This window comes from Castellaniella ginsengisoli, from assembly GCF_040955415.1.
Taxonomy (GTDB): domain Bacteria; phylum Pseudomonadota; class Gammaproteobacteria; order Burkholderiales; family Burkholderiaceae_B; genus Castellaniella; species Castellaniella ginsengisoli.
The window spans coordinates 1,514,172-1,568,961 of record NZ_CP158257.1 but is presented as its reverse complement, the minus strand read 5'-3'; the positions used below and the strand labels follow the sequence as shown (position 1 = coordinate 1,568,961).

Annotated in this window: 56 protein-coding genes, 2 tRNA genes, 2 rRNA genes and 1 other RNA gene (2 of these 61 only partly in view); 28 read left to right on the top strand and 33 right to left on the bottom strand. The window is 65.4% G+C overall.

Annotated elements, in window-relative coordinates; genetic code table 11:
• The 8 genes from ABRZ00_RS07485 to ABRZ00_RS07450 all read right to left on the bottom strand — a co-directional run.
• Window positions 1-1,497, bottom strand: a 23S ribosomal RNA gene (locus ABRZ00_RS07485) (it extends 1,390 nt beyond the left edge of the window).
• A gap of 331 nt (window positions 1,498-1,828) precedes the next feature.
• A tRNA-Ala gene (locus tag ABRZ00_RS07480) sits at window positions 1,829-1,904 on the bottom strand.
• Window positions 1,905-1,941: 37 nt separating this feature from the next.
• Window positions 1,942-2,018 (bottom strand) — tRNA-Ile (locus tag ABRZ00_RS07475).
• 97 nt (window positions 2,019-2,115) lie between these two features.
• Window positions 2,116-3,656: ribosomal RNA gene (locus ABRZ00_RS07470) — 16S ribosomal RNA — on the bottom strand.
• The 16S and 23S rRNA genes sit together here with 2 tRNA genes alongside, the layout of an rRNA operon.
• A 638-nt stretch (window positions 3,657-4,294) precedes the next feature.
• Window positions 4,295-5,479: an MFS transporter gene (locus ABRZ00_RS07465; protein ID WP_368642449.1), complete on the bottom strand. Its 1,185-nt coding sequence runs from the start codon at window positions 5,477-5,479 to the stop codon at window positions 4,295-4,297.
• Window positions 5,480-5,552: 73 nt separating this feature from the next.
• Window positions 5,553-5,855, bottom strand: coding sequence for an ArsR family transcriptional regulator (locus ABRZ00_RS07460; protein WP_343835971.1), 303 nt, complete (start codon window positions 5,853-5,855; stop codon window positions 5,553-5,555).
• 86 nt (window positions 5,856-5,941) lie between these two features.
• Window positions 5,942-7,378 carry a catalase gene (locus tag ABRZ00_RS07455; RefSeq protein WP_368642450.1) on the bottom strand — a complete coding sequence of 479 codons (1,437 nt, stop codon included), beginning with the start codon at window positions 7,376-7,378 and terminating at the stop codon, window positions 5,942-5,944.
• Between the two features lie 180 nt (window positions 7,379-7,558).
• Window positions 7,559-8,035, bottom strand: coding sequence for an Lrp/AsnC family transcriptional regulator (locus ABRZ00_RS07450; protein ID WP_343836311.1), 477 nt, complete (start codon window positions 8,033-8,035; stop codon window positions 7,559-7,561).
• A gap of 127 nt (window positions 8,036-8,162) precedes the next feature.
• Between ABRZ00_RS07450 and hppD the strand changes: the two genes are divergently transcribed.
• A complete protein-coding gene (gene hppD / locus ABRZ00_RS07445; protein ID WP_368642451.1) occupies window positions 8,163-9,266 on the top strand; it encodes a 4-hydroxyphenylpyruvate dioxygenase in 1,104 nt (367 codons plus the stop codon).
• A 101-nt stretch (window positions 9,267-9,367) separates the two neighbouring features.
• Window positions 9,368-10,351 carry a nucleoside recognition domain-containing protein gene (locus ABRZ00_RS07440; RefSeq protein ID WP_368642452.1) on the top strand — a complete coding sequence of 328 codons (984 nt, stop codon included), beginning with the start codon at window positions 9,368-9,370 and terminating at the stop codon, window positions 10,349-10,351.
• Between the two features lie 24 nt (window positions 10,352-10,375).
• Here the strand turns inward: ABRZ00_RS07440 and msrA are convergent, their stop codons facing one another.
• Both msrA and ABRZ00_RS07430 read right to left on the bottom strand, forming a co-directional pair.
• Complete coding sequence (gene msrA, locus ABRZ00_RS07435) at window positions 10,376-10,921, bottom strand: peptide-methionine (S)-S-oxide reductase MsrA (RefSeq protein ID WP_368642453.1); 546 nt, start codon at window positions 10,919-10,921, stop codon at window positions 10,376-10,378.
• Between the two features lie 35 nt (window positions 10,922-10,956).
• Window positions 10,957-11,265 (bottom strand): c-type cytochrome, encoded by a 309-nt coding sequence (locus ABRZ00_RS07430; protein WP_343836313.1) that lies wholly within the window; start codon window positions 11,263-11,265, stop codon window positions 10,957-10,959.
• Between the two features lie 171 nt (window positions 11,266-11,436).
• Here ABRZ00_RS07430 and lgt point away from each other — a divergent pair, with 171 nt between their 5' ends.
• On the top strand, window positions 11,437-12,237 hold the full coding sequence (gene lgt / locus ABRZ00_RS07425; RefSeq protein WP_343835978.1) for a prolipoprotein diacylglyceryl transferase: 801 nt from the start codon (window positions 11,437-11,439) through the stop codon (window positions 12,235-12,237).
• On the opposite strand, the gene ABRZ00_RS07420 is transcribed toward lgt, so the two are convergent.
• The 5 genes from ABRZ00_RS07420 to ABRZ00_RS07400 form a co-directional block, all read right to left on the bottom strand.
• Entirely contained in the window at window positions 12,194-12,913 is a 720-nt protein-coding gene (locus tag ABRZ00_RS07420; protein WP_368642454.1) for an SIMPL domain-containing protein, read from the bottom strand. The two genes, lgt and ABRZ00_RS07420, sit on opposite strands and share 44 nt — an antisense overlap.
• A 53-nt stretch (window positions 12,914-12,966) precedes the next feature.
• A non-coding RNA gene (ssrS, locus tag ABRZ00_RS07415) (6S RNA) lies at window positions 12,967-13,146 on the bottom strand.
• Window positions 13,147-13,187: 41 nt separating this feature from the next.
• On the bottom strand, window positions 13,188-13,490 hold the full coding sequence (locus ABRZ00_RS07410; protein ID WP_343835980.1) for a cell division protein ZapA: 303 nt from the start codon (window positions 13,488-13,490) through the stop codon (window positions 13,188-13,190).
• A gap of 32 nt (window positions 13,491-13,522) precedes the next feature.
• Window positions 13,523-13,924, bottom strand: coding sequence for a hypothetical protein (locus tag ABRZ00_RS07405; protein WP_343835981.1), 402 nt, complete (start codon window positions 13,922-13,924; stop codon window positions 13,523-13,525).
• A gap of 51 nt (window positions 13,925-13,975) precedes the next feature.
• A complete protein-coding gene (locus tag ABRZ00_RS07400; protein ID WP_368642455.1) occupies window positions 13,976-14,569 on the bottom strand; it encodes an RNA pyrophosphohydrolase in 594 nt (197 codons plus the stop codon).
• Between the two features lie 67 nt (window positions 14,570-14,636).
• Here ABRZ00_RS07400 and ABRZ00_RS07395 point away from each other — a divergent pair, with 67 nt between their 5' ends.
• From ABRZ00_RS07395 to ABRZ00_RS07355, 9 genes are all read left to right on the top strand, one after another.
• On the top strand, window positions 14,637-16,370 hold the full coding sequence (locus tag ABRZ00_RS07395) for a proline--tRNA ligase (RefSeq protein ID WP_343835983.1): 1,734 nt from the start codon (window positions 14,637-14,639) through the stop codon (window positions 16,368-16,370).
• Window positions 16,371-16,405: 35 nt separating this feature from the next.
• Complete coding sequence (gene ybgC, locus ABRZ00_RS07390; RefSeq protein ID WP_343835984.1) at window positions 16,406-16,831, top strand: tol-pal system-associated acyl-CoA thioesterase; 426 nt, start codon at window positions 16,406-16,408, stop codon at window positions 16,829-16,831.
• Window positions 16,832-16,833: 2 nt separating this feature from the next.
• Window positions 16,834-17,508, top strand: a complete 675-nt coding sequence (gene tolQ / locus ABRZ00_RS07385) for a protein TolQ (protein ID WP_343835986.1) — start codon at window positions 16,834-16,836, stop codon at window positions 17,506-17,508.
• 134 nt (window positions 17,509-17,642) lie between these two features.
• Window positions 17,643-18,074 carry an ExbD/TolR family protein gene (locus tag ABRZ00_RS07380; protein WP_343835988.1) on the top strand — a complete coding sequence of 144 codons (432 nt, stop codon included), beginning with the start codon at window positions 17,643-17,645 and terminating at the stop codon, window positions 18,072-18,074.
• A gap of 10 nt (window positions 18,075-18,084) precedes the next feature.
• Window positions 18,085-19,221: a cell envelope integrity protein TolA gene (gene tolA, locus ABRZ00_RS07375; protein ID WP_368642456.1), complete on the top strand. Its 1,137-nt coding sequence runs from the start codon at window positions 18,085-18,087 to the stop codon at window positions 19,219-19,221.
• 13 nt (window positions 19,222-19,234) lie between these two features.
• Window positions 19,235-20,542 (top strand): Tol-Pal system beta propeller repeat protein TolB, encoded by a 1,308-nt coding sequence (tolB, locus tag ABRZ00_RS07370; RefSeq protein ID WP_368642457.1) that lies wholly within the window; start codon window positions 19,235-19,237, stop codon window positions 20,540-20,542.
• A gap of 40 nt (window positions 20,543-20,582) precedes the next feature.
• Window positions 20,583-21,077: a peptidoglycan-associated lipoprotein Pal gene (gene pal / locus ABRZ00_RS07365; RefSeq protein WP_343835991.1), complete on the top strand. Its 495-nt coding sequence runs from the start codon at window positions 20,583-20,585 to the stop codon at window positions 21,075-21,077.
• Window positions 21,078-21,214: 137 nt separating this feature from the next.
• A complete protein-coding gene (gene ybgF / locus ABRZ00_RS07360) occupies window positions 21,215-21,886 on the top strand; it encodes a tol-pal system protein YbgF (RefSeq protein WP_368642458.1) in 672 nt (223 codons plus the stop codon).
• Window positions 21,886-22,707 carry an alpha/beta fold hydrolase gene (locus ABRZ00_RS07355; protein WP_368642459.1) on the top strand — a complete coding sequence of 274 codons (822 nt, stop codon included), beginning with the start codon at window positions 21,886-21,888 and terminating at the stop codon, window positions 22,705-22,707. The genes ybgF and ABRZ00_RS07355 overlap by 1 nt, the downstream gene beginning before the upstream one ends.
• Before the next feature lie 71 nt (window positions 22,708-22,778).
• Here the strand turns inward: ABRZ00_RS07355 and ABRZ00_RS07350 are convergent, their stop codons facing one another.
• Entirely contained in the window at window positions 22,779-23,312 is a 534-nt protein-coding gene (locus ABRZ00_RS07350) for a copper chaperone PCu(A)C (RefSeq protein ID WP_368642460.1), read from the bottom strand.
• A 143-nt stretch (window positions 23,313-23,455) separates the two neighbouring features.
• Between ABRZ00_RS07350 and ABRZ00_RS07345 the strand changes: the two genes are divergently transcribed.
• Window positions 23,456-23,911, top strand: coding sequence for a PaaI family thioesterase (locus ABRZ00_RS07345; protein WP_368639658.1), 456 nt, complete (start codon window positions 23,456-23,458; stop codon window positions 23,909-23,911).
• A gap of 124 nt (window positions 23,912-24,035) precedes the next feature.
• On the opposite strand, the gene ABRZ00_RS07340 is transcribed toward ABRZ00_RS07345, so the two are convergent.
• The 8 genes from ABRZ00_RS07340 to ABRZ00_RS07305 all read right to left on the bottom strand — a co-directional run bounded on the left by ABRZ00_RS07340 (window position 24,036) and on the right by ABRZ00_RS07305 (window position 32,873).
• Complete coding sequence (locus ABRZ00_RS07340) at window positions 24,036-25,124, bottom strand: BMP family ABC transporter substrate-binding protein (protein WP_368642461.1); 1,089 nt, start codon at window positions 25,122-25,124, stop codon at window positions 24,036-24,038.
• A 23-nt stretch (window positions 25,125-25,147) separates the two neighbouring features.
• The gene (locus ABRZ00_RS07335) at window positions 25,148-26,065 is read right to left on the bottom strand and encodes an ABC transporter permease (protein ID WP_343835999.1); all 918 of its coding nucleotides are present in this window, start codon (window positions 26,063-26,065) and stop codon (window positions 25,148-25,150) included.
• Window positions 26,066-26,069: 4 nt separating this feature from the next.
• Window positions 26,070-27,131: an ABC transporter permease gene (locus tag ABRZ00_RS07330; protein WP_368642462.1), complete on the bottom strand. Its 1,062-nt coding sequence runs from the start codon at window positions 27,129-27,131 to the stop codon at window positions 26,070-26,072.
• Entirely contained in the window at window positions 27,124-28,677 is a 1,554-nt protein-coding gene (locus ABRZ00_RS07325; RefSeq protein WP_368642463.1) for an ABC transporter ATP-binding protein, read from the bottom strand. Before ABRZ00_RS07325 ends, ABRZ00_RS07330 begins: the two co-directional genes overlap by 8 nt.
• A 233-nt stretch (window positions 28,678-28,910) precedes the next feature.
• A complete protein-coding gene (gene leuE / locus ABRZ00_RS07320) occupies window positions 28,911-29,546 on the bottom strand; it encodes a leucine efflux protein LeuE (protein WP_368642775.1) in 636 nt (211 codons plus the stop codon).
• Between the two features lie 101 nt (window positions 29,547-29,647).
• Window positions 29,648-31,222 (bottom strand): alkyl hydroperoxide reductase subunit F, encoded by a 1,575-nt coding sequence (ahpF, locus tag ABRZ00_RS07315; RefSeq protein WP_368642464.1) that lies wholly within the window; start codon window positions 31,220-31,222, stop codon window positions 29,648-29,650.
• Between the two features lie 143 nt (window positions 31,223-31,365).
• Window positions 31,366-31,929 (bottom strand): alkyl hydroperoxide reductase subunit C, encoded by a 564-nt coding sequence (gene ahpC, locus ABRZ00_RS07310; RefSeq protein ID WP_343836004.1) that lies wholly within the window; start codon window positions 31,927-31,929, stop codon window positions 31,366-31,368.
• A gap of 443 nt (window positions 31,930-32,372) precedes the next feature.
• Window positions 32,373-32,873, bottom strand: coding sequence for an SRPBCC family protein (locus tag ABRZ00_RS07305; RefSeq protein ID WP_368642465.1), 501 nt, complete (start codon window positions 32,871-32,873; stop codon window positions 32,373-32,375).
• Between the two features lie 198 nt (window positions 32,874-33,071).
• Here ABRZ00_RS07305 and ABRZ00_RS07300 point away from each other — a divergent pair, with 198 nt between their 5' ends.
• The 6 genes from ABRZ00_RS07300 to ABRZ00_RS07275 all read left to right on the top strand — a co-directional run bounded on the left by ABRZ00_RS07300 (window position 33,072) and on the right by ABRZ00_RS07275 (window position 38,173).
• A complete protein-coding gene (locus ABRZ00_RS07300; RefSeq protein WP_368642466.1) occupies window positions 33,072-33,785 on the top strand; it encodes an N-acetylmuramoyl-L-alanine amidase in 714 nt (237 codons plus the stop codon).
• 217 nt (window positions 33,786-34,002) lie between these two features.
• Window positions 34,003-34,290 (top strand): co-chaperone GroES, encoded by a 288-nt coding sequence (locus ABRZ00_RS07295; RefSeq protein ID WP_368642467.1) that lies wholly within the window; start codon window positions 34,003-34,005, stop codon window positions 34,288-34,290.
• A gap of 34 nt (window positions 34,291-34,324) precedes the next feature.
• Complete coding sequence (groL, locus tag ABRZ00_RS07290) at window positions 34,325-35,971, top strand: chaperonin GroEL (protein WP_368642468.1); 1,647 nt, start codon at window positions 34,325-34,327, stop codon at window positions 35,969-35,971.
• 158 nt (window positions 35,972-36,129) lie between these two features.
• Window positions 36,130-36,519, top strand: a complete 390-nt coding sequence (locus tag ABRZ00_RS07285; RefSeq protein ID WP_343836009.1) for a diacylglycerol kinase — start codon at window positions 36,130-36,132, stop codon at window positions 36,517-36,519.
• An 86-nt stretch (window positions 36,520-36,605) separates the two neighbouring features.
• On the top strand, window positions 36,606-37,427 hold the full coding sequence (gene pyrF, locus ABRZ00_RS07280) for an orotidine-5'-phosphate decarboxylase (RefSeq protein WP_343836010.1): 822 nt from the start codon (window positions 36,606-36,608) through the stop codon (window positions 37,425-37,427).
• Between the two features lie 56 nt (window positions 37,428-37,483).
• A complete protein-coding gene (locus tag ABRZ00_RS07275; RefSeq protein WP_368644172.1) occupies window positions 37,484-38,173 on the top strand; it encodes a DNA-3-methyladenine glycosylase I in 690 nt (229 codons plus the stop codon).
• Window positions 38,174-38,219: 46 nt separating this feature from the next.
• Here ABRZ00_RS07275 and ABRZ00_RS07270 read toward each other — a convergent pair whose 3' ends face one another.
• The 7 genes from ABRZ00_RS07270 to ftsY are packed head-to-tail and all read right to left on the bottom strand — an operon-like array spanning window position 38,220 to window position 43,742.
• Entirely contained in the window at window positions 38,220-38,726 is a 507-nt protein-coding gene (locus ABRZ00_RS07270) for a CinA family protein (RefSeq protein ID WP_368642470.1), read from the bottom strand.
• Window positions 38,723-39,235: a phosphatidylglycerophosphatase A gene (locus ABRZ00_RS07265; RefSeq protein ID WP_343836014.1), complete on the bottom strand. Its 513-nt coding sequence runs from the start codon at window positions 39,233-39,235 to the stop codon at window positions 38,723-38,725. The genes ABRZ00_RS07270 and ABRZ00_RS07265 overlap by 4 nt, the downstream gene beginning before the upstream one ends.
• Complete coding sequence (gene thiL, locus ABRZ00_RS07260; protein WP_368642471.1) at window positions 39,232-40,218, bottom strand: thiamine-phosphate kinase; 987 nt, start codon at window positions 40,216-40,218, stop codon at window positions 39,232-39,234. The genes ABRZ00_RS07265 and thiL overlap by 4 nt, the downstream gene beginning before the upstream one ends.
• Before the next feature lie 19 nt (window positions 40,219-40,237).
• Window positions 40,238-40,723, bottom strand: coding sequence for a transcription antitermination factor NusB (gene nusB, locus ABRZ00_RS07255; protein WP_343836017.1), 486 nt, complete (start codon window positions 40,721-40,723; stop codon window positions 40,238-40,240).
• Complete coding sequence (ribH, locus tag ABRZ00_RS07250) at window positions 40,716-41,243, bottom strand: 6,7-dimethyl-8-ribityllumazine synthase (RefSeq protein ID WP_343836018.1); 528 nt, start codon at window positions 41,241-41,243, stop codon at window positions 40,716-40,718. The genes nusB and ribH overlap by 8 nt, the downstream gene beginning before the upstream one ends.
• Before the next feature lie 15 nt (window positions 41,244-41,258).
• Window positions 41,259-42,440 carry a bifunctional 3,4-dihydroxy-2-butanone-4-phosphate synthase/GTP cyclohydrolase II gene (ribBA, locus tag ABRZ00_RS07245; RefSeq protein WP_368647639.1) on the bottom strand — a complete coding sequence of 394 codons (1,182 nt, stop codon included), beginning with the start codon at window positions 42,438-42,440 and terminating at the stop codon, window positions 41,259-41,261.
• Window positions 42,441-42,476: 36 nt separating this feature from the next.
• On the bottom strand, window positions 42,477-43,742 hold the full coding sequence (gene ftsY, locus ABRZ00_RS07240) for a signal recognition particle-docking protein FtsY (RefSeq protein ID WP_368642472.1): 1,266 nt from the start codon (window positions 43,740-43,742) through the stop codon (window positions 42,477-42,479).
• Between the two features lie 56 nt (window positions 43,743-43,798).
• On the opposite strand from ftsY, the gene ABRZ00_RS07235 reads away from it, so the two are divergent.
• Window positions 43,799-44,398, top strand: a complete 600-nt coding sequence (locus ABRZ00_RS07235; protein ID WP_343836021.1) for an RsmD family RNA methyltransferase — start codon at window positions 43,799-43,801, stop codon at window positions 44,396-44,398.
• 97 nt (window positions 44,399-44,495) lie between these two features.
• Complete coding sequence (gene coaD, locus ABRZ00_RS07230; protein ID WP_343836022.1) at window positions 44,496-45,014, top strand: pantetheine-phosphate adenylyltransferase; 519 nt, start codon at window positions 44,496-44,498, stop codon at window positions 45,012-45,014.
• Here coaD and ABRZ00_RS07225 read toward each other — a convergent pair.
• The gene (locus tag ABRZ00_RS07225) at window positions 45,011-45,397 is read right to left on the bottom strand and encodes an MOSC N-terminal beta barrel domain-containing protein (protein WP_368647638.1); all 387 of its coding nucleotides are present in this window, start codon (window positions 45,395-45,397) and stop codon (window positions 45,011-45,013) included. The two genes, coaD and ABRZ00_RS07225, sit on opposite strands and share 4 nt — an antisense overlap.
• Window positions 45,398-45,419: 22 nt before the next feature.
• A complete protein-coding gene (locus ABRZ00_RS07220) occupies window positions 45,420-48,017 on the bottom strand; it encodes an AsmA family protein (RefSeq protein ID WP_368642474.1) in 2,598 nt (865 codons plus the stop codon).
• Between the two features lie 285 nt (window positions 48,018-48,302).
• Here ABRZ00_RS07220 and ABRZ00_RS07215 point away from each other — a divergent pair, with 285 nt between their 5' ends.
• From ABRZ00_RS07215 to ABRZ00_RS07185, 7 genes are all read left to right on the top strand, one after another.
• Window positions 48,303-49,583 carry a bifunctional O-acetylhomoserine aminocarboxypropyltransferase/cysteine synthase gene (locus ABRZ00_RS07215; RefSeq protein ID WP_343836026.1) on the top strand — a complete coding sequence of 427 codons (1,281 nt, stop codon included), beginning with the start codon at window positions 48,303-48,305 and terminating at the stop codon, window positions 49,581-49,583.
• An 84-nt stretch (window positions 49,584-49,667) separates the two neighbouring features.
• The gene (locus ABRZ00_RS07210) at window positions 49,668-50,786 is read left to right on the top strand and encodes a Re/Si-specific NAD(P)(+) transhydrogenase subunit alpha (protein WP_368642475.1); all 1,119 of its coding nucleotides are present in this window, start codon (window positions 49,668-49,670) and stop codon (window positions 50,784-50,786) included.
• Entirely contained in the window at window positions 50,786-51,094 is a 309-nt protein-coding gene (locus tag ABRZ00_RS07205) for an NAD(P) transhydrogenase subunit alpha (RefSeq protein ID WP_368639673.1), read from the top strand. Before ABRZ00_RS07210 ends, ABRZ00_RS07205 begins: the two co-directional genes overlap by 1 nt.
• Entirely contained in the window at window positions 51,091-52,527 is a 1,437-nt protein-coding gene (locus ABRZ00_RS07200; RefSeq protein WP_368642476.1) for an NAD(P)(+) transhydrogenase (Re/Si-specific) subunit beta, read from the top strand. Before ABRZ00_RS07205 ends, ABRZ00_RS07200 begins: the two co-directional genes overlap by 4 nt.
• Window positions 52,528-52,646: 119 nt before the next feature.
• Entirely contained in the window at window positions 52,647-53,384 is a 738-nt protein-coding gene (locus tag ABRZ00_RS07195; RefSeq protein WP_368642477.1) for a flagellar brake protein, read from the top strand.
• A 127-nt stretch (window positions 53,385-53,511) separates the two neighbouring features.
• The gene (locus ABRZ00_RS07190; RefSeq protein WP_368642478.1) at window positions 53,512-54,762 is read left to right on the top strand and encodes an NAD(P)/FAD-dependent oxidoreductase; all 1,251 of its coding nucleotides are present in this window, start codon (window positions 53,512-53,514) and stop codon (window positions 54,760-54,762) included.
• A gap of 9 nt (window positions 54,763-54,771) precedes the next feature.
• Window positions 54,772-54,790 carry the 5' end (the start) of a 4-hydroxyproline epimerase gene (locus ABRZ00_RS07185; RefSeq protein ID WP_368647637.1) on the top strand. It continues 923 nt past the right edge of the window, so only the first 19 of its 942 coding nucleotides appear in the window; its start codon is at window positions 54,772-54,774; its stop codon lies off the right edge, out of view.

The window sequence follows — 54,790 nt, the reverse complement described above, 5'->3', positions numbered from 1 at the left end:
CCGGATTTGCCTAAGCGCCTTCTATGGTGCAGCAACGGGGATATCCAACACCCCGATGACCTTCCGTCATCCGTCCCCCCATCGCATCTCACGACGGTGCTGGAATATTAACCAGCTTCCCATCAGCTACGCATCTCTGCCTCGCCTTAGGGGCCGACTCACCCTGCGCCGATGAACGTTGCGCAGGAAACCTTGGACTTACGGCGAGGGGGCTTTTCACCCCCTTTATCGCTACTCATGTCAGCATTCGCACTTCTGATACCTCCAGCAGCCTTTACAAGCCACCTTCGCAGGCTTACAGAACGCTCTCCTACCGCGTGCAATAAATTGCACACCCGCAGCTTCGGTAACTGGCTTAGCCCCGTTACATCTTCCGCGCAGGACGACTCGATCAGTGAGCTATTACGCTTTCTTTAAAGGATGGCTGCTTCTAAGCCAACCTCCTGACTGTCTATGCCTTCCCACTTCGTTTCCCACTTAGCCCGTTTTAGGGACCTTAGCTGGCGGTCTGGGTTGTTTCCCTCTTGAGTCCGGACGTTAGCACCCGGTGCTCTGTCTCCCACACTGTACTTGCCGGTATTCGGAGTTTGCCATAGGTTGGTAAGTCGCCATGACCCCCTAGCTATAACAGTGCTCTACCCCCGGCAGTAATCATGTGAGGCACTACCTAAATAGTTTTCGGAGAGAACCAGCTATCTCCAGGCTTGTTTAGCCTTTCACCCCTATCCACAGTTCATCCCCTAATTTTTCAACATTAGTGGGTTCGGTCCTCCAGCACGTGTTACCGTGCCTTCAACCTGACCATGGATAGATCGCCTGGTTTCGGGTCTACACCCAGCGACTGAATCGCCCTATTCGGACTCGCTTTCGCTACGCCTTCCCTATCCGGTTAAGCTTGCCACTGAATGTAAGTCGCTGACCCATTATACAAAAGGTACGCAGTCACCCCACAAGGAGGCTCCTACTGTTTGTATGCATACGGTTTCAGGATCTATTTCACTCCCCTTCCGGGGTTCTTTTCGCCTTTCCCTCACGGTACTGGTTCACTATCGGTCGATCACGAGTATTTAGCCTTGGAGGATGGTCCCCCCATCTTCAGACAGGATTTCACGTGTCCCGCCCTACTTCTCTGACGCTTAGTTCCACGCACTCGATTTCGTCTACAGGGCTATCACCATGCTGCGGCCGGCCTTTCCAGACCGTTCGACTATCGATTGCGCTAAATCGTCAAGGCTGCTCCGGTTTCGCTCGCCGCTACTGCCGGAATCTCGGTTGATTTCTTTTCCTCGAGCTACTGAGATGTTTCAGTTCACCCGGTTCGCCTCGTTACCCTATGTATTCAGATAACGATACGGCATCGCTGCCGTGGGTTTCCCCATTCGGACATCTGCGGATCAAAGCTTGTTTGCCAGCTCCCCGCAGCTTTTCGCAGGCTACAACGTCCTTCATCGCCTGTGATCGCCAAGGCATCCACCATATGCACTTATTCGCTTGATCCTATAACTTTGCAGATTACAGGAACTGAGTTTCGCGTGTTTGTGCCGTTCAATTCCAACAAGGTTCGTTCAATCCACCCTGGGTAGAGCAGATCGAAGTCTTTCTTGAGAACTTTTGAACAATTGATTTTGCAATCACAACCCGTAAATTACCCTGCTCGACAATCAAGTCGATCATGATATTTACATTGTTGTGCTTCTTCCAGATTGTTAAAGAACATGGTACTTCCACCGAGGGCTCATCTCGCGATGCCCCGCTCAGTCAGCAACACCCTAGTCGCCCAGGATGCTCTTGACTGAAGGCCTGATGCCCCGCTTTCCCCATGAATCGCTGGTGGAGGATGACGGGATCGAACCGACGACCCCCTGCTTGCAAAGCAGGTGCTCTCCCAGCTGAGCTAATCCCCCAGAACCCATCGCCAGCCTACCGCCCGACAATGAATCGTGGTGGGTCAAGATGGATTCGAACCATCGACCCCCGCCTTATCAAGACGGTGCTCTAACCGACTGAGCTACTGACCCCTTGAGTCTGCTTTTCATGCAGGCCTGGACTTCAGACCATGTACCAAACAGCCGATAAGCGTGGACGCTTCAATAACGAGCTTTGCTGTGAGCTCTTAAAGGAGGTGATCCAGCCGCACCTTCCGATACGGCTACCTTGTTACGACTTCACCCCAGTCATGAATCTCACCGTGGTAAGCGCCCCCCTTGCGGTTAGGCTACCTACTTCTGGTGAAACCCACTCCCATGGTGTGACGGGCGGTGTGTACAAGACCCGGGAACGTATTCACCGCGACATGCTGATCCGCGATTACTAGCGATTCCGACTTCACGCAGTCGAGTTGCAGACTGCGATCCGGACTACGATCGGGTTTCTGAGATTGGCTCCACCTCGCGGTTTGGCAACCCTCTGTCCCGACCATTGTATGACGTGTGAAGCCCTACCCATAAGGGCCATGAGGACTTGACGTCATCCCCACCTTCCTCCGGTTTGTCACCGGCAGTCCCATTAGAGTGCCCAACTGAATGTAGCAACTAATGGCAAGGGTTGCGCTCGTTGCGGGACTTAACCCAACATCTCACGACACGAGCTGACGACAGCCATGCAGCACCTGTGTTCCGGTTCTCTTGCGAGCACTCCTCTATCTCTAAAGGATTCCAGACATGTCAAGGGTAGGTAAGGTTTTTCGCGTTGCATCGAATTAATCCACATCATCCACCGCTTGTGCGGGTCCCCGTCAATTCCTTTGAGTTTTAATCTTGCGACCGTACTCCCCAGGCGGTCAACTTCACGCGTTAGCTGCGCTACTAAGGTTAATAAACCCCAACAGCTAGTTGACATCGTTTAGGGCGTGGACTACCAGGGTATCTAATCCTGTTTGCTCCCCACGCTTTCGTGCATGAGCGTCAGTATCATCCCAGGGGGCTGCCTTCGCCATCGGTATTCCTCCACATCTCTACGCATTTCACTGCTACACGTGGAATTCTACCCCCCTCTGACGTACTCTAGCCCGGTAGTTAAAAGTGCAGTTCCAAGGTTAAGCCCTGGGATTTCACACCTTTCTTTCCGAACCGCCTGCGCACGCTTTACGCCCAGTAATTCCGATTAACGCTTGCACCCTACGTATTACCGCGGCTGCTGGCACGTAGTTAGCCGGTGCTTATTCTGCAGGTACCGTCATTGACCCGGGATATTAGCCCGGGCTGTTTCTTCCCTGCCAAAAGTGCTTTACAACCCGAAGGCCTTCATCGCACACGCGGGATGGCTGGATCAGGGTTGCCCCCATTGTCCAAAATTCCCCACTGCTGCCTCCCGTAGGAGTCTGGGCCGTGTCTCAGTCCCAGTGTGGCTGGTCGTCCTCTCAAACCAGCTACGGATCGTTGCCTTGGTAGGCCTTTACCCCACCAACTAGCTAATCCGATATCGGCCGCTCCAATAGTGAGAGGTCTTGCGATCCCCCCCTTTCCCCCGTAGGGCGTATGCGGTATTAGCTGACCTTTCGGCCAGTTATCCCCCGCTACTGGGCACGTTCCGATACATTACTCACCCGTTCGCCACTCGCCGCCAAGAAAGCAAGCTTTCTCGCGCTGCCGTTCGACTTGCATGTGTAAAGCATCCCGCTAGCGTTCAATCTGAGCCAGGATCAAACTCTTCAGTTCAATTCCTGTAATCGTATTTCCTCAACCAATCAAGGTCGGTTCATACGTCGCTATGCTCAAAGAAAGACGAAGTTCGGTCAAAAACCTTACTTCTTCATTTCTGTAGTATGAGCACTTGGTTTGTTGCTTTGCTTCTCCGGCATTGCGACCGGTCCGTGAGAACCTATCGCACCGGTCAGCGTCGCTTGTCATCAAGCGCCCACACTTATCGGCTGTTAAGTTTTTAAAGAGCAATTCTGCAAGAAGCAGAGAAACGAGATTATGAAGTACTTTTTACGTCGTGTCAAGCGGCTGGCTTTTTTCGATCGGCCCGGACTTCGTCCGAACCACATCCCAACCCCCTGACCGACAAGGCCTTCATGCCTCGCTGTCGAGCCCGAAATTAAAACATTTATACGTTTCAATGTCAAGCCCCTTCAGGCTCCGGACCGGAACCGAAATCCCCGCCGGTCTTCGCTGCCGCTTTCGGTTCGGAAGCCGGGCCTACGCCTGCAAGCTTCTGAACTCCGGCCTGGCCGCGGACCCTGATCCCTATCGGTAAAACCTAAGAATCTAGGGGTTAACCCGTGTGCCTGGCGGCGAAGAAACGAGACTATAGCACGCTTTTTTAAAGCCGTGCAAATTCCTTTTTCAATGCCCTACTGAAGCGCCGGCACAGGACCAGTCAGACGTCTGCAGAAACCCATCAGCGCCAGCGAACCCAGGATCAAAACGGCGGACAGCCAGGGCAGGCCCGCCAGACCCAGCGCCTGGGTCGCCACGCCGCCCAGCGCCGTGCCCAGGGCGATGCCCAGTTGCATTCCGGACTGATTGAGCCCGACCAGGACGCCCCGCGCGTCCGGCACCAGCGCCGCGGCCCGGATCTGTTGCGCGGGGCCCGCCGCCCACGCCGTGGCGGACCACATCATCAGCACGAAGGCGACCCCGTACAACGAGCCGGAGGGCCACAGCCAGGCAGCCAGCGGCAGCGCCAGCAGACAGACCGCCTGCAGGAGTTTCGACGCCACCAGCGTGGCGTGATATCCGTGCCGGTCGGTACGGCTGCCGCCGAACCGCGAACCTGCCAGGCTGGCCACCCCGAACGCCAGGAGCAGCGGACTGATCGACGCGCCGTCGAGATGCTGGACACCGATCAGGTAAGGCGTCAGGAAACTGTAGAGCATGACATACCCCGCCATCCAGAGCACCGTCACCATCAGCCCCGCCAGGACAGCGGGGCGCCGGAGAAAAGCAAGCTGCGCGCGCAGCGGGATGGCCGCCGCGGGGCTCAGGGCGGGCAACACGAAACGATGGCTCGACGCCACGATCAGGCTCAGCAGCCCGACCAGGGGAAAGACGGCATGCCAACCGAACCGCAGTGCGATTTCCCGCCCGACCGGGACGGCCACGATCAGGGATGCGGTAAACCCCATGATGACCGTGGCGATGGCCCGTCCCTGCCGTTGCGAGCCGGCCAGCGAAGCGGCCGTGGACAGGGCGGTGACCACGGCGGTCCCGCCCGAGAGCGCCTGGAGAATGCGCACGGGAACGAACGTCCAGAAGTCCCGAACCAGCAGCGTAGAGAGGCTGGCCAGCGCATAGAAGAGCATCGCGGTGATCATGACCTTGCGCCGGCCGATATGGCTGGTGAGCGCCACCACGACCGGCACGCACAGGCCATACACGAAAGCATAGAGCGTGATCAATTGACCGGCCAGCGCCACCGGGGCGCCCAGCCCGGGAGCCACCACATCCAGAATACCTGCCAGGATGTATTCGTTGGCGCCGGCCACGAACGTCGTCATGGCGAGAAGGAGAATCTGGTATCGGAGAGGCACTTTCATGATCTCATATCTACGATTTGGTATTTGTCGATACATAAGAGCGCCATTCGGGCGCCCTTGCCGCCACCCGGCGCTAAAGTTCCCGGACAATGGCGGCAGCCACCTCGGTCACAGATTGCTCGTTTCTCTTGTAGAGCGTGTATTTTCCGATCCGCGACACGGACACCAGGCCGGCATCGCGCAGCATCGACATATAGGTGGAAGCCGTGGACTGATTGACGCCCAGGAGCGCGGCAATCTGCAGCACGCAGACCCCGTCCGCGACGGGATCGATTCCGCCCGCCGGCTTGAAGTGCCGGCGCGGATCCCGCATCGCCGAAAGCACAGTGCGCCGGTGCGGGTTATCCAGCGCCTTCAATGCCAAGTCCAGGTTCATGCGGGCATACTAGCTGACGTATTGCAAATCGTCAAATCGTTCCGCATGCACCGGACAGCCCGCAGAGGACTGTCCGGTGTCCGGCCCTATCCTTCCAGTTTCCGGATGGCGGCGGCCACGCCCGCCCCATAGGCGGGATCGGCCTGGGTGCAGTGCTCGATGTGACGCGCCTGCACGTCGGGGCTCACCCCGGCGATAGCCCGGGCGGTGTTGTCGAACAGCGCCTGCTGCTGCTCGGGCGTCATCAGGCGGAACAGCGCCCCCGGCTGGGAGAAATAATCCGTATCCTCGCGGTGGTTCCAGTGGTCCGCCGCACCTTCCAGGCTGAGCGGCGGCTCGCGGAAATCGGGCTGGTCGGCCCATTCGCCGGCGCGATTGGGCTCATTGCCCGTCAAGCCGCCATGATTGCCGTCCACCCGCATCGCTCCGTCGCGGTGGTAGCTGTGGAACGGACAGCGCGGCGCATTGACCGGAATCTGGTGATGATTGACTCCCAGACGGTAGCGTTGCGCATCGCCGTAGGAGAACAGCCGCGCCTGCAGCATGCGGTCCGGCGAGAAGCCGATGCCCGGCACGACATTGGCCGGGGTGAAGGCCGCCTGCTCGACTTCGGCGAAGAAGTTCTCCGGATTGCGGTTCAGCTCCAGGGTGCCGACCTCGATCATGGGATAGTCGCCATGCGGCCAGACCTTGGTGAGATCGAAGGGGTTCAGGTGGTAACTGCCGGCCTCTTGCTCGGGCATGACCTGGATGTACAGCGTCCAGCGCGGAAAGTCGCCCCGGGCAATGCTGTCGTACAGATCGCGTTGGGAGCTCTCGCGGTCACGGCCGATCAGTTCGGCCGCCTGGGCGTCGGTCAGGTTGCGGATGCCTTGCTGGGACTTGAAATGAAACTTCACCCAGAAGCGTTCGTTCGCGGCATTGATCAGGCTGAAGGTATGGCTGCCGAACAGATGCATGTGGCGAAAGTCGGACGGAATGCCGCGATCGCTCATGACGATGGTGATCTGATGCAAGGCTTCGGGCAGGCCGGTCCAGAACTCCCAGTTGTTCTGGGCGCTGCGCATGCCAGTGCCCGGATCGCGCTTGACCGCATGGTTCAGGTCGGGGAACTTGAGCGGGTCGCGGAAGAAGAACACGGGGGTGTTATTGCCCACCAGATCCCAGTTGCCTTGTTCGGTATAGAACTTCATCGCGATGCCGCGGATATCACGCTCGGCGTCCGCGGCGCCGCGTTCACCGGCCACGGTGGAAAAGCGGGCGAACATCGGGGTCTGTTTGCCGATCTCGGAGAACAAGGCGGCGCGCGTGTAGCGCGTGATGTCGTGGGTGACGGTGAAGGTGCCGTAGGCGCCTGCGCCCTTGGCGTGCATGCGGCGCTCGGGGATGACCTCACGGTCGAAGTGGGCCAGCTTTTCTAGCAGCCAGACATCCTGCAACAGCGCGGGGCCGCGCGGGCCGGCCGTCTGGATGTTCTGGTTGTCGACGACGGGCGCACCGGCGGCGGTAGTCAGTTTCTTCATGAGCATCTCCTGCATGGGGCCGCCCCGGAAGGGCGACGGTTCGGGGGACCGGGACCCGCATCGGCGGGCTTTTCACGAAGAACAGTCTAATGAGTTCTTATAAATAAATAAAATTAAATATTGCTCTTAATTTGATAGCGATCAACTATCGACAAGGCGGGTGGACAAACGGGCGGCGGCTCAGGCCGGCAACTCGGTCGTTTCCTTGATGGACTGCAGCGCGAAACTGCTGCGGATGTCGACGACGGCCGGATGCCGCATCAGGGTGTCCATGGCAAAGCGGGAGAAAGCCGCCAGGTCCTGGACCTGGACCCTCAACAAATAATCCATGTCGCCCGACATGGCGTAGCACTGGACGACTTCCGACCAGCTTTGCACGTCGCTGGCGAACGCGGACATGGCGCCGTGTTCGGCCCGATGGGATTTGTCCAGCCGGACGAAGACGTACGCCAGCAAGCCCAGGCCGAGCTTTTCAGGATCGGCCAACGCCACGTAGCGGCGGATATAGCCCTGATCTTCCAGGCGCTTGACGCGCCGCAGGCAGGGGCTGGGCGACAGGGCCACCCGCTGGGCCAGGTCCTGGTTGCTGATCCGGCCATCGCGCTGCAGGTGCGTCAGGATAAGGCGATCTGTCCTGTCCAGGTCGTCGATAGGCATCATATTGTCTCAACCACGAACTATTAGAAGAATGATTGCGTCACTGTAGAGAATCGTACCGCAAGTTTGCAATCTTCCCCCCCGTTGTTTTCCCTAGAATTCTAAAAAAAGAGGCAAGGAGACAACCATGACCGCTTCCTTCGTCCCCTGGGACAACCCCCTGGGCACCGCAGGCTTCGAGTTTGTCGAGTACACGGCGCCCGACCCTGTCGCACTGGGCCGGGTCTTCGAGACCCTGGGGTTCCGTGCCATTGCACGCCACCGCAAGAAAGCCGTCACGCTGTACCGGCAAGGCGAGATCAATTTCCTGGTCAATGCGGAACCCGATTCGTTCGCCCAGCGCTTTGCGCGCCAGCACGGCCCCTCGATCTGCGCCATCGGACTGCGCGTGAACGATGCGGCCCGGGCCTACGCGCAGGCCCTGGAGCGCGGGGCCTGGGGCTTCGATTCGCACAGCGGCCCGATGGAATTGAACATCCCCGCCATCAAGGGCATCGGCGACTCCCTCATCTACCTGGTGGACCGCTGGCGCGGCAAGTACGGGCACGGCGGCATCGGCGACATCGGCATCTACGACGTGGACTTCGAGCCTCTGGACCACGCCAAGGCCCGCGAAGACCTTCGCCACGCGGGCGCCGGCCTGCTGCACATCGACCACCTCACCCACAACGTGCATCGCGGACGGATGCAGGAATGGTCCGAATTCTATGAGCGCATCTTCAATTTCCGCGAAATCCGCTATTTCGACATCGAAGGCCAGCTCACCGGGGTCAAGTCCAAGGCCATGACTTCGCCGTGCGGGCTGATCCGCATCCCCATCAACGAGGAAGGCGGCGATACGCCCGGCCAGATCCAGGAATACCTGGACCAGTACCGGGGCGAAGGCATCCAGCACATCGCCCTGTCCACGGGCGACATCCACCGCACGGTCGAACAGTTGAGCGGCCGGGTGAAATTCCTGGATACCCCGGACACCTATTACGAACTGCTGGACGGCCGCCTGCCGGGCCATGGAGAAGACGCGCCCCGCCTGCGGCGCAACCGCATCTTGCTGGACGGCGCGCCAGACGGCAGCCTGTTGCTGCAGATCTTCACCGCCAACCAGATCGGGCCGATCTTCTTCGAGATCATCCAGCGCAAAGGCAACGACGGCTTCGGCGAAGGCAATTTCAAGGCGCTGTTCGAATCCATTGAGCTGGACCAGATCCGCCGGGGCGTGTTGCGGACCTGAGACGCGGGCCCGACGGCCTGCGCGCCGCGGCCGCCGGCACCGCCTACAATGCCGGGGATGCGGCCTGCCCCACCGGCGCCGCGCCTTTCCCCAATCCGTCCATGCTCCATTACCTGCACACCATCTGCCAGCGCAGCACGCGCATGTTTCTGACGATCGTGCGCATCATGCTGCCGGTCATGGTGATCGTGTACATCGCAGACCGCCTGGGTCTGGTGCGCCTGGCCGGAGAGGCGCTGACGCCGGCCATGGGGCTGCTGGGGCTGCCGCCCGAGGCCGGCATCATCTGGGCCACCACGGTGCTGACCAACATCTACGGCGGCATGGCATCGATGGCGGCATTGTCCGCCGGCATGGACATGACGGTGGCCCAGGTCAGCGCACTGGGGGCCATGATGCTGTTCGCCCACAATGTGCCTACCGAGCAGTCCGTCGTGCGCCGCGCGGGCGCCAGCGCGTTGATCACGGGCGCGCTGCGCATCGCCGTCGCGCTCATCTACGGCGGCGCCGTGAGCTGGGCCTGCCGTGTGCTGGACGTACTGCAGGAGCCCGTCTCGCTGGCCTGGATGCAACAGGACGCGGAACTGGCCCAAGGCCCCCCGGACGTCTGGCCCTGGATACTGTCCACGCTGCAATCGCTGGCGCTGGTCCTGGTCGTCATCGTCGGGCTGGTCATCCTGCTGGACGTGCTGGAGCGCCTGGGCATCACGCGGCTGGTGACCCGGCTGCTGACGCCGGTGCTGCGCCTGTCCGGCCTGGAAGAGCGCGCCGCCCCCCTGACCACGGTGGGGGTGCTGCTGGGCCTGGCCTACGGAGGCGCACTGATCATCGAAGCCGCCGAACGCGAGAACTACAGTCCGCGCACGCGGCTGCTGGCGTTGTCATGGCTCTCGCTGTGCCACGCCCTGATCGAGGACACGCTGCTGATCCTGGCGCTGGGCGCCAACATCTGGGTCATCCTGGTGTTGCGCGGGCTGGCGACCTTGGGCGTGCTGGCGGCCCTGGCGGCCCTGACCCGGCCGGGCACCGCCTGGGGGCGCCGGCTGGAAGCCTCGGCGCAGCGGCCTCCGGCGCCACAGGCCTGAAACAGGCGCCCGGCGGCGCCGGGCTCAACGCAGCAGGTGCGCGTAGCGCTGGCGGAATTTCGCCAGTTTCGGCGCAATGACGAACTGGCAATAGCCCTGCTCCGGATTGCGCCGGTAATATTCGCTGTGCACCGCCTCGGCCGGCCAGAACACGCCCGCCGTCTCGATCCGCGTGACGATGGGATCATCGAAAGCCGCCTGGGCCTCGGCGCGCACAGTCCGCGCCAAAGCCGTCTGGGCCGCGTTGCTCGTGAAGATCACCGAAGCGTACTGAGGCCCGATATCGTTGCCCTGGCGCTCGGGGGTGGTCGGATCGTGCGTGCCGAAGAAAACCTCCAGCAGCGTGCGATAGCCGACACGCGCGGGATCGAACGTGATCCGCACGACCTCGACATGGCCGGTGTCTTTGCGGCAGACCTGCTCGTAGGTCGGATGATCGACGTGGCCGCCGCAATAGCCCGGGCGCACATCCAGCACGCCATCCAGCGCGCGGAACACAGGCTCCAGGCACCAGAAGCATCCGCCGCCGAAGAGGGCGGTGTCGAAGACGGCGTTTTCTCGGCTTTCCATGTGATTTTCCTTTTTCCTGCTGCGGGATGAATCGCTCACTCGGCCTTGGCCGGCTCCGTCAGCGACAGGATCCAGAGCGCCAGCCGCTGCGCATCGACATCCGACACGCGCGTCTGGGCCGGCATGGGAATCGCGCCCCACTGCCCCCGGCTGCCTTCGCGAATGACGCGCGCCAGATGCCCGGCCGCTTCGGGCCGGCCCTGGAAGCGTTCGGCGATGGCGCGAAACGGCGGCCCCACCCGGCGGGCGTCCACCTGGTGACAGCCCAGGCACTGGCGCTGACCGGCAAGCGCCTGCCCGCCGGCCGCCGTTTCACCCGCGGCCCAGGCTTCTGCGGCGCACATCGACACCACGCCCGCCAGGATGATTCTGATCGCTCGACCGAGCGGCGCAGCCCGTTGCTTCATTTTGGTCCCTTGCTCCCATCCGATTCCATGCGCGGCAACCGCGCCCGGCCGGCGCCCGCTGCCTCGATCACGGTATTATCCATGATTGGTTTCTTCTAGGCCGTCCCCATGCCCTACCCTCACATCGACCCCGTCGCCTTGCAGATCGGCCCCATCGCGATCCACTGGTACGGCCTCATGTACCTGGCCGGCTTCGGCCTGGCCTGGCTGCTGGGGCGCTGGCGCATCCAGCACCATCCCGCCGCGAACGGGCTGACACTGCGCGATCTGGAGGACATCATCTTCTACGGCGTCCTCGGCGTGATCTTGGGCGGGCGCCTGGGCTACGTGCTGTTCTACAAGCTGGACGACTACCTGGCGCATCCGCTGATGATCTTCGAGGTCTGGCAAGGCGGGATGTCTTTTCATGGCGGCCTGATCGGCGTGATCCTGGCCATGCTGGTCTTTGCCCGCAAGCGCGGCCGGACACTGTTGGAGATCGGCGATTTCATCGCCCCCCTGATCCCCCTTGGCCTGGCCGCCGGGCGCCTGGGCAATTTCATCAATGGGGAACTTTGGGGCCGCCCCACGGACTTGCCCTGGGGCATGGTCTTTCCGGGCGCGGCGGACGGCACGCCGCGCCACCCCTCGCAACTCTACGAAATGGGCCTGGAAGGCCTGGCCTTGTTCGTCCTGGTGTGGTGCTTCGCCCGCAAGCCCCGCCCGACGGGCCAGGTCGGCGCCGTCTTCCTGATGGGCTACGGAGTGTTCCGGTTCATGGTGGAGTTCACCCGCGAACCGGACGACTTCCTGGGGCTGCTGGCGGGCGGCCTGTCGATGGGTCAGTGGATGTCGCTGCCCATGATCCTGATCGGGCTGGCGCTGTTCATTTGGGCAGCAAGACGATCGTCCCCTGCACCGACACGCTGACCCGTTCGCGACCGCCCTCGACCGGCGCAGCGGCTTTGTCGGCGGCCATGGCGCTCATCATCATGCGCGGCATGGGCACGGGCGGCATGGCGCCCTGACCGCCCAGTTCGACCATATGGAAGCGGTAGCCGGCAAAGCCCAGCGCCTGGGTCAACGCCTGCGCGCGGGCCTTGAACGCCTCGACAGCCTGGCCCAGGAGTTTTTGCTCTTCGGCGGCGCGCCGTTCCGGCGAGACCGAGAACGACAGGCCGGCGATCGGCATGCGGTCGCCCAGATCGGCAGCCAGTTTGGACACGGCAGGAAAATCGCTGGATTCCAGGAGGATTTCGGCCTGGCCCCGCCATTCGGCGATCTTGCCATCGCGATCGGTGGTCGGCCAGATCCGGTAGGATCCGCTGCGCGCCTCGATGCCCTGGTGGCCCTTGGCCCGCTTCATGACGGAATCCAGACGCTTGTTCAGGGCCTCGGCCACTTCGGTCTGCGAGTCGCCGGACAGTTCAGCGGCCAGGGTGATCTCAACGCGATCCTGCCCGACCTCGGATGAGGCCTCGGCCGACAACGAAGCGCGCGGCTCGGCAGGTTCGGCTTCATGGGCCAGCGCGGGTAGCGCCGAAACGGCCAAGACGAACGACAGACCGGCCAGAAGTTGCTTGCGTTTGAGCACGCCTCGATACATTTTCCTCTCCTGAAAAGACGAAAGCTCGTCGCGATCACGACGAGCTTTCCGGGTAACGCCCCACCTGTGCCGTCTAGGCCGGCATCCCGGAACCGAGGGTTCACGGTGGTCGCCATCAGTCAGACTTCGGGCCGGCCAGTGAAGGCAGCTCTCCTATCTGTCAATCCGGCAACCTATGCCTATAGCATTGGTTCAAGGAATGTATGGCCAGGTCACGAACACGGCAGGGACTTAGACGACCGGATGGCCTGGCGCATCCGGAGAATACTGTTGGCTAAACGGCGGTGCTCAGGACTTCATCGAGCATGCCGTTCATGGATTCAATTTTACTCTTGAAATCGCCCAAGGCAACATTGCCCAGGGGGCCGTCGGGCGCGCGCATGCTGAGCAGCTCGTTGGCGATCTGGATGGCGGCCATCACGGCGATGCGTTCGTTGCTGACGATCTTGCCGGCGCCCTTGATGGCCAGCATGCGCTGATCGACCAGCCGCACGGCGGCCAGCAGGGCGTCTTTTTGTTCAGGCGGGCAGGCCAGCGAGTAATCGCGGCCGAGAATGGCGACGTCGATGCGTTCCATGCTTCGCGGCTCCTTGGTAAATGGTAAAGGCCTCAGGCCTGCGCGCCCGGCAGGCGCTCGAGGATGAGCTCGATCTGTTGCTGGGCGCCGGTGGCGGCTTCACGCAGGCGGTCGCGCTCGGATTCGACCTGAATCAGGCGACGCTGCAGGGAATCGGAACGAACCCGGTGATCGCGGGCTTCGGATTCCAGGGCCGCCCGGTGCTGATCGGACTCTTCGCGCACGGCCTGGATTTCCTGGTCGTGACGCGCGAGCCTTTCGGACATGCGGGCGAATTCCTCGCCTTCGCGCAGTTGCTGGTCTTTCAGCGCCTGGTATTCTTGTTCGAGCTGCCGTACCCGGGCCTGCAGGCCGGCGCGTTCGGATTGCAGATCCCGCGCCAGTTGGACGACTTGGCGGATGCGTTGGGACAATGCGTCGAGGTCTTGGAGCATGCGGTCAAACCTTTTGGAGTGCCGGCGCGATACGCCACGAAAGGGATTGAATCATACCGGGTCGGGCCGAGGGGATTTCGGAAGCGACGATTCCGCCGAACGGCCGGCGGAATCATCGTGCGACCCGGCGCCTCGGGGGCTGCGATGGCGCAGGTAGCGGTTCTCGCGGCCGCGACGAAACAGCAGGCCCGACAACTCGTTGAGCGCCAGAGAATAGACCTCGCGCTTGAACTCGATGACGGCATCCAGCGGCACCCAATAGGCGTTCCAGCGCCAGGCGTCGAACTCGGGCGTATCGGAGGCGCGCAGGCTGACGTCGCTGTCGCGGCCCACCATGCGCAGCAGGAACCAGATCTGCTTCTGGCCTTTATAGTGGCCCCGCAATTCGCGGCGCACGTAATGATCCGGTACGGTATAACGCAACCAGTCCCGGGTCCGTCCCAGAATGCGTACGTGCTCGGCGCGCAAGCCGGTCTCCTCGTGGAGTTCGCGGTACATCGCCTGCACGGGAGTTTCGCCGTGCTTGATGCCCCCCTGGGGAAACTGCCATGCGTGTTCCCTGATGCGCTTGCCCCAGAAAACCTCGTTTTTCTGGTTCACGAGAATGATGCCGACATTCGGACGGTAGCCTTCGCGATCCAACATGGGGCCACCTCGGTTGTGAATTCAATACAATTACCGTCGATTATACGTACCAACCGGAATCCCTACCATGCGCGCCAGCCAGTACCATCTGAACACCCTGAAGGAAGCCCCCGCCGAGGCGGAGGTCGTCAGCCACCAGCTGATGACGCGGGCGGGCATGATCCGAAAAATCGCCGGCGGCATCTATACCTACATGCCCATGGGCCTGAAGGTCCTGCGCAAGATCGAGGCCATCGTGCGCGAGGAAATGAACCGCGCCGGCGCCATCGAACTGCTGATGCCGGTCGTGCAGCCGGCCGAGCTGTGGGAAGAATCGGGCCGCTGGGAGCAATACGGCGCCGAGCTGCTGCGCATCAAGGACCGCCACCAGCGCGACTTCGTCCTGCAGCCGACCTCGGAAGAAGTCATCACCGACATCGCTCGCAACGAAATCCATAGCTGGCGCCAGCTACCGGTCAATTTCTATCACATCCAGACGAAGTTCCGCGACGAGCGGCGGCCGCGCTTCGGCCTGATGCGCGGCCGCGAATTCACGATGAAGGACGCCTATTCCTTCGACCGCGACGAAACCGCCGCCCAGGCCAGCTACGATGCCATGTACGCCGCCTATCAGCGCATCTTCACGCGCCTGGGCCTGACGTACCGCGCCGTGGCGGCCGACACCGGCTCGATCGGCGGCACGCGCAGCCATGAATTCCAGGTCATCGCCGACACGGGCGAAGATTTGATCGTCTACAACCCCGCTTCGGACTACGCCGCCAATATCGAGCTGGCCGATGCGCCCTGCCTGCTGGCCGCGCGCGAACCGGCGCGCGAGCCCATGGAAAAACGCGCAACGCCCGAGGCGCCCAAATGCGAAATCGTAGCCGAACAACTGGGGCTGCCCTTGTCGCGCACGGTCAAGTCCGTGGTGCTGGCCACCGACCCGGCCGACGGCCCGGCCCGCCTGTGGCTGCTGCTGATCCGGGGCGATCATGAAACCAATGAGATCAAGGTCGGCAAGCTGCCCGGCTTCGGCGAGGGCTATCGCCTGGCGACCGAGGCCGAGATCGACGCGGTCTTCCATTGCGCTCCGGGCTACCTGGGCCCCGTCGGCGTGGATCCGCAGGCCGTCACCGTGATCGCCGACCGCACGGTCGCCCACATGGGGGATTTCGTCTGCGGCGCCAACGAGGCGGGCTACCATCTGAGCGGTGTCAACTGGGGACGCGACCTGCCCGAGCCGGCACTGGTCGCCGACCTGCGCAACGTCGTGGCAGGCGATCCCGATCCGCGCGGCGGCACCTTGGCGATCCAGCGCGGCATCGAGGTCGGCCACGTGTTCTTCCTGGGAGACAAATACTCGCGCGCCCTGAATGCGACTTTCCTGGAAACGGACGGCAAGCCGGCTCTGATGCAGATGGGCTGCTACGGCATCGGCATCAGCCGGATCTCGGCCGCCGCCATCGAACAGAACCACGACGAGCGGGGCATGATCTGGCCGCGCGCCCTGGCGCCCTTCGAGGTGGTGCTGTGCCCCATCGGCATCGGCAAGAGCGAGGCCGTCCGCGAGGCCGCCGAAGCCCTGTACCAATCGCTGCAGGCGCGGGGGGTGGACGTGATTCTGGACGACCGCGATGCCCGGCCGGGCATCATGTTCGCCGACTGGGAACTGATTGGCGTGCCGCTGCGCGTGACGCTAGGCGACCGCGGCCTGAAAGACGGCATCGTCGAAATCCAGGCGCGCCGCGACGATCAGGCGCAGCGCATCGCCCTGGCCGACGCCCAGGCGCACATCCTGGACCGGCTGGAGTCCCTCTAGGCCGCAGCGCCCGTGTCACAAGGCCTCACCAAAAAATGATTCCGGACCGAACCATTCCCCCCGGCGAGCTGTCCATTCGCGTATATTACGAGGACACTGACACCGGCGGCGTCGTGTACTACGCGAACTACCTCAAATTCTTCGAACGTGGTCGCACGGAATGGCTGCGCGCGCTCGGGATGGATCAACACACTCTCGCAACACAGGAACAGATGATGTTTGTGGTCAAGCATGCGGACATTGCCTACCGGCAACCCGCCCGCCTGGACGACCGCATCCTCGTCCGGACCGCCGTGACCGGCCTGGGAGCGTCGACGATCCGCTTCGCCCAGCAGGCGCTGCGCGACGGCACGCTGCTCGCCAGCGCGGACATCCAGGTCTGCACGGTGCACGCCCTCAGCTTCAAACCCATCCGTCTCTCCCCCTCCGTCAGGGATCTATTGGAAAAGGCCCTTCATTAACCATGCAAGCCTCTAGCGATTTGTCGCTGCTCTCTCTCATCGGCCACGCCAGTCTGCCTGTGCAGATCGTGATGCTGATCCTGTTCGGCGCCTCGGTCCTGTCCTGGGCCTACATATTCAGCAAGCGGGCGGCCCTGCGGCGCGCCGATGAACAGACCCGCCGCTTCGAAGATGATTTCTGGGCGGGCGGCGACCTGACGGTCCTGCAACAGGCCATCGCCAGCCGCCGCAACGAGCATGGCGCATTGGCGCGCATCTTCGACGCCGGCATGACCGAGTTCGTCAAGGCGCGCCGCTCATCGAGCCGGGGCGATACGCTGCTGGACGCGCCCCGCCGCGCCATGAAGGCTGCGCTCCAGCGCGAGATGGACAGTCTGGAATCGCACCTGAACTTCCTCGCCTCCACCGGTTCGGTCAGCCCCTACATCGGGCTGCTGGGCACCGTGTGGGGGATCATGCACGCCTTCATGGGCTTGTCCACCATGCAGCAGGCCACCCTGGCCGCCGTGGCCCCGGGGATCGCCGAAGCGCTGATCGCGACGGCCATCGGCCTGTTCGCCGCCATCCCGGCCGTGCTGGCATACAACCGCTACACCAACCAAATCGACCGGCTTTCGATCCGTTTCGAAAGTTTCGTCGAAGAATTCCTGAACATCCTCCAGCGCCAGGTGCACTAGAGCCTGTCCACACGCATCAAGGAGTCGCGAAGGCATGAATGATCCGGTTGAACAAAGCGCCTGGCGCCGCACGTATGCCCATACGTGCACGGCGGACAGCGCCATTTCCCTGATTCGCGCGAAAAGGCCCTGACATGACATCGCTCGGCAGTCGTCGCTCGCGCCGCATGAAGAACGACATCAATGTCGTTCCCTACATCGACGTCATGCTGGTCCTGCTGGTGATCTTCATGGTCACCGCGCCCATGATCACCCCGGGCCAGATCGAGTTGCCCTCCGTCGGCACGGCGTCCGAAGTTCCTCTGCAGCCGCTCGAGATCCAGATCGACGCCGAGGGCGCGCTCGCCCTGCGGATGCGCGAAGGCGGCGCCTCGTTCCGCTCCATCGACAAGGCCAACCTGCTGGCCGAGGTCCGCGCCATCGCCACGCCCGACACCCCGGTGGTGATTTCCGCCGATGGCAAGGTCCCTTACGAGACCGTCATGCAAGTCATGGATCAACTGCGCAACGGCGGCGTCGGCAAGCTGGGACTGCTGGTCAACCAGAACGCTCCGGCCGCGCGCTGATGCTGGTGCCATGAATTTGTTCGACCGCTTCTTCAACACCGATTCCGATGACGACGTACGCCCCGGCGGGCGCGACGACCGCCGCGGCCTGCTCGTCTCTCTGGCCGCCCACGGCCTGCTGATCCTGCTGATGGTGGCGGGCTTTTCCACCGCCCCCGACAATCCAGGCCCTGTCCAGGTCGAGCTCTGGGCCCAGGGCACCGTGGCCGACGCCGCAGCGCCGCAGGAGCAGCCTGAAGAACCGCAGGCCGAACCGCAACCGGAATCCGAGCCCGCCAAGCCTGAGCCCGAGCCGGAACCCACGCCTGTGCCCGACGACAGCGCGCGCCAAGCCGCGGAGCAAGCCGAGGCCGCGCGGCAGGCGCAATTGGCCGAGGCCCAGGCGCGGGCCGCGGAGGCCGCCCAAGCGCAAGCCGAGGCTGAAATTGCCTTGGCCAAAGAACGCAAAGCCCGCGAGGAAACAGAACGGCGGCTGGCCGAACAGGCCGCCCGGGAAAAGGCCGAGAAGGAAGCCGCCGAGCAGGCAGCACGCGAAAAGGCCCGGCAGGAACAAGCGGAAAAAGAAAAGGCGGCACAAGAAAGGGCCGAGAAGGCTGCTGCCGAGAAGGCCGCCGCTGAAAAAGCCGCTGCCGAAAAGGCCGCCGCCGAGAAGGCGGCCGCTGAAAAAGCCGCCCGCGAAAAGGCCGAAAAGGAAAAAGCCGAGAAAGCCGCTGCGGAAAAAGCCGCCGCCGAGAAGGCCGCCCGGGAAAAAGCCGCCAAGGAAGCCGAGGCCAAGCGCCAGGCCTTGAGGGCCGCCATGCGCGGCGACGCACTGGAAGCCGCCGGCATCGCCAGCGGCAACGCGGACCGCAACCAACGCGGCGGCGGCGGCAACGACGGCTACGCGGCCAAGGTGCGCGCCTGCGTCCAACCCGGCGTGGTCTACAACGTGCCGCCGCGCAGCGGCTCGAACAACCCCACGGCAAGCTTCCGCACCCGCCTGGGGTCCAATGGACAAGTCCAGGGCGTCGACCTGACCCGCTCTTCCGGCAATCCCCGCTTCGACGATGCCGTCCAGAAGGGGATCCTGGCCTGCTCGCCCTTCCCGAAACCGCCTGGCGGCAAGTATCCGTCGTATATTGACGTGGACTACCGCATGTACGACTAAGGAGATCGTCATCATGACCGTATTCACAGCCTCCAGCCTCATCGGACGCCTCTGGCGGCGCGCCGCTGCGGCCGGCCTGGGCGTCGCGCTGGCCGCCGCGGGCGCCGCCCCGGCCCATGCCCAGTTGCGCGTCGATATTTCCGGCGTCGGCGCCACCCAGTATCCGATCGCCATCGCCGATTTCGCGGGCGCATCCAGCGCCACCTCGACGCCCGAAGTCATCCGCGCCGACCTGACCCGTTCAGGCCAGTTCCGCCTGATCGGCGCCTCGGGCGCCGGGCTGGACGTCCAGAGCCAGATCGATCACGGCACCTGGCAGGCGCGCGGAGCCGACTACCTCGCCTATGGCACGGTGGCACAAAACGGCAGCCAGTACACGGTCAGCTACCGCTTGGTGGACAACGTCCGCAAGACGGAACTGGACCAGGCGTCCTACAGCGGCACCGAAGCCGAAATGCGCCGCATTGCACACCGGATCGCCGACCGGATCTACGAAAAGATCACCGGCGTGCGCGGTGTGTTCTCGACACGGATCGCCTACGTGTTGCAAACGGACAACGGTTATGAGTTACAAATTGCTGACGCCGACGGCCAGAACCCGCAGGTGATGCTGCGCTCGAAACAGTCCATCATCTCGCCCGCCTGGTCGCCGGACGGCTCGCGGCTCGCCTACGTCAGTTTCGAATCTGGAAAATCCGTGATCTACGTGCAGACGCTGGCGACCGGCCAGCGCCAGCCGATTGCCAACTACAAGGGCAACAACAGCGCGCCCGCCTGGTCGCCGGACGGCCAACGCATGGCGATCGTGCTGTCAAGAGACGGCATTTCCCAGATTTACACCATCAACACGGACGGATCCGATCTGCGCCGGGTCATGCGCTCCCCGCTGATCGACACCGAGCCGCGCTTCACCCCCGATGGCCAATCCCTGGTCTTCACCAGCGACCGGGGGGGCAGCCCGCAGATCTACAAGGTGCCGGCGGGTGGCGGGGACGCCCAGCGCCTCACCTTCTCGGGCAGTTACAATATTTCACCTAGGGTATCGCCGGATGGACAGCAACTGGTGTACGTTACCCGTAGAAATGGTGCCTTCAGGATTGCAAGCCTGGCCTTGAACTCGGGTACCGAGCAGATTCTGACGGACGGTCCGGACGACCAATCCCCCAGCTACGCGCCCAATGGCATGCAAGTGCTCTACAGTTCCATCCAGAACGGTCGCAGCGTGTTGGCGGTGACTTCGATCGACGGGCGCGTGCGCCAGACACTGTCGGTGCTCAACGGCAAGGTCCGCGAGCCGGCCTGGGGCCCTTTCACAGACTGATTTTTTTCGTGTGACTCTTCTTTCTTCTAAAGGACATTAAATGAGCTCGCGCATCACCAGGACCCTGACCATCGCCGCCATCGCCGCCTCGCTGGCCGCCTGCAGCTCCGTGCCGCTGGACCAGAACGGCGCAGCAGGCAACGGCTCCGATTCGGCGTCCGCTGGGCAAATCATGGATCCCTTCAATCCGCAAAGCCCGCTCGCGCAACAACGCTCGGTTTACTTCGATTTTGACAGCTACGCGGTGCCCGAACAGTACCGCAGCGTCGTCGAGATGCATGCCAACTACCTGACCAGCCATCAAGGCCAGAAAGTCCGCGTGGAAGGCAACACCGACGCACGCGGCAGTACCGAATATAATCTGGCCCTGGGCCAGCGCCGTTCGGATGCCGTGGCGCGCATGATGACCCTGCTGGGCGTCAATGCCAACCAGATCGAAGCGATCAGCTTCGGCAAGGAGCGTCCCAAGGCCCTGGGCAACACCGAAGCCGACTACGCCGAAAACCGCCGCGCCGACATCAATTATCAGCACTGATCGTCAGCCAGGCAGCGACAGCGCCGTAGCGGCTCCCGCTACGGCGTTTTTTCATCGCCGGGCCGCTCCAGGATGAAGCCCCCGAGGCATCCCGCGCACAGCGTGGGGGCCCTTTTATTCAGAAGACGGAAGATCCCATGACCGCATCCCATCGCCCGCATACCCTGACCGCCACCCTTCTGCTGGCGCTGACGCTGGCGGCGCCCGCCGCCCAGGCCTTTTCCGACGACGAAGCGCGCCGCGCCATCCTGGAACTGCGCACCCAGATCAAACAGATGAACGAACAGAACCAGCAGGCCCGGCTGCAATTGGCCGACCAGATGGATCTGCTGCATCAGGAGATCGCCACGCTGCGCGGCCGTCTCGAGGAACTGGGCCAGCGCGCATCACCCGGCGGCGGCAACGGCAACGCCCCCAAGGCCCCGCAAAGCGGCGATCCGCAGGAGCAGGCCGTCTATGAAGCCGCCGCGGATCAGTACCGCAATGGCCGCTACAAAGAGGCGGCGGAAGGCTTCGCGGCCTTCATCCAGTCTTATCCGGACAGTTCCCTCACGGGCGACGCCCAGTTCTACCTGGGCAGCAGCCAATACGCCTCCAAAGATTTCAAGGGCTCCATCCAGACCATGCAATCGCTGGTCAAGAACCGCCCCGACGATCCCCGTGCTCCCGACGCCTTGCTGGTCGTGGCGGCCGATCAGATCGAACTCAACGACATGAAAGGCGCCAAGGCCAGCCTGCAGCGCATCATCAAAGACTATCCGAACAGCGCCTCCGCGGAAACGGCCAAGAGCCGGCTGAAACTGCTGTAATGCCGGCCCCGCGCACCGAGCCGCCGCACCATATCCTTCCCCTTCCCGAGGGCGGCCTGCACTACACCCAGGCCGGGACGGGCGCGGGCGCGCCGGTCCTGCTGATCCACGGCTCACTGTGCGACTATCGCTACTGGCGCTGGCAGGTGCCGGCTTTCGCCGAGACGCGCCGCGTGCTTGCCCCCAGCCTGCGCGGCTGCTGGCCCGACACACAGTCCCATCCCCAGGCGGCCTATGCCATCGACGCGCATGCCCGCGATCTGGCACACCTGCTCCGGGCACTGGACGAGCACGACGGCGCTCACGTGATCGGCCATTCGCGCGGCGCCCAGGTGGCGTTGAGCCTGGCCATCGAGGCGCCCGAGCTGTGCCGATCGCTGACGCTGGCCGACCCCGGATTCCGCTTTGCGGACGAGCCGGAAACTCCCGTCTTCTATGCGGATGCCGTGCAACGCCTGCAAGAAGGGGATGCGGAAGGCGCCCTCGAGCAATTCATCGACACGGTGAACGGCGATGAGACCTGGCGCAAGATGGTCGGCTGGTTCAAGGATATGGCCCGCGACAACGCAGTCACCCTGCTGTCGCAGATCCGCGAAGCCAATCTGCCGGTGGCCCCGCAAGATGCGGCCGGCGTGACCTGCCCGGTGTTGCTGATCGGGGGCGCGCAAAGCCCGGCCAAATACGCCACCCGCCAGGACCGGCTGCAGGCCTTGCTGCCCCAGTCGAAGCGTGTGCGCATCGCCCTGGCAGCACACGGAATGAACCTGGCCAATCCGCGCGCTTTCAATCGCGCCGTCCTGGAATTCATCGCGGGGGCCTGACGCGGCAGCGCCGGCACCGGGGCGCCGCGGCATGCGCAAGGCATGTCCGGCCAGCCCCTCCGGCAAGCCGATCAATGCTTCATGTGCTGGGACATATCATGCCCGCCCGCGCCCGGCATGGCTTTGGGCGATTTGACCTCGCACGTGGTGGACACGCCTTCGCCATTGGCGAGCGTGAGTTCCAGGCGCACGGTATCGCCGATCTTCAGGCCGGCGCGAGGCTGCTCCAGCATCAAGTGGTAACTGCCCGGTTTGAACGCCAGATCCTTGCCCGCCGGAATGGCGACCTGGTGAACCATGGCCATTTTGCTCATCCCATCGGACTCGGTGGTTTCATGCAGCATGACCATGCCATAGTCGGGCGAATGGGCGCCCGTCAGCACGGCGTCTTCGGATCCGGCATTGTGCGCCACGAAAAAACCGCCCGACGGCGCGGGCGACGGAATCAGGCGGATCCAGCAACCGGACGCCGTCACGGTGGCGGACGCCTTGGCCGGCGGGGCGGCCGACGCATGGTGCGCGGCATTCTGCCCATGCCCCCAGGCTGCGGTTGCCAGCAGCAGACCGGCCGAGAATCCCAGTGTACGCGTCAAAGCTTTCTTCATTTCACTACCCATGATGTGACCCGCAGATTGCCTGGATGGCCCTGCGGCGGGACCAGCCGGAACGCCGGCCGGCGCGGCCGAAGAGCATCCGTTCGCCTCGGCGGGACCAGTGTACTATGGGCTTTTCGACCCTTCTTTGCGCCATGTCCAAACCGCTCGATTCCGTTTCCGGGGCCGCCGCCCCCGAGGCTCGCATCAGTCTGGATGAATTTCGTGAACTGCTGGACCGGCTGCATCCCTTTGCCGCCGTGCTGGGCATCGAAGCGCTGGAGATCCGGTACGGGCAGGCTACCCTGCGTCTGCCGCCCAATCCCGCGCACCAGCGGTTGGGCGGCATCGTAGCCGGCCCGATGCTGATGGGCCTGGCCGACCTGGCCCTCTACGCCGCCGTGCTCGGCGCCACGGGCGTTGCCGAATCCGTCACGGCCAGCCTGACGATCAATTTCCTGCGCGGCGCGCCGGCCGGCGGGATCATCGCCCAGGCCCGGATCCTGAAAACCGGCCGCATGACGGCCGGCGAAGTGCTGCTGTCGCCCGAAGGCGGCGGTGAGCCGGTCGCCCAGGCCGTCAGCACCTGGTCCGTGCCCCGCAAAGGATGAGCCCGGTCATGACCGGTCCGCAGGGACGGAGCCATGACCGGGCTCATCCGGGGGCCTTGCAAGGCGCAAGGCGAAGAGATGCCGCGATTCGACCGGGCGGCCGCGCGCCCGGGATCGAATCCGCTCAATTCTTGGTCAGCTTGCCGACCACGCCCTCGACGTAGTAATTCATCGCGTTCAGACCTTTGTCGTCCAGCGCGCCCTCGGACAGCACCACCTTGCCCTCGTTGGTCTTGAGCGGCGCGGAGAAGACCTTCAGGGAGCCGTCGGCGATGGCGTCTTCCTTGGCTTTGAGATCCGCCTTGAGCGCCTCGTCGACGGCGGGACCGAAGCCTTCGAGAGCCACCATGCCTTCCTTGAAGCCGCCCCAGACCTGGTCGGATTTCCAGGTGCCGTCCAGCATCGCCTTGGCTTCGCGGGTGAAGTACGGGCCCCAATGATGGGTGACGGCGGCCAACTGGGCCTTGGGCCCGAACTTGTGCATGTCGGAGTGATAGGCGATAGCCCACTTGCCGCGCTCTTCGGCAGCCTGGACGGCGGCGGTCGAATCGGTGTGATGGGTGACGATGTCGGCGCCCTGGTCCAGCAGGGCCAGCGCGGCGTCGCGCTCTTTGCCCGGATCGAACCAGCTATTGACCATGATGACGCGCACGGTGGCATCGGGCTTGACGCTGCGCAGGCCGAGCGTGAAGGCGTTGATGCCCTGAAGGACTTCGGGAATCGGATAGGCGCCGATATAACCAACCACGCCCGTCTGGGTCTTGTGCCCGGCCAGGATGCCGGCCACGTAGCGCGCCTGGTAGAAGCGGGCGTTGGTGGTGGCGACGTTGGGCGCGGTCTTGTAGCCGGTGGAATGCACGAACTTGACGTCCGGGAACTGCTTGGCGACCTTGATGGTCGGATTCATGTAGCCGAAGGACGTGGTGAAGATCAGCTTGTTGCCCTGCTGGGCCAGGTCGCGGATGACGCGCTCGGCATCCGCGCCTTCAGGCACGTCTTCGACGAACTGGGTCTGGATCTTGTCGCCCAACTGCTGCTCCATGTATTTGCGGCCCAGATCCTGCTGCCAGGTCCAGCCCGCCTCGCCGATCGGGCTGACGTAGACGAAGCCGATCTTCAGGGGTTCCTGCGCGGCGGCGGGGCCGGCGGCCCACAGGCACGCCGTGGCGGTGGCGGCGGCCGCCAGGGTTTGACGAATCAGGCGAGTTTTCATGGAAGATTCTCCGTGGAAGACAATCAATGATTGGGATTGAACACGCGCCCCAGGGATGCGGGCATGTTGATGCGGATCCAGTTCACGTTGCGCGAAATCAGGACCAGCACCAGGATGGTGGCCAGGTAGGGCAGCATGGAAAGCAACTGCGAGGCAATCGGCACGCCCAGCGCCTGCATGTGGAAAGTCAGGATGGTGATGCCGCCAAACAGATACGCGCCGATCAGCACCCGCAATGGGCGCCAGGTGGCGAACGGCGTCAGTGCCAGCGCGATCCAGCCGCGGCCCGCGACCATGTTCTCGACCCACATCGGCGTGTAGACCAGCGACATGAAAGCGCCGGCCAGGCCGCAGCAGGCGCCACCGAACAGCAAAGCCACCAGGCGGATCCGGCGCACGGAATAGCCCAGGGCATGCGCGGATTCGGGGGATTCGCCCACGGCGCGCAGGACCAGGCCGGCGCGCGTGCGGTACAGGAACCAGGTCAGTGCAACGGCCAGCGCCAGGGCGCCATAGACAAGCGGATGATGCCGGAACAGGGCCGGGCCGACGAAGGGCAAATCGGCCAGCCCCGGCACGGACCAGGACGCGGCCTGGATCGTGGCGCCGACATAGGGCAGTCCGATGGAGGCGGACAGACCGACGCCAAACAGCGACAGGGCCAGGCCGCAGGCAACCTGATTGGCCCCCAGCCAGACCACCAGCCAGGCGAACAGGCCGGCCATCAAGGCGCCGGCGCCGGCGCCGGCCAGGAAGCCGATCCCGGTGCTGCCGGTTTGCACGGTCACGGCAAAGCCCAACGCCGCCGCCACCAGCATCATGCCTTCGGAACCCAGGTTGATGACGCCGGATTTTTCATTGATGAGCAGACCCAGGGCCGCCAGCATCAGCGGGGTGCCGGCGTTCATGGCCGCAGCGATCAGGGGAGCCAGTACATCCATGGTATCAGCGCCTCCAGCGCAGGCGTTGGTGGATCAGGACATCGCACGCCAGCAGCGAAAACAGCAGGATGCCCTGGAAGATGCCGGTGATGGCGCTGGGCATGCCCATGCGCGTCTGGGACAGCTCGCCGCCGATGTAGAACAGCGCCATGATGAAGCTGGCGAAAATGACGCCGAGAGGATGCAGGCGCCCCACAAAGGCCACGATGATGGCGGCAAAGCCATAGCCCGGCGAAACCGACGGCGTGATCTGGCCGATCGGCCCCATGATCTCACAGGCGCCCGCCACGCCGGCCAGCGCGCCGGAGCCCAGCATGCATCCCCACAATGCGCGGCGCGAGGAAAACCCGGCATAGCGCGCCGCCAGGGGCGCCAGGCCACCCACCGTCAGGCGATAGCCGGCGAACAGGCGGGCCAGCAGGAGCCAGGCCGCCAAGGCCGCCGCCAGCGCCAGCGCCAGGCCCAGATGCAGGCGCGTTCCGGGCCACATCGGCAGCAGGAAACCGTCGTCGAACAGGCGCGACTGGGGAAAGCCGAAGCCGTCGGGATCGCGCATCACGCCATGCACCAGATAGCTCAGGAGCAGCTCCGCCACGTACACCAGCATCAGCGAGACCAGGATTTCATTGGCATGAAAGCTGTCACGCAGCCAGGCCACCACGGCAGCCCAGGCCGCCCCGCCCAGGGCGCCGGCCAGCAGCGCCAGCGCGATCATCAGCGGCCCGCCGCCGCCCGTCCCGTCGTCGAACCACAGGATGAGCGCGCCGGACGTGATCGCTCCGACGACCAACTGGCCCTCGGCCCCGATGTTGAAGATATTGGCGCGGAAGCACAGCGCCAGGCCGACCGCGCACAACAGCAGCGGCGCCATCTTGACGCCGACCTCGGACCAGCCGTGCAGGCTGGCGAGCGGCTCGAAGAAGAACACGGCCAGGCCATCCAGAGGCGACTTGCCCACGGCCAGGAACATGAATACGCCGCACAGCGCCGTCAGGGCCACGGCCATCAAGGGCGACAGCCAGACCATCCGGCGCGAGGGCTCGGCGCGGGGAACGAGCTCAAGCATGGGCGACCTCTGCGGCGGCGTGAACGGCGATTGGCTCCCCGGCCTCGGCACCGGGCCACAGGCCGCTCATCCACTGGCCGATCTGTTCGCGCGTGGCCTGCGCGCGGGTGACGGGCGGCGACAGGCGGCCCTTGGCCAGCACGACCAGGCGGTCGGACAACTCGAACAATTCGTCGAGTTCCTCGGAAATCAGCAAAATGGCGCAGCCCGCATCGCGCAGCGCGAGAAGCTCGCCGCGGATCTGGGCCGCCGCGCCGACATCCACGCCCCAGGTGGGCTGGGCGATGATCAGCAGCCTGGGCTGCCGGACGACCTCGCGCCCGACGATGTATTTCTGCAGATTGCCCCCCGACAGGCTGCCGGCCAGGGCCTGGGGGCCGGGCGCCTTGACGCGGAAGCGCTCGATGATGTCGGCCGTGATGCGGCGCACGGCGGCATTGCGGATCCAGCCGTGCCGCACCGTATCCGGCCCCTGGTGCGAGAGCAAGAGATTGCGCGCCAGCGTCAGTTCAGGCACGGCGCCGCGCCCCAGGCGTTCTTCGGGCACGAAGGCCATGCCCCGCGTCCGCCGCCAGGCCGAGGAGCGCCGGCCCACCGGCTGCCCGTCGAACAGAATGCTGTCCGGCGCCGCGCGCGTATCCTCGCCCGAGAGCGCGCCCATCAATTCCTGCTGGCCGTTACCGGACACCCCCGCCACGCCCAGGATTTCACCGGCATGCAAGTCGAAATCAATGCCGTCCAGCGCAGTGGCAAAAGGGTGCGCGGGCGGCAGCGCCAGACGGCGCGCCTGGAACAGCACCGGCCCGGCGGCGCGCGCCTGGTGCTCATGCACCGGGAGGTCGGCGCCGATCATCAAGCGCGACAGGCCCGCTTCGGTTTCCTGGCGCGGATCGCAGATCCCGGTCACCCGGCCCGCGCGCATCACCGTGCAGCGATGGCACAGGGCGCGGATTTCATCGAGCTTGTGGCTGATGTACAGGATACTGCATCCTTCGGCCGCCAACTGGCGCAGCACATCGAACAAGCGCAGCACGGCCTGCGGTGTGAGCACCGAGGTCGGCTCATCGAGGATCAGCAAGCGCGGCTTGCCCAACAGGGCGCGCACGATCTCCACGCGCTGGCGCTCTCCCACCGAGAGGGTATGGACATGGCGGCGCGGCTCGACATCGAGACCATATTGCGCCGCCGTGGCGGCGATGCGCGTTTCGAGGACCCGCATGTCGGTGTCCGGCGCCAGGCCCAGCGCGATGTTTTCCGCCACCGTCAGCGTATCGAACAAGGAAAAATGCTGGAACACCATGCCCAGCCCCAACGCCCTCGCCGCCGCCGGGTTGGCGATCTTCACTTCCCGGCCGTCCCAGTGCACCGTGCCCTCATCGGGGCGGACCACACCGTAGATGATCTTCATCAGGGTGGATTTACCGGCGCCGTTCTCGCCAAGAATGGCGTGGATCTCGCCTGGTTCGACGGTCAGGTCGATGGCATCATTCGCCCGGACCGCCGGATAGGATTTGCTGATATTTCGTAAGGCCAGACGCGGGGTCATGCAAGCATCCTGTTCGTATCATTCGTGAAACACCCGGGATGCGAAAAATTCTACTCAGGATACGCAAGGCGACCTAAAGGGGATAAACCCCTAGCCTGACCAAACAAGCGCAATCCGCCACCGCCGCCGCCATAGGGGCAGCGGGCGGATGGCACCGGAACATCATTCGATATGAATAGTCGATATTATTGCATGATGATGGCGCGGCATGCGCAGCCCGCGCAACCGGTCTTTCACGCTTCAAAAGCCATGCGGCCCGCGAACCACAGGAACAACAGGCCGACCAGGCCGCTGCCCGCGCGCGACAGCCCCTGGCGCCGCCGGAACGCCGACGCCAGCCGCGAGCCGCCGAAAATCAGGGCGGACAGATACAGCAGGCTGCAGGTCTGCAGGATCACCGCCAGGATGCAGAAGGACAGCGCCGGATGGGCATACGCCGGATCGACGAACTGCACGAAGAACGACAGCAAGAACAGAATGGCCTTGGGATTGAGCAGGCTGAGCAGCAGCGCCTTGCGGAAAGGGCTGCCCGGCCCGCCGGAAATCGTGTGCGTCTGGGCCGGCCCCGGCCGCCAGGCGGACATCAGCAAGCGGATGCCCAGGTACGTCAGGTAGACCGCGCCGGCGGCCTTCAGAACGATGAACAGCATGGGCAGCACCCGCAGCACCGACGCCGCGCCGGCCGCCGTCAGCGCCATAAGGGTGGCATCGCCGACGAAGACGCCCAGCACGGCCTGATAGCCCGCGCGCACGCCGCGCCCGGCGCCGATGGCCAGCACGAACAAAGAGTTGGGACCGGGCAGCAGGATGATGAACACCACGCCGGCCAGGTAGGTCCACACGTCGAGAACGCCGTATTGCGCCAGCATGGAAAATCCCTTGATCAGAACGGACAAGGGATCCCCCGGTCCGGAGGATCCCTTGTCATTTTATCCCGGTCCGGCACGCGGCCGGCCCGTCACCGTGCCGTTCAGGCGACGGCTTTTTCCTCGGTGGCGACCGAGCTGCGGATCAGGTGATCGAAGGCGCTCAGGGCCGCCTTGGCGCCTTCGCCCGCTGCGATGATGATCTGCTTGTACGGAACCGTGGTCGCATCGCCCGCCGCGAACACGCCGGGAACGGAGGTCTGGCCGCGGGCATCGACCACGATCTCGCCGTGCTTGCTGAGCTCGACCGTGCCCTTGAGCCACTCGGTATTGGGCACCAGACCGATCTGGATGAACACGCCTTCCAGGTCGACGCGATGCTCGGCGCCGCCGTTCGCGCGGTCCTTGTAGCTCAGGCCGACCACACGCTTGCCGTCGCCGTGGATCTCGGTCGTCTGGGCCGACGTGATGATGCTCACATTGGCCAGACTGCGCAGCTTGCGCTGCAGCACGTCGTCGGCCCGCAGCACGTCGCCGAATTCGATCAGCGTGACGTGGCCCACAATGCCGGCCAGATCGATGGCCGCCTCGACGCCGGAGTTGCCGCCGCCGATGACCGCCACGCGCTTGCCCTTGAACAGCGGACCGTCGCAGTGTGGGCAATACGCCACCCCGCGATTGCGGTATTCGTCTTCGCCCGGCACATTGATCTGGCGCCAGCGCGCGCCCGTGGACAGGACGACGGTCTTGGCCTTCAGGACCGCGCCGCTGGCCAGTTCGACCTGGATGGATTGGCCCGGAACCAGGCGGCTGGCCCGCTGCAGGTTCATGATGTCGACCTCGTAGGCCTTGACGTGCTGCTCCAGCGCGACGCCGAACTTGGGCCCTTCGGTTTCCAGAACGGAGATGTAGTTCTCGATCGCCATGGTATCGAGCACCTGGCCACCGAAACGCTCGGCCACCACACCGGTGCGGATGCCCTTGCGCGCCGCGTACACGGCCGCCGCGGCGCCCGCCGGGCCGCCGCCGACCACCAGCACGTCGAACTCTTCACGGGCGTTCAAGGCCTCGACCTTGGCCTCGTCATTGCCGGCATCCAGCAAAGCCAGGAGCTCTTCGACCCCCGCCCGGCCCTGATGGAACAGCTCGCCGTTCAGGAACACGGCGGGCACGGACAGGATCTCGCGCTTCTGCACTTCGTCCTGGAACAACGCCCCGTCGATCGCCACATGGCGGATGCGCGGGTTGATGACCGACATCGCATTCAGCGCCTGGACCACGTCCGGGCAGTTCTGGCACGACAGCGAGAAATACGTTTCGAATTCGTAGTCGCCCGGCAGCATGCGTATCTGCTCGACCACCTCATCGTCCAGCTTGGGAGGGTGGCCGCCGACCTGCAGCAAGGCCAGCACCAGCGAAGTGAACTCATGCCCCAGCGGTATGCCGGCAAAACGCACCGACACGTCGGTGCCGGCGCGGGCGATTTCAAATGACGGCACCCGCGCCCCGGGGGCGCCGGCCGTCAGGGTAATCTTGTCGGACAGGCTGGCGATGTCTTCCAGAAAGGCCCGCAGCTCCTGCGACTGGGCGCCGTCGTCCAGCGACGCTCGCAGTTCGACGGGCAGCGTGACGCGTTCGAGATAGGTTCCCAGTTGTCCTTTGAGGTTTGCATCCAGCATCGTCTTCACCTTTTCTTCAAATACAGGGCCCCCGGGCGCGCCGGGTCGGCGCCGCCTGTGACTCGTTCAGTGGGGGGAAACTGCCCGCCGCCGCGCAGGGCGGGCGGCGGGTTCGGGTTCCGGCGGCGCCGGAGAAGGCCGGCTTAGATCTTGCCGACCAGGTCCAGCGAGGGGGTCAGCGTCTTGGCGCCTTCTTCCCACTTGGCGGGGCAGACTTCGCCCGGGTGGGCGGCGATGTACTGGGCGGCCTTGACCTTGCGCAGCAGTTCGGACGCGTCGCGGCCGATGCCATTGTCATGGATTTCCAGGACCTTGATTTCGCCGGCGGGATTCACCACGAAGGTGCCGCGCAGCGCGATGCCTTCTTCTTCGATCAGCACGTCGAAGTTGCGCGACAGCGCATGGGTGGGGTCGCCGATCATCGGGTAGTTGACCTTCTTGATGGCGTCGGAGGTATCGTGCCAGGCCTTGTGGGCGAAGTGCGTGTCGGTGGACACGGAATAGACTTCCACGCCCAGCTTCTGGAATTCGGCATAGTGCTCGGCCAGGTCTTCAAGCTCGGTGGGGCACACGAACGTGAAGTCGGCGGGGTAAAACACGAAGACGGACCACTTGCCCGCGACGGTCTGCTCGGTCACCTCGACGAACTTGCCGTTGTGATAGGCCGTGGCTTTGAAGGGCTTGATGGTGGTGTTGATCAGGGACATGAAAAAAGCTCCTTGTTCAGAGGTTCAGTGAAAGAGCCACGAGGGCGACGAAGACCAGTGTAGGCGAGCCCATATGATAAGTAAAATTGATTGTTTAAATAGAGTCGATTGTGTTTAGCTATCAACCAGCAGGCCTGCGTGCTGGAACACAATGGAGACCCTTTTTTTCATGCTTATTTTGCATGGAAATGAATGCAAAATACACATGCAGTCCGGGCATGATGCGTGAATGCCGGAATATTTGACGTAATCTATTGATACGAAAGATATTCCAACCCTTGGCAATCCAGGGATGCCCCCTGTGCAAGAACTTGCCCGTCAGCGAACAGGATTGAGCTTCAGCGGCAAGCGCCCCGCGCCGGTACGCCCGGCCGCGCCTGGCCATGGCATCGTGGAGAGCACGCGGCGCCCCCTTGCCTTTTCAGGCGAACCGGCATCGCAGGTCAGGCATCCAGCAGCGCCTGATAGTGCTGGCGCGCCCGCAGGTACAGCTCCAGGGGAAAGCGGACCGGCACGCCCTCCAGGGCGGCGGCCAGCATGGCCAGATGGCCTTCGAATCCGGCGCAAGCCTTGGCGACGTCTTCATCCGCGGGCAGGCGCACCGACAGCGTCAGCCGCGTGCCGCCCGCCTGCGCCGCCAGCTCCCATCGAATGGGCCGTTCGGGCTGTTGGCCGCTGCTCCAGGAGTACTCCAGGATCCGCTGCGGCTCCAGCGCCATGACGGTGCTGTCGATCACGATGCCGCTGTCGACGAAGTCAATGCGCACCGCACCGCCCCGCCGCAGCTCGATCGTGCCGGGCGCCAGCCATTGGGCCAGATGCCGGGGCTCCGTCAGCATGGCCCAGACCGCGGCCGGATCCTGCGCATAGCACCGCTCGAGCCGGCCCTCGAAACCCCGCTCCCGCCGCTGGATCGTACCGGGGTGAAAATCATCGTCGCTCATCTGGAAACCTCTTTGACTGACCCGGGCCGGATTCTCCGCACCCCACCGGGTGGCAGGCCGTCCGCCCGAAACCCGCATCATCGTTCAGCCGGGGGCTGGATTCCCGAATGCCCCTATCTTCCTCAAGGTCGTATGCTGTCATGACGCGGCGGCCCCGCCCACGCGGCCCGCCTCATCCCGCCTCCGGAGGACCCACTCTTGCCGCCGATACACGCCCTGCTCTCCCTCCTGCTGGCCCTGGGCTGCGCCGGCCCGGCGCACGCCGCGCACATCCTGGTGGATGCGGGCCATGGGCCGGAACGGCCGGGCGCCACGGGCGCCAGCGGCCGCACCGAGTCCCTGTACAACCGCGACCTGGCCGCCGCCCTCGTCCGCGCGCTTGCCGCGCTGGGCAACCGGACGACCCGGATCGAGGGCATCGGCGCGGACATCCCCCCGGCACGGCGCGCGCAGGGCGCACCGGACGCCGACCTTCTGGTGTCGGTCCATCACGACTCGGTACAGGCGAGATTCCTCGCGGCGGGCCGCCAATCCGAATTCGCAGGCTATTCGATCTTCATCTCTATGCTGAACCCGCATCCGGGGCGCAACCTGGCATGCGCCCGGCACATCGGCGCACGCCTGCAGATCGCCGGCGAACAGCCTTCCGCATACCACGCCGAGCCGATCGAGGGCGAAAACCGCCCGTTCATTGACCGCCGCCTGGGCATCCACCGCTACGACGGCCTGGCGGTGCTGCGGACCGCGCCCATGCCCGCCGTTCTGGTGGAGGCGGGGGTCATCATCAATCCCGCCGAAGAAACCCGCCTCGGAAAGCCGGAGACGATCACGCGACTGGCCCGTGCCATCGCGCAAGGAGTGCATGCCTGCCTGGCGGATCCACACGCCGGCCAGGCGCAGGGGAACCGATAGCGTTTCCCTCTTGAGCGCAACGTTTCCGGGCTTTCTGGAATCAAGAGGGCGGAACAGCCAGGGCGCGACATTTCCTTCAGCCCCCGACTTGTAACAAGCCACTTCCCCCTCTTGAAACCCGAGAAATCGTCCTTATAATTAGCACTCGATGGGGTTGAGTGCTAACAATGGCTGCCGGCCCCCGCATCCTTTAATTTCTATGTACAGGAGTTCCTCCATGGCACTGCGTCCTTTGCACGATCGCGTGATCGTCAAGCGTCTGGACAACGAGCGCACCACCGCCTCGGGTATCGTCATCCCTGACAGCGCGGCTGAAAAGCCCGACCAGGGCGAAGTCCTGGCGGTCGGCCCCGGCAAGAAGACCGAAGAAGGCAAAGTGATCCCGGTCGACCTGAAGGTCGGCGACAAGGTTCTGTTCGGCAAGTATGCCGGCCAGTCCGTCAAGGTCGATGGCGAGGAAGTGCTCGTCATCCGCGAGGAAGAAGTCCTCGCCGTGATCCTGTAAGCCACCTCACCGTTCAACACCAAGGAATTTCAACATGGCTGCAAAGCAAGTTTATTTCGGTGACGATGCCCGTACCCGCATCGTCCGTGGCGTCAACATCCTCGCCAACGCCGTCAAGACCACCATGGGCCCCAAGGGCCGCAACGTGGTGCTGGACCGCTCCTTCGGCGCTCCCACCGTCACCAAGGACGGCGTCTCCGTCGCCAAGGAAATCGAACTGAAGGACAAGTTCGAGAACATCGGCGCCCAACTGGTCAAGGAAGTGGCTTCCAAGACTTCCGACAACGCCGGTGACGGCACCACCACCGCCACCGTGCTGGCCCAGTCCATCGTCGAAGAAGGCCTGAAGTACGTGGCCGCCGGCATCAGCCCCATGGACCTGAAGCGCGGCATCGACAAGGCCGTGACCGCCGCCGTCGACAGCCTGCACTCCCTGTCCAAGCCCTGCACCACCAGCAAGGCCATCGCCCAGGTCGGCTCCATCTCGGCCAACAGCGATACCTCCGTCGGTGAAATCATCGCCAACGCGATGGACAAGGTCGGCAAGGAAGGTGTCATCACCGTCGAAGACGGCAAGTCGCTGGACAACGAGCTGGACGTCGTCGAAGGCATGCAATTCGACCGCGGCTACCTGTCGCCCTACTTCATCAACAACCCCGACAAGCAAGTCGCCGTCCTGGATGATCCGTACATCCTGATCTTCGACAAGAAGATCAGCAACATCCGCGACCTGCTGCCGGTGCTGGAGCAAGTCGCCAAGTCCAGCCGCCCGCTGCTGATCGTGGCCGAGGACGTCGAGGGCGAAGCCCTGGCCACCCTGGTCGTGAACAACATCCGCGGCATCCTGAAGACCACCGCCGTCAAGGCCCCGGGCTTCGGCGACCGCCGCAAGGCCATGCTGGAAGACATCGCCATCCTGACGGGCGGCACGGTGATTTCCGAAGAAACCGGCCTGTCGCTCGAAAAGGCGACCCTCGAGCTGCTGGGCCAGGCCAAGCGCATCGAAGTGGCCAAGGAAAACACCACCATCATCGACGGCGCCGGCCAGGCCGCCAACATCGAAGCGCGCGTCAAGCAGATCCGCGCCCAGATCGAGGAAGCCACGTCCGACTACGACCGTGAAAAGCTGCAAGAGCGCGTCGCCAAGCTGGCGGGCGGTGTCGCGGTCATCCGCGTCGGCGCGGCCACCGAAGTCGAAATGAAGGAAAAGAAGGCCCGCGTCGAAGACGCTCTGCACGCCACGCGTGCGGCCGTCGAGGAAGGCATCGTCCCGGGCGGCGGCGTCGCGCTGATCCGCGCCAAGGCCGCCGTGGCCAAGGTCAAGGGCGACAACGCCGACCAGGACGCCGGCATCAAGCTGGTCCTGCGCGCCATCGAAGCCCCGCTGCGCACCATCGTCAGCAATGCGGGCGATGAAGCCAGCGTGATCGTCAACGCCGTCGAGCAAGGCGAAGGCAACTACGGCTACAACGCCGCCACCGGCGAGTACGGCGATCTGGTCGAGCAAGGCGTGATCGACCCGACCAAGGTCACCCGCACCGCGCTGCAGAACGCCGCCTCGGTCGCCAGCCTGCTGCTGACCACCGAAGCCGCCGTGGCCGAAATCGTCGAAGACAAGCCCGCCGCGCCGATGCCCGACATGGGCGGCATGGGCGGCATGGGCGGCATGGGCGGCTTCTAAGCCCCTGCCCTCCCCGGTCCGGCGCTCCGGCGCCGGCCGGCACCCGGCCTTTGGAAATCCCCGTCACGGTCCGCCGTGGCGGGGATTTTTCATGGGCCCGGGCGCACGCCCCGGGCCCCATCCTTTACAATGCCGGCACCATCCGGACCGATCGACCCATGACCCAGCCCTCCCCCTACAAGAGCACCGGCGGATTGCTGCGCATCGCGCGCGCCTTCGGCTATTCGCTGCAGGGGCTGGGGGCGGCGTGGCGCCACGAGGCCGCCTTCCGCCAGGAAACCGCGCTGGCCGTGATCTTGATCCCGCTGGGGCTGTGGCTGGGCGATACGGCCCTGGAACGATTGCTGCTGGCCGGCGCGCCGGTGGCGGTGCTGGTGGTGGAATTGCTCAATTCCGCAATCGAAGCGCTGGCCGATGCGATCAGCACGGACCGCCATCCCCTACTGGGGCGCGCCAAGGACATCGGCAGCGCGGCCGTGCTGCTGACGCTGCTGCTGGCGGGTGCCGCCTGGGCATCGGTGCTGGCGCCGCGCTGGTGGCCGTCATAACCCCTCCAAGCCTGTTTGGCGGGTCGGGCGACCCAGTGCGCCCAGCCCGCTTTTCTGGAACTCACGCGAGATAGAGGCCGACCTCCATGACCTTCATCGACAAATTGAACCGCGCCTGGGCCGCCCAGGATTCCCTGCTGATGGTGGGCCTGGACCCTGACCCGCGCCGCTTCCCCAAGGAACTGGAAGGCCGGCCGGACGCAATCACCGAATTCTGCCTGCGCATCGTCGAGGCCACCGCGCCCTACGTCTGCGGCTTCAAGCCGCAGATCGCCTATTTTTCCGCGCTGGGCGCCGAGGATCAGTTGCAGGATATCTGCCGCGCGATCCGCGAACGGCATCCCGACCTGCCCATCGTGCTGGACGCCAAGCGCGGCGATATCGGCAGCACCGCCGAGCAATATGCCCGCGAGGCGTTCGAGCGCTACGGGGCCGACGCCGTCACGGTCAATCCCTACATGGGGCGCGATTCCGTACAGCCCTACATCGATTACGGCGAGCGCGGCGTCATCATCCTGTGCCGCACCTCCAACGCGGGCGGCGCCGATCTCCAGGACATGCGGCTGGCCAACGGCACGCCGCTGTACCTGCACGTCGCCGACCAGGTGGCCCGCGTCTGGAACACCAACGGGCAATGCGCCCTGGTGGTGGGCGCCACCTTCCCGGAAGAAATCGCCCAGGTGCGCCGCCGGGTGGGAGACATGCCCCTGCTGGTCCCCGGCATCGGCGTCCAGGGCGGCGACATCCAGGCCACGGTGCAGGCGGGCCGCACCCCCGAAGGCCGGGGCATGATGATCAATTCATCACGCGCCATCCTGTATGCCAGCGCCGGGGAAGGCTGGGAACAGGCCGCCGCCAAGACCGCGCGCGCCACGCGCAGCGCCATCCGGGCGGCGCTGCAAGGCTGACCCTCCCGCCACGCGGCCGCCCGTCCGCGACGGCCGCCGGACCGATTCCCAGGAAGATGCCCATCACTCTCGACTATCGCTGCCTCTATGATGCGGTCCGCGCGCGTTTCGAATCCGACGCGGCCCTGGAGGCCTTTCTGCCCCAGGCGCTGACGCCCGGAGAACTGGAGCGCCTGGGCGACGACCGTTATCTTTCCGCCATGACCCGGCGGGTTTTCCACGCGGGCGTGCGGCACACGATGGTCGATGCCAAGTGGCCCGAATTCGAAAAAGCCTTCCAGGGCTTCGCGCCCGAGGCCCTGGCGCGACTCGGCCCGGAGCAGATCGAAACACATATGCTCAACGAGCGGATCATCCGCGACCGCGCCAAGATCAGGAGCATCCCCGAGAACGCCCGGTTCATCCTGGACATCCGCCGGGAGCGGGGCGCCGGGTTCGGGGCGTTCCTGGCCGGCTGGCCGGACACCGACACCATCGGCCTGTGGCGCCTGCTGGCCAAGCGTGGCGCCCGCCTGGGAGGGCGTTCCGCCGCCGGATTCCTGCGCCTGGCCGGCAAGGACACGTTCCTGCTGACCAGCGACGTGGTCGCGCGCCTGCAAGCCGCCGGCGTCGTCGAACGCGAGCCGTCCAGCCAGTGCGACCTGCACGCCGTGCAGGATGCGTTCAACGCATTGCGGCAGGAATCGGGCCGGCCGTTGTGCCAGTTGTCGGCCCTGATGGCCCTGAGCATCAACCCCGGGTTCTAGCCCGTCCGTCGGCCCGGAGGCGGCGGGGTGCGGCTCCGAGACGGAATCAACGGCCCGCCAGTTCCGCCAGCGCCGCCTGCAGGGCGCGGCGCACCGCCGCGTCGCGCACGGCGTCCCGGTCGCCTTCGAAGATCTGCGTGACGGCCCGGGTCACGATCCCGGCCCCGGCGCGGCGCGCGACCCCGAAGCACACCATGCCGACCGGCTTGCCGGGGGTGGCGCCGCCCGGCCCCGCAATCCCGGTGGTGGACAAGGCCAGATGGGCGCGGGGTACCGCCGCCAGCACGCCACTGGCCATTTCCATGGCGGTTTCCTCGCTGACGGCGCCGAAGCGTTCCAGGGTATCGGACGAAACCCGCAACTGTTCGACCTTGGCGGCATTGCTGTACGTGACGAAACCGCGCTCGAACCACAGGCTGGAGCCGGGGCAGGACGTGATGGCGCCCGCCAGCAGGCCGCCGGTGCAGGATTCCGCCGTGGCGCACAGCCAGCCCGCGGCACGCAGGGCGGCGCCCACTTCGCCCGCCAGTGCGCGCAATTCACGTTCGTTCATGACAGGACTCCCAGGCGGACAAGCAACGCCCCGGCCAGCAAGGTATACAGGGCGGCCACGATGTCATCGATCATGACCCCGAAGCCGTTCTTGAAGCGCCGGTCGCACAGGCTGACCGGCGGCGGCTTGACGATATCGAAGAACCGGAACAGCGCCACCGAGACGGCCTGCGCCCAGAACCCGTGGGGCATCAGCCACAGGACCAGCCAGACGGCCACGATCTCGTCCCAGTTGATGCCGCCATGATCCGGCACGCCCAGCGCGTCGCCGCAGCGCTGGGCCGCCCAGCAGCCGATGCCGAAGGACAGCAGCAGGACCAGAACCATCCAGCCATCGGGCAGGCCGTGCAGCAGGACGGCCCACAGCAGCCAGCCGACCAGCGTGCCCCAGGTGCCCGGTGCGGGGTGGATCAGGCCCGAACCCAGGCCAAAAGCCAGAATCCGTTCGGGACGAGCGAAAACCCAGGCGGCGGACGGCCGGAGGATAGGCTGGCCGGGGCGCTCGGTCATGCAATGTCCCCGCAGGGTTCGGAAAAATGATCGAACCCCCGATAGGCCACCGGCACGACCTGCCCCGCGCCATCCAGCACACGCAGATCCTGCCCGCGCACCAGGGTGCCCACCCGGGCCACCGGCACCCCCAACTGGCGCCCCAGCACTTCGATCTGCTCGCGCCACAAGGGCCGCGCGGTGAAGCACAATTCGTAGGCATCCCCGCCCGCCAGCAGGATCTCGCGGCGCAGGGATTCATCCAGGCCGGCCAGCGCAGGATGCGCCGGCAAGACATCCAGCCAGAGATCGGCGCCGCAATGGCTGGCCTTGAGAATATGGCCGAAATCCTGCAGCAGGCCATCGGACACATCAATGGCGGCGTGCGCCACGCCGGCCAGATACCGCCCCAGCTTCAGGCGCGGCGTCGGGCGGTCCAGGGCCGGCCGGGTGGCGCGCAGGCGCTCGGGATCGGGGGGCAGGCGGCCCAGCACCAGCCGCAGGGCCAGATCGGCCGCGCCCAGCGTGCCGGACACCCAGACGTCATCGCCGACGCGCGCCGCATCGCGGCGCAGGGCGTGCGTGCGGCGGACTTCGCCCAGGACAGTGATACTGAGCACCACGCCGGATTCGCTGCGCGTGGTGTCGCCACCGACCAACGGGCATTGCGACTCGCGCGCCAATGCATGAAAGCCCGCGGAAAAGGCCTCCAGCCAGGCATGGTTCACGACGGGCAGCGACAACGCCAGCGTGCAGGCCAGCGGGCGCGCACCCATGGCGGCCAGGTCGGAAAGATTGACGGCCAGGGCCTTGTGGCCCAGGGATTCGGGATCGGCATCGGTCAGGAAATGCCGGCCTTCGACCAGCATATCGGTGCTGACGGCCAGTTCGCAGCCCGCCGACAACGGCATCAGGGCGCAATCATCGCCCACGCCCAGCATCCTACCGGGCGACGGCCGCTTGAAGTAGCGCGCGATCAGGTCGAATTCGCCATCCGCCTGCATGGGCTCGCCCCGCGCCGCCTCAACGGCGCGCCGTCGCCTGTACCTCGGGCGCTCGGACTTCGGCCGCGAGCTTGTCGAGCACGCCGTTGACGAAACGGTAGCCATCCGTGCCGCCGAAGGATTTGGCGAGTTCAACGGCTTCGTTGATGGCCACGCGGTAGGGAACCTCGACGTGCTGGACAAGCTCGAAGCTGCCGATCAGCAGGATGGCGTGCTCGATGGGAGACAGTTCCGCCAGCGGCCGGTCGATGTAGGGCACGAACCGCTCGCGCAACGTCTCGGCCTGGGTGGCCGCCCCCTGGAGCAGGGTTTGATACCACTGGGCATCGGCCTGGTCGAAGTCTTCTCCGTCGCGCACGTGGGCATCGATCTCGCCCAGTTCGGACAGATCCTTGCCGCCGCGCAACAGCCAGGCATACACACCCTGCAGCGCGAACTCGCGCGCCAGCCGGCGCGCGCTGCGGGCATTGGCGCGGCCGGCGCGCGCAGGCTTGAGTTCAGTCATCCACGTCCTCGTCGTCCTCGCCGTCGAAGTCGTCGTCGTCCTCATCGTCGTCGTCCGATTCCGGCTCGAGGGCCGCCACCAGGTTGGCCATCTCGACGGCCGCGCGGGCGCAGTCGCGGCCCTTGTCGGCCGCACGGACCTGGGCCTGCTCGTCGGTGTCGGCGGTCAGCACGCCGTTGGCGACCGGAATGCCGGTTTCCAGCGCAATGCGGCTGATGGCCGAGGCAGATTCGTTGCTGACGATCTCGAAGTGATAGGTTTCACCGCGAATCACGGCGCCCAGGGCGATCAGCGCGTCGAACTCGAAGGTTTCGGCCATCTGCGCCAGCGCCACGCCCAGCTCAAGCGCGCCGGGCACGGAAACCACCATGACGTCGCGCTCGTCCACGCCCAGGGCGGCCAGTTCGTCCAGGCAGGTCTGCAGTTCGGCCATGCCGATTTCTTCGTTGAACCGTGCGCGCACGATGCCGATATGCAGGCCTTCCCCGTTCATGTCGGGGGTCATCACGTAAGGGTTCATAGTCGCGGTTCCATGTCAGGTCGCGGCGTTGGGTACGCCAGGTTCGTTATGGTAACCCGTAATGGTCAGGGAGAACCCCGCCATGCTGGGCATTTTGCGCGGGCGCGCCAGCAGCCGGGCCTGGCCCACGCCGAGGTCACGCAGAATCTGCGCGCCGATGCCGAAGGTGCGCAGGCCATGGCGCTCGCCGTCGACGACGGGCTGCGCGGCGGGGGTTTCGCCGCCGCTGCGGGCCCAGGCCTCGAACTGCGAGAACATCAGCTCGGCGCCGCCATGGCAGTTGAGCAGCACCAGCGCGCCGCTCGGCGCGGCGGCGATGGCTTGCAGCGCCTGAGGGATGGTCCAACTGTGACGGGTGGCGCCTTCGCACAGCAGGTCCAGCACGCTGGTGGGCTCGTGCACGCGCACCAAGGCCTCTTGATCCGGCCGGATCTCGCCATGCACCAGCGCCAGATGCGGGGCGTTGGCGGCGCGGTCCCGATAGGCCACCGCATGGAACGGCCCCCAGGGCGTGGTCACCGGGCGTTCGACCAGGCGCTCGATCATGGATTCGTGCTCGCTGCGGTACTGGATCAGATCGGCGATGGTGCCGATCTTGAGGCCGTGCTCCCGGGCAAAGTTCATCAAGTCGGGCAACCGCGCCATCGTGCCGTCCGGCTTGAGGATTTCACAGATCACGGCGGCCGGAGTCAGGCCCGCCATGGCGGTCAGGTCGCAGCCGGCCTCGGTGTGGCCGGCGCGCACCAGCACGCCGCCCTGGACGGCGCGCACGGGAAAGATGTGCCCCGGCTGGACGAGATCGGAAGGCCGCGCGTCGCGCGCCACCGCCGCCTGGATGGTGCGGGCGCGGTCGGCGGCGGAAATGCCCGTCCCCACGCCTTCGGCGGCTTCGATGGAAACCGTGAAATTGGTGCCGTAGCGGGTGCCGTTCTGGTTGGACATCATCGGCAACTGCAGTTGGTTGCAGCGTTCGTGCGTCAGCGTCAGGCAGACCAGCCCGCGCGCATGCGTCACCATGAAATTGATGGCGTCGGGCGTCACGAAATCGGCGGCCAGCACCAGGTCGCCTTCGTTTTCGCGGTCTTCTTCGTCCACCAGGATGACCATATGGCCGGCCCGCAACTCGTTCACGATCTCCTGGACCGGAGAGATATCGAAGGACGGCTCGTTCGAGACCGTGCCGGATGCCATGTTCATGCGATGCCTGTGAAATGAAAACGGAATACGGGCATTTTAGCCCTTGCCGGACTCTGCCCCGCCCAAGAGCGCGTCGGCGAATTCGGCCGCGACGAAAGGCTGCAGATCCTGCATGCCTTCGCCCACGCCGATCCAGTACACGGGAACGGGCCGGACCCCCTGGCTGCCCGCCGCCACCGCCGCCAGCGTCCCGCCCTTGGCCGTGCCGTCGAGCTTGGTGACGACCAGCCCGGTCAGGCCCAGCGCGGCGTCGAAGGCGCGGATCTGCGCCAGGGCGTTCTGGCCGGTGTTGCCATCGACCACCAGCAGGACTTCATGCGGTGCGGCCGGATCGGCCTTGCCGATGACGCGCCGGATTTTTTTCAACTCTTCCATCAGGTGCAACTGGGTCGGCAGGCGGCCCGCCGTATCGACCAGCACCACATCCGCCGAGCGCGCGCGGCCGGCATTGACGGCGTCGAAGGCCACGGCCGCCGGATCGCCGCCTTCCTGGGCGATGACGGTGACGCCGTTGCGCGCCCCCCAGGCCACGAGCTGCTCGCGCGCCGCCGCGCGGAAAGTATCGCCGGCCGCCAGCAGCACCGACGCCTGGCGCTGCCTGAGCGCGTGAGCCAGCTTGCCGATGGAGGTGGTCTTGCCCGCCCCGTTGACGCCCGCGATCATGACCACCATAGGCGTGGTTTCGCCGACGACAAAAGGCTTTTCCAGGACCTTCAGGTGCTCGGTGAGAATATCGCGCAACTCGGCGCGCACGGCTTCGGGATGCTCGATGCGCTGGCGCCGCACGCGGGCGCGCAGTTCCGCCAGCAGTTTTTCCGTGGCCTCGACCCCGGCATCGGCCATGATGAGCGCGGTCTCGAGTTCTTCGAACAAGGCCTCGTCGACCTTGACTCCGGTGAACAGGCCGCCCAGGCTCTGGCCCGTGCGCGACAGGCCGCGCCGCAGGCGGCCCAGCCAGGAGCCGGAGGCGGCGGGTCCGGGCGCCTGCGCGCCCGTCGAGCGGTCGAGCCGCGCCAGCGGGTCGGAGGATTCGTCCGGCCGGTCCGACCAGGCGTCGGGAGGCTGCACGAAGACCTCGACGGCTTCGGAATCCGACCCGGCCTCGGGGGCCGGATCCATGGCCGAGGCCGGTTCGCGCGCCCCGGGCGCGGAACCATCGGCCTGCGCCGCCCAGGTATCGGGCAGTTCGGTCGGCGCGACCGGCGCGACCTCGGGCGCATCCGCGGACTCGGGGATCCCGGCCTGGACAGCCGCCGATTCCTGGGGCGCGGGCGCCTTTTTGCGTTTAAAGAAACTGAACATAGGCTTTACACTGAAAACGATCCGGCCAAGGCCCGGCACGGACCAGCGGACCGCGCATGAAAAAACACCAGATTCGTATTGTAGGCGGTGCTTACCGCCGCACGCCCATTTCCGTTCCGGAAAGCGCGCACTTGCGCCCGACGCCCGACCGGGTGCGCGAGACCCTGTTCAACTGGCTGGCGCATTTCTGGGATGGCGTCTTTACCGGCCGCCGGGTGCTGGACTTGTTCGCCGGTACAGGAGCGCTGGGCTTCGAGGCCGCCTCCCGGGGCGTGGAGACCGCCCAGATGGTCGAGCAGGCGCCGGCTGCGCTGGCCGGCCTGCGGGCCGTCCAGGCCCGTCTGAAGGCGCCCGCCGTCCGTATCCATGCGGGCGAGGCGTGCGCCTTTCTGCGCGCCCAGCCGGCCCCCTCCTACGACCTGATCATGCTCGATCCGCCCTTCGGCGCGGGCTGGCTGCCGCGCCTGCTGCCCCTGCTGGAACGCGCCGCCCTGCCGGGCGGCCTGCTGTACCTGGAATCGGAAGCGCCCCTGGAGGCGCTGCCGCCGGATTGGACCTTGCTGCGCCAGGGGCGGGCCGGCCAGGTCCACTTCGGGTTGATCCGGTTTGCTGCGATGCAAAAAAATATGAATAATGACGGTTTCATGACGCCCTGAACCGCCACCCGGAACCACGGGCACGGGACATGCGTCGCCTTGGCCTGGGCCCTCCCGGGATTCGACCACCGCTTCCGTCAACCTATACGGAGACCGCATGATCACCGCCGTCTACCCAGGCACTTTCGACCCGCTCACCCGTGGGCATGAAGACCTCGTGCGACGGGCGGCCAGCCTGTTCGACCAGGTTGTCGTCGGCGTCGCCCACAGTCAGAACAAACGGCCGTTCTTCTCGCTTCAGGAACGCCTGGAGATCGCGGAGGAAGTCCTGGGGCACTACCCCAACGTGCGGGTGCGCAGTTTCAGCGGTCTGCTCAAGGATTTCGTGCGCGAACAGGATGCGCGCGTCATCGTGCGCGGGCTGCGCGCCGTGTCGGACTTCGAATACGAATTCCAGATGGCCGGCATGAACCGCCACCTGCTGCCCGAAGTCGAAACGCTGTTCATGACCCCTTCGGATCAGTACCAGTTCATCTCCGGCACCATCGTGCGCGAAATCGCCATCCTGGGCGGGGACGTCAGCAAGTTCGTGTTTCCGTCCGTCGAACGCTGGCTGCACGCCAAGGCCAAGGCCCTGCGCGATGCGCAGGGCGCCGCAGGCGGGCATGCCTCTTAGGCCCACTCCACGGGACCGGCTTCCGGGTGAACCTTCACCAGCCTGCACGGCTGGCCCAGCCACTGGGTGAACCAGGCCGCCGCCAGGTCGCCCTCATCCACGACACGCACGTCGCGCCCGCCGATCTTCGCGGTGCGTTCGACGCTGTCGTCATCCTCGATCACGTCCAGCGGCACATCCAGGCGCAGCATGCCTTGCGCGCGAATCACCAGATAGCCGAAGCGCAGGCTGATGTCCAACTGATTCAGGCCGGGCGCCCGGCCCGCCTCCAACCAGCGATCCTGGTCGTCGACCGCCAGCCAGCGGCGATCGTAAAACTGGGCGGCCTCATCGGCCAAGGCGGCCGCCCCGGCGATCGGCTGATACGCGGAATGAGTCGTCATACGTGTGTCTTCCTCTTGGTTTTCATTGTCCCAGCAGGCCCTTGAGGGCCTTGCCGATGCGTTCCACCGGATCGGCGCCGGCGGCCGGCGCCGCGGATGCTCCAGGCGCGGCGCCGCGCGTCTCGGACTCCAGCGACGGCAAGGCCTGATCGATCAGATCCCGCCCCTTGAGCAATTCCATCAGGCCCGATTTCAGGGCGCGTTGAATGGACGGATTGCGGATGCTCGACCAGTCCACCTCGTACGCGGGCTGCGCCCAGGCGCCGGTGATGCGGATCGGAATCCGCGTGCCCAGCAGGGGCGTCAGTGCGATATCCAGCCCCTTGGGCAACCGCGCCGCCACCTGGGCCTGCAGAACCAGATCCAGGCTGCGGCCGGGCACGTCGATGCGCGCCGGCTTGCCCTCGGACAGACGCACCAGATCGGACACCACCGCCAGCTTCGACAGCGTCCCCTGGCCGTCCTTGAGATCCAGGCGGGCGTCCAGGGCGCTGAAAGCGGTGCTGCGCCGGTCGTCGAACGGCGAGGCCAGGGCGTCGAGGCGGCCCTTCAGGACATTGCCCAAAGCCGCAGCCACGTCCGCCAAGGTTCGCGAAGCATCCACCCCGTGCACGGCGCCGTTGCGCACCTGCACGGAAACCCGGCCCGTCAGCGTGCGCCGCAAGGCGTCCGCGGTCGCCCCCTGTGCCCGTACGTCGATCTGCGCCGCCCCGCGCCCCGAAAGCAGGTTCCGCCGCATCGCGGCTTGAATCAGAGGCGCCACGGCGACTTTGTCCAGCGCCAGCTTCAGGCCGAACGCCTGCTCGGCCGACGCGCTGAACTGGCCCGACAGGGTGCCTTCGTACAGAGCCGCCGCCAGCTTGGTGACGGCCAGTTCCCCCTTCTGGACGCGCGTCCGGGCGCTCACGTCCGTCAGTTGCAGATCGCGCAGCCGCAGATCCCCGATCGTGACGTCGCCCTCGATGTCCAGGCCTTTCAGGAAAGACAGGTCGATCGGCGCGGGCGGCTGCGGCGCGGGCGCCTCTGCGGCAGGCACCGGTTTCTGGTCCCGACCCGGGTCCGGTTCCGGTTCGGTTTTCTGCTTTTCGCCGCCCGGCCCGGCGGCGGGCGCGGAGGCCGGCGCCGGCAGCCAGCGGTTCAGATCGAGTTTCTCCGTGCTCAGCGAGAACCGGGTCTGGGGCTGCGATGCGACCAGCCCTGTGGTCTGTGACTTGAAGGCGGCTTGCCCGCCATCGATCACGGCGTTCAAGTCCGCAGCCAGCAGATCCTGGATCAAATCCAGATGCACGCTGCCGATCATGGGAAACTCATAGCTGCCGGACGGCAGCGCCTGGTCGCGCACGCCCATATCGCCCTTGATGGCGCTCAGGGAACCCTTGCGCAGGGCCATGTTCCAGGTCAGCGGCGAAGTCAATTCCAGATGCAGGAGGCGGTCGCCCTGGGTGAGCGCCCCATCCAGGCTGGCCGCGCTGAACCGCCATTCGTTGGCATTGCCCGACAGGCCTTCCAGGCCGAGCGAGACGGCCAGCGTATCGTCGCCCGTCCATTTGAAGGTGCCCGTCACCGGATCGGCCTGGGCCGAATCGGGCGAGATCGCCAGGGCCGGCGCATCCAGGGCGAGATCCAGGGCGCGCCCGCCATCCTGGCCGGCGGCGCGCAAGGCGAGCTTATCGATATTGACCGCGGTGTTGCGCTGGTCCAGGCGCAACTGGGCGGCGGTCAGGCTGGCCTTCAGCCCCTGGATCGGGTGGGCACCCACGATATTGCCGCTCAGGGCGAGTTCAAGGTTGTCGGCAGAAAACAGGCGCGCCTGCCCGTCATAGGCCAGGTTGCCCCGCAGCGTGGCCTGCGACTGATCCAGATTGCCCAGGCGCCCGCTCAGTTGCACATTGATCTTCTGTGCGGAATAGCCGCGTCCGCCGGGGTTCAGGCGCAGCAGCGCCTGGGCCTGGAACTGGGCGTCCTGCACCGGATCATTGCCTGTGACGATGGCCTTCAGGGATACGTCGAAAGGCTGATCGTAGGTGACGCGGCCCGTATTGGCCTCGATCTGGTCGAAGGTCGTGGACAGGCCGTCGCGCTGATCAACGTACTGGACCCGCCCCCCCTTGAGCTCCAGGCCCGCGATGTCGATATTGAGATCCGAGCCGGTGCCGGACGGCGCCGCCGCGGCGGCCGCGACCGCCGCCACAGGCGCCGATGAGGCGGCCGCCGCCTGGTCGGCGTCCAGCAGGTCGCTGAAATTGAAATGGCCTTCGGCATCGCGCACGACCGAGGCCTTCAGCCCCGTGACGGCGACATGATCCACCACCAGCCGATTCGACAGCAGCGGCCAGATTGCCACCGCGAAACGGGCGCTGTCGATGGAGACGAAGGTGTCTTGGGCGTCGCGCTCGGACAGGGACACGTCGCTGACGGACAGGCCGATGCGGGGGAACAGCGACAGGCCGATGTCGCCGCCGATGGTGAGCGTGCGCGCGGTGCGTTCGAAAACGAGGGACTCGAGCCTGGACTTGTAGGCATTCGGATTGAAGGTCAGCAGGAAGATCCCCAGCCCGACCACCGCCAGCAGCAGTACCGCAACCAGGCTGAACAGCACCCGCTTCAACCAGACATTCATATTCAGGACCTGCTCACACTCATCAAGGGGATCGCGTTGAATCTGCGCGTCATCGAGCGCAAGGCGTCCACCGCAAAACGAAATGCTAACCCATGGCCGCGCCCGGCACGGCCGTTTACGGCGCTGTGCCGCATTCTATTGCACCGCATTGCATTTCGTAGAAGAATGCACAGGACTTTATATGACATGTGGCTATAAAGAAATAGGGCTGCAACCCTTAGCAGAAATCGCATTCGCCGGTACGATGGCCGATTGCCCCATCATGTCGAACCAGGAGACTTCCCTATGACACGCCGCTTCGAGACTCTGGCCATCCACGCCGGATACACGCCCGACCCCACGACCAAATCGGTCGCCGTGCCGATCTACCAGACTACCTCGTACGCCTTCGACGACACCCAGCACGGGGCGGACCTGTTCGATCTGAAAGTGGCCGGCAATATCTATACCCGCATCATGAATCCGACCACCGCCGTCCTGGAAGAGCGCGTCGCCGCTCTGGAAGGCGGGGTGGCCGCGCTGGCCGTGGCCTCGGGCATGACGGCCATCACCTACGCCATCCAGACCCTGGCGCAGGCGGGCGACAACATCGTGTCCACCGGCAAACTCTACGGCGGCACCTACAATCTGTTCGCCCATACATTCCCGCGCCAAGGCCTGGAGGTGCGCTTCGCCCCCCACGACGACGTGGCCGCGCTGGAGGCCTTGATCGACGAGCGCACCCGCGCCGTGTTTTGCGAATCCGTCGGCAATCCGGCGGGCAACATCATCGACATCCAGGCATTCGCCGAAGCCGCCCACCGCCACGGCGTGCCGCTGATCGTGGACAACACGGTCGCCTCGCCCGCCCTGTGCCGCCCCATCGAGTGGGGCGCGGACATCGTGGTGCACGCCTTGACCAAATACATGGGCGGCCACGGCACCAGCATCGCCGGCGCCATCGTGGACGCCGGGACTTTTCCCTGGGCCGAGCACCGCGACCGCTTCCCCATGCTGAACGAGCCGGACCCGTCCTACCACGGCGTGGTCTACACCGAGGCCTTCGGGCCGGCCGCCTTCATCGGCCGCTGCCGCGTCGTACCGCTGCGCAACACCGGCGGCGCGATCTCGCCCTTCAATTCCTTTCTGGTGCTGCAGGGCATCGAGACCCTGCCCCTGCGCATGGAACGCCACTGCGCCAACGCTCTGGCCGTGGCCCGCTTCCTGAAGGATCACCCTCAGGTCGCCTGGGTGAACTACGCCGGCCTGCCGGATCATCCCGAGCATGCGCTGGCGCAGAAATACATGGGCGGGCGGCCCGCCAGCATCCTGTCCTTCGGCATCCAGGGCGGCCTCGCTGCGGGGGCGCGGTTCATCGATGCCCTGCAACTGATCCTGCGGCTGGTGAACATCGGCGACGCAAAATCCCTGGCCTGCCATCCGGCCTCGACCACGCATCGCCAGCTCAGCCCCGAAGAACTCGCCCGCGCCGGTGTCGGCGAAGACATGATCCGCCTGTCCATCGGTATCGAGCACATCGACGACATCCTCGACGATCTGCGCCAGGCGCTGGACGCCAGCCGCTGAGCCGGCGCCGTCCCGCCCCAACCCTCAAGATATTCAAGGAAATCTCATGCAGCAATACCGCCGCACAGCCTCCGGGAGGCCGCCATGCAGGTAGGCATTCCCCGCGAAACCCTGCCGGGCGAGACCCGGGTCGCCGCCACACCTGAAACCGTCAAGAAACTGGTGCAGGCCGGCCATCAGGTGCGGGTCGAGCGCGGGGCCGGCACGGCCGCCCGCTACCCCGACGCCGACTACGAGAAGGCAGGCGCCGAACTGGCCGACGCCCAGACCGCTCTGGGCGGCGAGCTGGTCCTGAAGGTGCGCCGGCCGGATGCGTCCGAACTGGACCGCATGAAACCGGGCGCGGTCCTGCTCGGCATGCTGGACCCCTTCGACCCCGAAGGCTTGCGGGCGCTGGCGGGCGCCGGCCTGACGGCCTTCGCCCTGGAGGCCGCGCCGCGCACGACCCGCGCCCAGAGCCTGGACGTGCTGTCGTCCCAGGCCAATCTGGCGGGCTACAAGGCCGTGCTGCTGGCCACCCAATACTACGGGCGCATCTTTCCCATGATGATGACCGCCGCCGGCACCTTGAAAGCGGCCCGCGTGGTCGTGCTGGGCGCGGGTGTGGCCGGCCTGCAGGCCATCGCCACCGCGCGCCGCCTGGGCGCCGTGGTCGAAGCTTCGGACGTGCGCCCCGCCGCGCGCGAGCAGGTCGAATCGCTGGGCGGGAAATTCATCGACGTGCCCTACGAAACCGACGAGGAGCGCGAGATCGCCGAAGGCGTCGGCGGCTACGCCCGGGCCATGCCGGCCGCCTGGATGGCGCGCCAGGCCGCCCTGGTGGCCGAGCGCTGCAAGCAGGCCGACATCGTCATCACCACGGCCCTGATTCCCGGCCGCCCGGCACCGACCTTGATCCAGCCGGATACGGTCGCCGCCATGAAGCCGGGCTCGGTCATCGTCGACCTGGCCGTGGAGCGCGGCGGCAATTGCCCGCTGTCGGTCCCCGGCGAGGTCGTCGAGCGCGACGGCGTCACCCTGGTCGGGCTGGCCAACCTGCCCGCCCTGCTGGCGACCGACGCGTCCGCGTTGTACGCGCGCAACGTGCTCGATTTCCTGAAACTCGTCATCGATGCCGAGGGCCGCTTCGCCCCGCCGGCGGACGACGACATCGTCAACGCCTGCCTGGTCTGCAAAGACGGCCAGGTCCTGAGGAGCGCCTGATGGAAGCCGTCAACCCCACCCTGATCAACATCATCATCTTCGTGCTTGCCGTCTACGTGGGCTTTCATGTCGTCTGGAACGTCACGCCCGCCCTGCATACTCCGCTGATGGCCGTGACCAACGCCATCTCGGCCATCGTCATCGTCGGCGCCATGCTGGCGACCGGCCTCACCGACGGCGGCCTGGCACAGTCCATGGGCGTGTTCGCCGTGGCGCTGGCGGCGGTCAACGTCTTCGGCGGCTTCCTGGTCACCCAGCGCATGCTGGAGATGTTCAAGAAGAAAGACCGCAAGGGAGGCCAGGCATGATCTCGGCCAATCTCGTCACCCTGCTTTACCTGGTCGCCTCGGTCTGCTTCATCCAGGCGCTCAAGGGCCTGTCCCACCCGACCACCTCGCGTCGGGGCAATGCCTTCGGCATGGCGGGCATGGCGATTGCCATCCTGACCACGGCGGCCCTCATCATCGGGCTGGCGCGCGACGGCGCGACCGCCGCCGGCCTGGGCCGCGTCATCCTCGGCCTGCTGGTCGGCGGCGCGATCGGCACCGTGCTGGCGCGCAAGGTCCAGATGACCAAGATGCCGGAGCTGATCGCCTTCATGCACAGCATGATCGGCCTGGCGGCGGTGGCCATCGCCACCGCCGTGGTGGCCGAGCCGCATGCCTTCGGCATTGCGGCCGAGGGCGCCCCCGTCCCCATCGGCAACCGGCTGGAGCTGTTCATCGGCACGTTCGTCGGCGCCATCACCTTCTCCGGATCGGTGATCGCCTTCGGCAAACTGTCGGGCAAGTACAAGTTCCGCCTGTTCCAGGGCGCGCCGGTGGTCTTCCCGGGCCAGCACCTGTTCAACCTGCTGCTGGCGATCCTGATGCTGGCCTGCGGCTTCTGGTTCATGGCGACGCAAGCCTGGCTGCCGTTCATCCTCATGACGGCCATCGCCTTCCTGCTGGGCGTGCTGATCATCATCCCGATCGGCGGGGCCGACATGCCGGTGGTGATCTCCATGCTGAACAGCTACTCCGGCTGGGCGGCGGCGGGCATCGGTTTCTCGCTGAACAATCCGATGCTGATCATCGCCGGCTCTCTGGTGGGATCTTCGGGCGCGATCCTGTCCTACATCATGTGCAAGGCGATGAACCGGTCGTTCTTCAACGTGATCCTGGGCGGCTTCGGGGCCGAGCCGGCCGCCGCGGGCGCGGCGTCCCAGGCCCAGCGCAGCGTCAAGTCCGGCAGTCCGGACGACGCCGCGTTCCTCATGAGCAACGCCGAGACCGTCACCATCGTTCCCGGCTACGGCCTGGCCGTGGCGCGCGCCCAGCATGCGCTCAAAGAACTGGCCGCCAAGCTCTCCGCCCAGGGGGTCACGGTGAAATACGCCATCCACCCGGTCGCCGGCCGCATGCCGGGGCACATGAACGTGCTGCTCGCCGAAGCCGAAGTCGCCTACGACCAGGTCTTCGAGATGGAAGACATCAACGGTGAATTCGGCCAGACCGACGTGGTGCTGGTGCTAGGCGCCAACGACGTGGTCAATCCGGCGGCCAAGAACGACCCGAACTCGCCCATCGCCGGCATGCCGATCCTGGAGGCCTACAAGGCGCGCACCGTAATCGTCAACAAGCGCTCGATGGCGGCGGGCTATGCCGGCCTGGACAACGAGCTGTTCTACATGGACAAGACCATGATGGTGTTCGGCGACGCCAAGAAGGTCGTGGAGGACATGGTCAAGGCCCTCGAATAAGGGCTCCGGCCTCGGGGAAGACCCGCGCATGCGGGCTTTCCCGCAGTCCCGGAATACGGATTTCCGGACGGGATCGTTTAGAATTCATCCTGTCGCACTTTTGTGTCGTAAATAGAAACATGGCCTTCCAGGAAGACGATCCCTGTCTGGTGTCGCAACCGCTCGAAATCAGTTCCATCGTGCAAGGCCTGCTCAACCAGCGGGTGCTCGTGCGCCTGGACATCCCGGGGAAGACCGTCTCGATCATCTCGACGCTGCTCGATGTCGATCCGAAGACGAATACGATGATCCTCGACAATGCCTCCGAGGACCAGATCAACACCCAGTTGCTGCGCGCGCCCGACGTGCGTCTGCAAGGCACGCTCGACCGCGTGATGATCGAGTTCTCCGGGCCGCTCAGCCCTGCCATGCACGGAGGCAAGCCGGCCCTGTCGATGGCCTGGCCAACCCAGTTGCGGCGCATCCAGCGGCGCGAGTTCTTCCGGGTCGATATTCCGGCCAGCAATCCTGCATACTGTCTGATCGAAAACGATGCCCTGCCCTCGGGCTCCGCGCGCTTCCGGATCGCCGACATCAGCGCCGGCGGCCTGCAACTGGTGGACCACGACAAGCTGCTCGTCGACATCCCCGTGGGCACGATCTTCGAGGAGTGCACCCTCGAACTGCCCGACGCCGGCGAACTGGACGTCGGCCTGCGCGTGCTCCGATCCACCCACCTGACGCAGGACAACGGCAAACCGCAACATCAGGTCGCCTGCCGCTACTTCAATCTGCCCGACAGCCGCCAGATCACCATCCAGCAGTACATCGGCACCCTGGAGCGCGCCGTCCTCGCCCGCCGCTGGGGCATGGAATAAACCCGGCGGGATCCGGCCCGGGTCTCCGGCTCAAACGGCGCCCGATAAATATATTGGTTGAATATTTATCGGGTCTGTGAAATCATCCCCGTACCGGGTCCGCTGGCGACCCTGAACGGCACTTATCATGAACGCTTCCTCCTGTGACGTCGCCATCGTGGGCGGCGGCATCATCGGCCTGAGTTGCGCCCTGTACCTCCGCGAGGCCGGGCACGACGTCATCGTGGTCGAACGCAACGATCCGGCCAGCGGCGCCAGCCGGGGCAACGCAGGGGCACTGGCCTTTGCCGAAATCCTGCCGCTGGCCTCTCCGCGCATCATCCGCAAGGCGGCTCGCTGGCTGTTCGACCCCCTGGGGCCGCTCAGCCTGCCACCCGCCTATCTGCCGCAGATCGCGCCCTGGCTGCTGCGCCTGTGGCGCGCCAGCCGGCCATCGCGCTACCAGGCCAACATCCAGGCGCAGGCGACCCTGATCTGCCTGGCCGAACAGGAAATGCTGGCCATGCTGGCCCGCACGGGGCTGGATCGCCATCTGCATACCGAAGGCGTGCTGGAAGTCTACGAAGGCGCCGGCCGTTTTGCCGCCGCCCAGGAAACCGCCCGCCAGCGCCTGGCCCACGGCATCGAAAGCCGCCCCGTCCAGGGCGCCGAACTGGCCGAACTCCAGCCCGGCCTGTCGCCCCGCTTCACCCACGGCATGCTGGTGCCCCGCTGGCGCAACGTCGACGACCCCCAGGCACTGGCCGTGGACATCGGCCGGCAGGCGCAGGCGCTCGGCGCCCGCATGCTGCGCCGCGAAGTCCGCGCCGTCGAGCCGGGCGCCGGGGGCGCCCGCCTGGCGCTGGACGACGGCACCTCCCTGGCGGCACGCCGGGTCGTCATCGCCGCCGGCGCCTGGTCGCACCGGCTGAGCCGCCCGCTGGGCGACCCCATCCCCCTGGAAACCGAGCGCGGCTACAACACGACCCTGCCGCCTGGCGCGCTCGACCTGCGCCGCCAGATCACCTTTTCCGACCATGGCTTCGTGATCTCGCCCCTGAGCTGCGGCATCCGCGTCGGCGGCGCCGTCGAACTCGCCGGCCTGAAGCGCCCGCCCGACTACCGCCGCGCCCAGGCCATGCTGGACAAAGCCAAGGCCTTCCTGCCGGCGCTGCGCACCGAGGGCGGCGAGCAATGGATGGGATTCCGGCCCAGCCTGCCCGACTCACTGCCGGTGATCGGCCGCGCGCGGCGCCACCCCGATATCTTCTACGCCTTCGGCCACGGGCATCTGGGCTTGACGCAATCGGCCGCCACGGCGCGCCTGATCCGCGACCTGATCGGCGGCCATCCCCCCGCCATCGACCCCGCTCCCTACCGGCCGGAACGCTTTTTCTGAGGACTCATCATGCACCGCATCGCCATCC

Bases quoted from the DNA above. Each gene is read 5' to 3' on its own strand.
- ABRZ00_RS07465 (WP_368642449.1), bottom strand. From the start codon at position 5,479: ATGAAAGTGCCTCTCCGATACCAGATTCTCCTTCTCGCCATGACGACG.
- ABRZ00_RS07460 (WP_343835971.1), bottom strand. From the start codon at position 5,855: ATGAACCTGGACTTGGCATTGAAGGCGCTGGATAACCCGCACCGGCGC.
- ABRZ00_RS07455 (WP_368642450.1), bottom strand. From the start codon at position 7,378: ATGAAGAAACTGACTACCGCCGCCGGTGCGCCCGTCGTCGACAACCAG.
- ABRZ00_RS07450 (WP_343836311.1), bottom strand. From the start codon at position 8,035: ATGCCTATCGACGACCTGGACAGGACAGATCGCCTTATCCTGACGCAC.
- hppD (WP_368642451.1), top strand. From the start codon at position 8,163: ATGACCGCTTCCTTCGTCCCCTGGGACAACCCCCTGGGCACCGCAGGC.
- ABRZ00_RS07440 (WP_368642452.1), top strand. From the start codon at position 9,368: ATGCTCCATTACCTGCACACCATCTGCCAGCGCAGCACGCGCATGTTT.
- msrA (WP_368642453.1), bottom strand. From the start codon at position 10,921: ATGGAAAGCCGAGAAAACGCCGTCTTCGACACCGCCCTCTTCGGCGGC.
- ABRZ00_RS07430 (WP_343836313.1), bottom strand. From the start codon at position 11,265: ATGTGCGCCGCAGAAGCCTGGGCCGCGGGTGAAACGGCGGCCGGCGGG.
- lgt (WP_343835978.1), top strand. From the start codon at position 11,437: ATGCCCTACCCTCACATCGACCCCGTCGCCTTGCAGATCGGCCCCATC.
- ABRZ00_RS07420 (WP_368642454.1), bottom strand. From the start codon at position 12,913: ATGTATCGAGGCGTGCTCAAACGCAAGCAACTTCTGGCCGGTCTGTCG.
- ABRZ00_RS07410 (WP_343835980.1), bottom strand. From the start codon at position 13,490: ATGGAACGCATCGACGTCGCCATTCTCGGCCGCGATTACTCGCTGGCC.
- ABRZ00_RS07405 (WP_343835981.1), bottom strand. From the start codon at position 13,924: ATGCTCCAAGACCTCGACGCATTGTCCCAACGCATCCGCCAAGTCGTC.
- ABRZ00_RS07400 (WP_368642455.1), bottom strand. From the start codon at position 14,569: ATGTTGGATCGCGAAGGCTACCGTCCGAATGTCGGCATCATTCTCGTG.
- ABRZ00_RS07395 (WP_343835983.1), top strand. From the start codon at position 14,637: ATGCGCGCCAGCCAGTACCATCTGAACACCCTGAAGGAAGCCCCCGCC.
- ybgC (WP_343835984.1), top strand. From the start codon at position 16,406: ATGATTCCGGACCGAACCATTCCCCCCGGCGAGCTGTCCATTCGCGTA.
- tolQ (WP_343835986.1), top strand. From the start codon at position 16,834: ATGCAAGCCTCTAGCGATTTGTCGCTGCTCTCTCTCATCGGCCACGCC.
- ABRZ00_RS07380 (WP_343835988.1), top strand. From the start codon at position 17,643: ATGACATCGCTCGGCAGTCGTCGCTCGCGCCGCATGAAGAACGACATC.
- tolA (WP_368642456.1), top strand. From the start codon at position 18,085: ATGAATTTGTTCGACCGCTTCTTCAACACCGATTCCGATGACGACGTA.
- tolB (WP_368642457.1), top strand. From the start codon at position 19,235: ATGACCGTATTCACAGCCTCCAGCCTCATCGGACGCCTCTGGCGGCGC.
- pal (WP_343835991.1), top strand. From the start codon at position 20,583: ATGAGCTCGCGCATCACCAGGACCCTGACCATCGCCGCCATCGCCGCC.
- ybgF (WP_368642458.1), top strand. From the start codon at position 21,215: ATGACCGCATCCCATCGCCCGCATACCCTGACCGCCACCCTTCTGCTG.
- ABRZ00_RS07355 (WP_368642459.1), top strand. From the start codon at position 21,886: ATGCCGGCCCCGCGCACCGAGCCGCCGCACCATATCCTTCCCCTTCCC.
- ABRZ00_RS07350 (WP_368642460.1), bottom strand. From the start codon at position 23,312: ATGAAGAAAGCTTTGACGCGTACACTGGGATTCTCGGCCGGTCTGCTG.
- ABRZ00_RS07345 (WP_368639658.1), top strand. From the start codon at position 23,456: ATGTCCAAACCGCTCGATTCCGTTTCCGGGGCCGCCGCCCCCGAGGCT.
- ABRZ00_RS07340 (WP_368642461.1), bottom strand. From the start codon at position 25,124: ATGAAAACTCGCCTGATTCGTCAAACCCTGGCGGCCGCCGCCACCGCC.
- ABRZ00_RS07335 (WP_343835999.1), bottom strand. From the start codon at position 26,065: ATGGATGTACTGGCTCCCCTGATCGCTGCGGCCATGAACGCCGGCACC.
- ABRZ00_RS07330 (WP_368642462.1), bottom strand. From the start codon at position 27,131: ATGCTTGAGCTCGTTCCCCGCGCCGAGCCCTCGCGCCGGATGGTCTGG.
- ABRZ00_RS07325 (WP_368642463.1), bottom strand. From the start codon at position 28,677: ATGACCCCGCGTCTGGCCTTACGAAATATCAGCAAATCCTATCCGGCG.
- leuE (WP_368642775.1), bottom strand. From the start codon at position 29,546: ATGCTGGCGCAATACGGCGTTCTCGACGTGTGGACCTACCTGGCCGGC.
- ahpF (WP_368642464.1), bottom strand. From the start codon at position 31,222: ATGCTGGATGCAAACCTCAAAGGACAACTGGGAACCTATCTCGAACGC.
- ahpC (WP_343836004.1), bottom strand. From the start codon at position 31,929: ATGTCCCTGATCAACACCACCATCAAGCCCTTCAAAGCCACGGCCTAT.
- ABRZ00_RS07305 (WP_368642465.1), bottom strand. From the start codon at position 32,873: ATGAGCGACGATGATTTTCACCCCGGTACGATCCAGCGGCGGGAGCGG.
- ABRZ00_RS07295 (WP_368642467.1), top strand. From the start codon at position 34,003: ATGGCACTGCGTCCTTTGCACGATCGCGTGATCGTCAAGCGTCTGGAC.
- groL (WP_368642468.1), top strand. From the start codon at position 34,325: ATGGCTGCAAAGCAAGTTTATTTCGGTGACGATGCCCGTACCCGCATC.
- ABRZ00_RS07285 (WP_343836009.1), top strand. From the start codon at position 36,130: ATGACCCAGCCCTCCCCCTACAAGAGCACCGGCGGATTGCTGCGCATC.
- pyrF (WP_343836010.1), top strand. From the start codon at position 36,606: ATGACCTTCATCGACAAATTGAACCGCGCCTGGGCCGCCCAGGATTCC.
- ABRZ00_RS07275 (WP_368644172.1), top strand. From the start codon at position 37,484: ATGCCCATCACTCTCGACTATCGCTGCCTCTATGATGCGGTCCGCGCG.
- ABRZ00_RS07270 (WP_368642470.1), bottom strand. From the start codon at position 38,726: ATGAACGAACGTGAATTGCGCGCACTGGCGGGCGAAGTGGGCGCCGCC.
- ABRZ00_RS07265 (WP_343836014.1), bottom strand. From the start codon at position 39,235: ATGACCGAGCGCCCCGGCCAGCCTATCCTCCGGCCGTCCGCCGCCTGG.
- thiL (WP_368642471.1), bottom strand. From the start codon at position 40,218: ATGCAGGCGGATGGCGAATTCGACCTGATCGCGCGCTACTTCAAGCGG.
- nusB (WP_343836017.1), bottom strand. From the start codon at position 40,723: ATGACTGAACTCAAGCCTGCGCGCGCCGGCCGCGCCAATGCCCGCAGC.
- ribH (WP_343836018.1), bottom strand. From the start codon at position 41,243: ATGAACCCTTACGTGATGACCCCCGACATGAACGGGGAAGGCCTGCAT.
- ribBA (WP_368647639.1), bottom strand. From the start codon at position 42,440: ATGAACATGGCATCCGGCACGGTCTCGAACGAGCCGTCCTTCGATATC.
- ftsY (WP_368642472.1), bottom strand. From the start codon at position 43,742: ATGTTCAGTTTCTTTAAACGCAAAAAGGCGCCCGCGCCCCAGGAATCG.
- ABRZ00_RS07235 (WP_343836021.1), top strand. From the start codon at position 43,799: ATGAAAAAACACCAGATTCGTATTGTAGGCGGTGCTTACCGCCGCACG.
- coaD (WP_343836022.1), top strand. From the start codon at position 44,496: ATGATCACCGCCGTCTACCCAGGCACTTTCGACCCGCTCACCCGTGGG.
- ABRZ00_RS07225 (WP_368647638.1), bottom strand. From the start codon at position 45,397: ATGACGACTCATTCCGCGTATCAGCCGATCGCCGGGGCGGCCGCCTTG.
- ABRZ00_RS07220 (WP_368642474.1), bottom strand. From the start codon at position 48,017: ATGAATGTCTGGTTGAAGCGGGTGCTGTTCAGCCTGGTTGCGGTACTG.
- ABRZ00_RS07215 (WP_343836026.1), top strand. From the start codon at position 48,303: ATGACACGCCGCTTCGAGACTCTGGCCATCCACGCCGGATACACGCCC.
- ABRZ00_RS07210 (WP_368642475.1), top strand. From the start codon at position 49,668: ATGCAGGTAGGCATTCCCCGCGAAACCCTGCCGGGCGAGACCCGGGTC.
- ABRZ00_RS07205 (WP_368639673.1), top strand. From the start codon at position 50,786: ATGGAAGCCGTCAACCCCACCCTGATCAACATCATCATCTTCGTGCTT.
- ABRZ00_RS07200 (WP_368642476.1), top strand. From the start codon at position 51,091: ATGATCTCGGCCAATCTCGTCACCCTGCTTTACCTGGTCGCCTCGGTC.
- ABRZ00_RS07195 (WP_368642477.1), top strand. From the start codon at position 52,647: ATGGCCTTCCAGGAAGACGATCCCTGTCTGGTGTCGCAACCGCTCGAA.
- ABRZ00_RS07190 (WP_368642478.1), top strand. From the start codon at position 53,512: ATGAACGCTTCCTCCTGTGACGTCGCCATCGTGGGCGGCGGCATCATC.